57 protein-coding genes, 1 pseudogene and 1 riboswitch (1 of these 59 cut by a window edge) are annotated in these 57671 nt (G+C 44.5%); of the genes and pseudogenes, 20 read left to right on the top strand and 38 right to left on the bottom strand.

What is annotated here, in order from left to right; genetic code table 11:
* A protein-coding gene (locus QYF49_RS19425; RefSeq protein WP_290401248.1) for an ABC transporter ATP-binding protein crosses the window boundary here: on the bottom strand, window positions 1-272 show its beginning. 1567 nt of this gene lie to the left of the window's left edge; the window shows 272 of its 1839 coding nt (coding positions 1-272); the start codon lies at window positions 270-272; the stop codon falls past the left edge of the window.
* On the bottom strand, window positions 253-1992 hold the full coding sequence (locus QYF49_RS19420) for an ABC transporter ATP-binding protein (RefSeq protein WP_290401247.1): 1740 nt from the start codon (window positions 1990-1992) through the stop codon (window positions 253-255). Before QYF49_RS19420 ends, QYF49_RS19425 begins: the two co-directional genes overlap by 20 nt.
* A gap of 173 nt (window positions 1993-2165) precedes the next feature.
* Here QYF49_RS19420 and QYF49_RS19415 point away from each other — a divergent pair, with 173 nt between their 5' ends.
* Genes QYF49_RS19415 through QYF49_RS19405 form a run of 3 tightly spaced genes read left to right on the top strand, consistent with a single transcriptional unit; the run spans window position 2166 to window position 3198 of the window.
* Window positions 2166-2363 carry a YwbE family protein gene (locus tag QYF49_RS19415; RefSeq protein ID WP_290401246.1) on the top strand — a complete coding sequence of 66 codons (198 nt, stop codon included), beginning with the start codon at window positions 2166-2168 and terminating at the stop codon, window positions 2361-2363.
* A gap of 31 nt (window positions 2364-2394) precedes the next feature.
* Window positions 2395-2745, top strand: coding sequence for an ASCH domain-containing protein (locus QYF49_RS19410; RefSeq protein WP_290401245.1), 351 nt, complete (start codon window positions 2395-2397; stop codon window positions 2743-2745).
* A gap of 18 nt (window positions 2746-2763) precedes the next feature.
* Window positions 2764-3198 carry a hypothetical protein gene (locus QYF49_RS19405; RefSeq protein WP_290401378.1) on the top strand — a complete coding sequence of 145 codons (435 nt, stop codon included), beginning with the start codon at window positions 2764-2766 and terminating at the stop codon, window positions 3196-3198.
* A gap of 37 nt (window positions 3199-3235) precedes the next feature.
* Here the strand turns inward: QYF49_RS19405 and QYF49_RS19400 are convergent, their stop codons facing one another.
* The 5 genes from QYF49_RS19400 to QYF49_RS19380 all read right to left on the bottom strand — a co-directional run bounded on the left by QYF49_RS19400 (window position 3236) and on the right by QYF49_RS19380 (window position 9473).
* Window positions 3236-5035, bottom strand: a complete 1800-nt coding sequence (locus QYF49_RS19400; RefSeq protein ID WP_290401244.1) for a GmrSD restriction endonuclease domain-containing protein — start codon at window positions 5033-5035, stop codon at window positions 3236-3238.
* A 114-nt stretch (window positions 5036-5149) separates the two neighbouring features.
* Window positions 5150-6511 carry an aspartate kinase gene (locus tag QYF49_RS19395; RefSeq protein ID WP_290401243.1) on the bottom strand — a complete coding sequence of 454 codons (1362 nt, stop codon included), beginning with the start codon at window positions 6509-6511 and terminating at the stop codon, window positions 5150-5152.
* Window positions 6512-6815: 304 nt separating this feature from the next.
* Window positions 6816-7577, bottom strand: a complete 762-nt coding sequence (locus QYF49_RS19390) for an alpha/beta hydrolase (protein ID WP_290401242.1) — start codon at window positions 7575-7577, stop codon at window positions 6816-6818.
* Between the two features lie 85 nt (window positions 7578-7662).
* Window positions 7663-8475, bottom strand: coding sequence for an alpha/beta fold hydrolase (locus QYF49_RS19385; protein ID WP_290401241.1), 813 nt, complete (start codon window positions 8473-8475; stop codon window positions 7663-7665).
* 53 nt (window positions 8476-8528) lie between these two features.
* Window positions 8529-9473 (bottom strand): dipeptidase, encoded by a 945-nt coding sequence (locus tag QYF49_RS19380; protein ID WP_290401240.1) that lies wholly within the window; start codon window positions 9471-9473, stop codon window positions 8529-8531.
* A gap of 246 nt (window positions 9474-9719) precedes the next feature.
* On the opposite strand from QYF49_RS19380, the gene QYF49_RS19375 reads away from it, so the two are divergent.
* Window positions 9720-10157 (top strand): hypothetical protein, encoded by a 438-nt coding sequence (locus tag QYF49_RS19375; protein WP_290401239.1) that lies wholly within the window; start codon window positions 9720-9722, stop codon window positions 10155-10157.
* Here the strand turns inward: QYF49_RS19375 and QYF49_RS19370 are convergent.
* From QYF49_RS19370 to QYF49_RS19345, 6 genes are all read right to left on the bottom strand, one after another.
* A complete protein-coding gene (locus tag QYF49_RS19370; protein ID WP_290401238.1) occupies window positions 10151-12313 on the bottom strand; it encodes an FUSC family protein in 2163 nt (720 codons plus the stop codon). The two genes, QYF49_RS19375 and QYF49_RS19370, sit on opposite strands and share 7 nt — an antisense overlap.
* A 175-nt stretch (window positions 12314-12488) precedes the next feature.
* Window positions 12489-13196 carry an ABC transporter ATP-binding protein gene (locus QYF49_RS19365; protein WP_290401237.1) on the bottom strand — a complete coding sequence of 236 codons (708 nt, stop codon included), beginning with the start codon at window positions 13194-13196 and terminating at the stop codon, window positions 12489-12491.
* The gene (locus QYF49_RS19360) at window positions 13196-13975 is read right to left on the bottom strand and encodes an ABC transporter ATP-binding protein (protein WP_290401236.1); all 780 of its coding nucleotides are present in this window, start codon (window positions 13973-13975) and stop codon (window positions 13196-13198) included. The genes QYF49_RS19365 and QYF49_RS19360 overlap by 1 nt, the downstream gene beginning before the upstream one ends.
* Window positions 13950-14924 carry a branched-chain amino acid ABC transporter permease gene (locus QYF49_RS19355; protein WP_290401235.1) on the bottom strand — a complete coding sequence of 325 codons (975 nt, stop codon included), beginning with the start codon at window positions 14922-14924 and terminating at the stop codon, window positions 13950-13952. Before QYF49_RS19355 ends, QYF49_RS19360 begins: the two co-directional genes overlap by 26 nt.
* Before the next feature lie 11 nt (window positions 14925-14935).
* Entirely contained in the window at window positions 14936-15814 is an 879-nt protein-coding gene (locus tag QYF49_RS19350) for a branched-chain amino acid ABC transporter permease (RefSeq protein ID WP_290401234.1), read from the bottom strand.
* 82 nt (window positions 15815-15896) lie between these two features.
* Window positions 15897-17075 (bottom strand): ABC transporter substrate-binding protein, encoded by a 1179-nt coding sequence (locus QYF49_RS19345; RefSeq protein ID WP_290401233.1) that lies wholly within the window; start codon window positions 17073-17075, stop codon window positions 15897-15899.
* Between the two features lie 313 nt (window positions 17076-17388).
* Here QYF49_RS19345 and QYF49_RS19340 point away from each other — a divergent pair, with 313 nt between their 5' ends.
* The 6 genes from QYF49_RS19340 (at window position 17389) to QYF49_RS19315 (ending at window position 24561) form a co-directional block, all read left to right on the top strand.
* On the top strand, window positions 17389-19047 hold the full coding sequence (locus QYF49_RS19340; protein WP_290401232.1) for a glutamine--tRNA ligase/YqeY domain fusion protein: 1659 nt from the start codon (window positions 17389-17391) through the stop codon (window positions 19045-19047).
* A 273-nt stretch (window positions 19048-19320) separates the two neighbouring features.
* On the top strand, window positions 19321-19644 hold the full coding sequence (locus tag QYF49_RS19335) for a transposase (RefSeq protein WP_290398199.1): 324 nt from the start codon (window positions 19321-19323) through the stop codon (window positions 19642-19644).
* Entirely contained in the window at window positions 19629-20585 is a 957-nt protein-coding gene (locus tag QYF49_RS19330) for an IS3 family transposase (protein ID WP_354005857.1), read from the top strand. The genes QYF49_RS19335 and QYF49_RS19330 overlap by 16 nt, the downstream gene beginning before the upstream one ends.
* Before the next feature lie 279 nt (window positions 20586-20864).
* Window positions 20865-22478, top strand: a complete 1614-nt coding sequence (locus QYF49_RS19325; RefSeq protein WP_290401231.1) for an ATP-binding protein — start codon at window positions 20865-20867, stop codon at window positions 22476-22478.
* Window positions 22435-23112: a response regulator gene (locus tag QYF49_RS19320; RefSeq protein ID WP_290401230.1), complete on the top strand. Its 678-nt coding sequence runs from the start codon at window positions 22435-22437 to the stop codon at window positions 23110-23112. Before QYF49_RS19325 ends, QYF49_RS19320 begins: the two co-directional genes overlap by 44 nt.
* Window positions 23113-23232: 120 nt before the next feature.
* A complete protein-coding gene (locus QYF49_RS19315) occupies window positions 23233-24561 on the top strand; it encodes a CitMHS family transporter (RefSeq protein WP_290401376.1) in 1329 nt (442 codons plus the stop codon).
* Window positions 24562-24651: 90 nt separating this feature from the next.
* Here the strand turns inward: QYF49_RS19315 and QYF49_RS19310 are convergent, their stop codons facing one another.
* The 4 genes from QYF49_RS19310 to QYF49_RS19295 form a co-directional block, all read right to left on the bottom strand.
* Window positions 24652-25086, bottom strand: a complete 435-nt coding sequence (locus tag QYF49_RS19310; protein ID WP_290401229.1) for a DUF6526 family protein — start codon at window positions 25084-25086, stop codon at window positions 24652-24654.
* A 27-nt stretch (window positions 25087-25113) separates the two neighbouring features.
* On the bottom strand, window positions 25114-26214 hold the full coding sequence (locus QYF49_RS19305; RefSeq protein WP_290401228.1) for an ABC transporter permease: 1101 nt from the start codon (window positions 26212-26214) through the stop codon (window positions 25114-25116).
* The gene (locus QYF49_RS19300; protein ID WP_290401227.1) at window positions 26211-27140 is read right to left on the bottom strand and encodes an ABC transporter ATP-binding protein; all 930 of its coding nucleotides are present in this window, start codon (window positions 27138-27140) and stop codon (window positions 26211-26213) included. The genes QYF49_RS19305 and QYF49_RS19300 overlap by 4 nt, the downstream gene beginning before the upstream one ends.
* A 92-nt stretch (window positions 27141-27232) precedes the next feature.
* Window positions 27233-27895, bottom strand: coding sequence for an SIMPL domain-containing protein (locus QYF49_RS19295; RefSeq protein WP_290401226.1), 663 nt, complete (start codon window positions 27893-27895; stop codon window positions 27233-27235).
* Window positions 27896-28035: 140 nt separating this feature from the next.
* Between QYF49_RS19295 and QYF49_RS19290 the strand changes: the two genes are divergently transcribed.
* The 3 genes from QYF49_RS19290 to QYF49_RS19280 all read left to right on the top strand — a co-directional run bounded on the left by QYF49_RS19290 (window position 28036) and on the right by QYF49_RS19280 (window position 30268).
* Window positions 28036-28956, top strand: coding sequence for a hypothetical protein (locus QYF49_RS19290; protein WP_290401225.1), 921 nt, complete (start codon window positions 28036-28038; stop codon window positions 28954-28956).
* A gap of 35 nt (window positions 28957-28991) precedes the next feature.
* Entirely contained in the window at window positions 28992-29513 is a 522-nt protein-coding gene (locus tag QYF49_RS19285; protein WP_290401224.1) for a hypothetical protein, read from the top strand.
* 110 nt (window positions 29514-29623) lie between these two features.
* Entirely contained in the window at window positions 29624-30268 is a 645-nt protein-coding gene (locus QYF49_RS19280) for an SDR family oxidoreductase (RefSeq protein WP_290401223.1), read from the top strand.
* A 56-nt stretch (window positions 30269-30324) separates the two neighbouring features.
* On the opposite strand, the gene QYF49_RS19275 is transcribed toward QYF49_RS19280, so the two are convergent.
* The 3 genes from QYF49_RS19275 to QYF49_RS19265 are packed head-to-tail and all read right to left on the bottom strand — an operon-like array spanning window position 30325 to window position 32555.
* Window positions 30325-31581, bottom strand: coding sequence for a DUF445 domain-containing protein (locus tag QYF49_RS19275; RefSeq protein WP_290401222.1), 1257 nt, complete (start codon window positions 31579-31581; stop codon window positions 30325-30327).
* 30 nt (window positions 31582-31611) lie between these two features.
* Window positions 31612-32040 carry an SRPBCC domain-containing protein gene (locus QYF49_RS19270; protein ID WP_290401221.1) on the bottom strand — a complete coding sequence of 143 codons (429 nt, stop codon included), beginning with the start codon at window positions 32038-32040 and terminating at the stop codon, window positions 31612-31614.
* A 14-nt stretch (window positions 32041-32054) separates the two neighbouring features.
* Window positions 32055-32555 carry a M15 family metallopeptidase gene (locus QYF49_RS19265; RefSeq protein WP_425589611.1) on the bottom strand — a complete coding sequence of 167 codons (501 nt, stop codon included), beginning with the start codon at window positions 32553-32555 and terminating at the stop codon, window positions 32055-32057.
* A 239-nt stretch (window positions 32556-32794) separates the two neighbouring features.
* Here QYF49_RS19265 and QYF49_RS19260 point away from each other — a divergent pair, with 239 nt between their 5' ends.
* Window positions 32795-33814, top strand: a complete 1020-nt coding sequence (locus tag QYF49_RS19260) for an NAD-dependent epimerase/dehydratase family protein (RefSeq protein WP_290401220.1) — start codon at window positions 32795-32797, stop codon at window positions 33812-33814.
* 18 nt (window positions 33815-33832) lie between these two features.
* Here the strand turns inward: QYF49_RS19260 and QYF49_RS19255 are convergent, their stop codons facing one another.
* The 6 genes from QYF49_RS19255 to QYF49_RS19230 form a co-directional block, all read right to left on the bottom strand.
* On the bottom strand, window positions 33833-34360 hold the full coding sequence (locus QYF49_RS19255) for a DUF4442 domain-containing protein (RefSeq protein WP_290401219.1): 528 nt from the start codon (window positions 34358-34360) through the stop codon (window positions 33833-33835).
* Window positions 34361-34444: 84 nt separating this feature from the next.
* Window positions 34445-34927: a DinB family protein gene (locus QYF49_RS19250; RefSeq protein ID WP_290401218.1), complete on the bottom strand. Its 483-nt coding sequence runs from the start codon at window positions 34925-34927 to the stop codon at window positions 34445-34447.
* A 152-nt stretch (window positions 34928-35079) separates the two neighbouring features.
* Window positions 35080-36084 carry an ABC transporter permease gene (locus QYF49_RS19245; RefSeq protein WP_290401217.1) on the bottom strand — a complete coding sequence of 335 codons (1005 nt, stop codon included), beginning with the start codon at window positions 36082-36084 and terminating at the stop codon, window positions 35080-35082.
* Window positions 36085-37584, bottom strand: a complete 1500-nt coding sequence (locus tag QYF49_RS19240; protein WP_290401216.1) for a sugar ABC transporter ATP-binding protein — start codon at window positions 37582-37584, stop codon at window positions 36085-36087.
* Between the two features lie 87 nt (window positions 37585-37671).
* Window positions 37672-38784, bottom strand: a complete 1113-nt coding sequence (locus QYF49_RS19235) for a sugar ABC transporter substrate-binding protein (protein WP_290401215.1) — start codon at window positions 38782-38784, stop codon at window positions 37672-37674.
* Window positions 38785-38919: 135 nt separating this feature from the next.
* Window positions 38920-39028: riboswitch (SAM riboswitch) on the bottom strand.
* A gap of 156 nt (window positions 39029-39184) precedes the next feature.
* Window positions 39185-39892, bottom strand: a complete 708-nt coding sequence (locus QYF49_RS19230; RefSeq protein WP_290401214.1) for a hypothetical protein — start codon at window positions 39890-39892, stop codon at window positions 39185-39187.
* 125 nt (window positions 39893-40017) lie between these two features.
* Between QYF49_RS19230 and cidR the strand changes: the two genes are divergently transcribed.
* From cidR to QYF49_RS19215, 3 genes are all read left to right on the top strand, one after another.
* Window positions 40018-40902, top strand: a complete 885-nt coding sequence (cidR, locus tag QYF49_RS19225) for a cidABC operon transcriptional activator CidR (protein ID WP_290401213.1) — start codon at window positions 40018-40020, stop codon at window positions 40900-40902.
* 217 nt (window positions 40903-41119) lie between these two features.
* Complete coding sequence (locus QYF49_RS19220; protein ID WP_290401212.1) at window positions 41120-41653, top strand: acyl-CoA thioesterase; 534 nt, start codon at window positions 41120-41122, stop codon at window positions 41651-41653.
* Window positions 41650-42024 (top strand): hypothetical protein, encoded by a 375-nt coding sequence (locus QYF49_RS19215; protein WP_290401211.1) that lies wholly within the window; start codon window positions 41650-41652, stop codon window positions 42022-42024. The genes QYF49_RS19220 and QYF49_RS19215 overlap by 4 nt, the downstream gene beginning before the upstream one ends.
* On the opposite strand, the gene QYF49_RS19210 is transcribed toward QYF49_RS19215, so the two are convergent.
* The 3 genes from QYF49_RS19210 to QYF49_RS19200 form a co-directional block, all read right to left on the bottom strand.
* On the bottom strand, window positions 42021-42584 hold the full coding sequence (locus tag QYF49_RS19210; protein WP_290401374.1) for a methyl-accepting chemotaxis protein: 564 nt from the start codon (window positions 42582-42584) through the stop codon (window positions 42021-42023). The two genes, QYF49_RS19215 and QYF49_RS19210, sit on opposite strands and share 4 nt — an antisense overlap.
* Window positions 42585-42758: 174 nt before the next feature.
* Window positions 42759-42989, bottom strand: coding sequence for an excisionase family DNA-binding protein (locus QYF49_RS19205; RefSeq protein ID WP_290401210.1), 231 nt, complete (start codon window positions 42987-42989; stop codon window positions 42759-42761).
* A gap of 97 nt (window positions 42990-43086) precedes the next feature.
* Window positions 43087-44019: an aldo/keto reductase gene (locus tag QYF49_RS19200; protein WP_290401209.1), complete on the bottom strand. Its 933-nt coding sequence runs from the start codon at window positions 44017-44019 to the stop codon at window positions 43087-43089.
* 416 nt (window positions 44020-44435) lie between these two features.
* Between QYF49_RS19200 and QYF49_RS19195 the strand changes: the two genes are divergently transcribed.
* A complete protein-coding gene (locus QYF49_RS19195; protein WP_290401373.1) occupies window positions 44436-44705 on the top strand; it encodes a CD3324 family protein in 270 nt (89 codons plus the stop codon).
* A 141-nt stretch (window positions 44706-44846) separates the two neighbouring features.
* A complete protein-coding gene (locus QYF49_RS19190; RefSeq protein WP_290401208.1) occupies window positions 44847-45497 on the top strand; it encodes a FusB/FusC family EF-G-binding protein in 651 nt (216 codons plus the stop codon).
* A gap of 120 nt (window positions 45498-45617) precedes the next feature.
* On the opposite strand, the gene fdhD is transcribed toward QYF49_RS19190, so the two are convergent.
* The 5 genes and pseudogenes from fdhD to QYF49_RS19165 form a co-directional block, all read right to left on the bottom strand.
* Window positions 45618-46406 (bottom strand): formate dehydrogenase accessory sulfurtransferase FdhD, encoded by a 789-nt coding sequence (gene fdhD, locus QYF49_RS19185; protein ID WP_290401207.1) that lies wholly within the window; start codon window positions 46404-46406, stop codon window positions 45618-45620.
* 11 nt (window positions 46407-46417) lie between these two features.
* On the bottom strand, window positions 46418-48775 hold the full coding sequence (locus tag QYF49_RS19180; RefSeq protein ID WP_290401206.1) for an FdhF/YdeP family oxidoreductase: 2358 nt from the start codon (window positions 48773-48775) through the stop codon (window positions 46418-46420).
* Between the two features lie 214 nt (window positions 48776-48989).
* Window positions 48990-49352, bottom strand: coding sequence for a Na-translocating system protein MpsC family protein (locus tag QYF49_RS19175; RefSeq protein WP_290401205.1), 363 nt, complete (start codon window positions 49350-49352; stop codon window positions 48990-48992).
* A gap of 44 nt (window positions 49353-49396) precedes the next feature.
* Window positions 49397-50668 carry an L-lactate MFS transporter gene (locus QYF49_RS19170; protein WP_290401372.1) on the bottom strand — a complete coding sequence of 424 codons (1272 nt, stop codon included), beginning with the start codon at window positions 50666-50668 and terminating at the stop codon, window positions 49397-49399.
* Window positions 50669-50952: 284 nt separating this feature from the next.
* Window positions 50953-51042: pseudogene (locus tag QYF49_RS19165) on the bottom strand (hypothetical protein); the annotation flags it as partial.
* Between the two features lie 113 nt (window positions 51043-51155).
* Here QYF49_RS19165 and QYF49_RS19160 point away from each other — a divergent pair.
* Window positions 51156-52454 carry an esterase-like activity of phytase family protein gene (locus tag QYF49_RS19160; RefSeq protein ID WP_290401204.1) on the top strand — a complete coding sequence of 433 codons (1299 nt, stop codon included), beginning with the start codon at window positions 51156-51158 and terminating at the stop codon, window positions 52452-52454.
* A 355-nt stretch (window positions 52455-52809) separates the two neighbouring features.
* Here QYF49_RS19160 and QYF49_RS19155 read toward each other — a convergent pair whose 3' ends face one another.
* The 4 genes from QYF49_RS19155 to QYF49_RS19140 form a co-directional block, all read right to left on the bottom strand.
* Window positions 52810-54003: a class I SAM-dependent rRNA methyltransferase gene (locus tag QYF49_RS19155; protein ID WP_290401203.1), complete on the bottom strand. Its 1194-nt coding sequence runs from the start codon at window positions 54001-54003 to the stop codon at window positions 52810-52812.
* A gap of 129 nt (window positions 54004-54132) precedes the next feature.
* Entirely contained in the window at window positions 54133-55281 is a 1149-nt protein-coding gene (gene menC / locus QYF49_RS19150; protein ID WP_290401202.1) for an o-succinylbenzoate synthase, read from the bottom strand.
* A gap of 42 nt (window positions 55282-55323) precedes the next feature.
* Window positions 55324-56142, bottom strand: coding sequence for a GNAT family N-acetyltransferase (locus QYF49_RS19145; protein WP_290401201.1), 819 nt, complete (start codon window positions 56140-56142; stop codon window positions 55324-55326).
* A 13-nt stretch (window positions 56143-56155) separates the two neighbouring features.
* Window positions 56156-57643, bottom strand: a complete 1488-nt coding sequence (locus QYF49_RS19140) for an amino acid permease (protein WP_486599198.1) — start codon at window positions 57641-57643, stop codon at window positions 56156-56158.
* Between the last annotated feature and the right edge of the window lie 28 nt (window positions 57644-57671).

Below are 57671 nucleotides of genomic sequence, written 5' to 3'. Positions count from 1 at the left end.
AGGCCGCTGTTATCTTTCGTGACTATATAGTTATCAATAGCCTTCCCGATCAAAAAGGGGCCGAGCAGACCCAAAATCGAACTGAGGACAACCATGAGGAGAACGAGCCATAAGCGCCCCTTCTCACGTGCAAGATAGCTCCAGATCCGAGGCAGTGTTCTGCGCCAATCCTTTGCCTTCTCTTTTTTTCTTTTCGGTACCGCTGCCTGCGCCGCCACCTTTTGAACGATGGCTCTTTTATGCCGGAACGGTTCACTCAAAGCCTTTAGCATGCTTTAACGACTCCTCTCCAAACTGGGATTGGAAGATTTGCTGATACAGGCTGGAGCGAAGCAGCAGATCCTCATGCTTTCCTTCCATCAGCAGCATGCCGTTCTCAATCAGCAGAATTTTATCCGCTTCCATCGCTGTGGCAATCTTTTGCGTTATGATCAGGATCGTAGAGGGATAGTGCTTCAAAGCTCCGAGAAGTTTTCCTTCTGTTTTCAAATCAAGAGCGCTCGTACTGTCATCAAGCAGCAGAATCTTCGGCTTTCTCACCAAAGCACGGGCAATGGAAAGTCGCTGTTTTTGGCCTCCGGATAAATTGACCCCTTTCTGCCCGATTCTGGTCTCGTATTGTTTTGGCAGGGACGCTATCGTTTCAGCGATCTGGGAGTTCTCAGCAGAGATCTTTATCTCTTCTTCAGTGGCATTTTCCTTACCCCAGGTGATATTCTCCTTTACGGTTCCTGTGAAAAGAAGAGCTTCCTGAGGAACAAGGCCGATAGCATTCCTTAAATGCTCAAGCTTTAGACGTGATATATCCATTCCATCAAGCAAAATCTTGCCTTCATCAACATCATACAGCCGGGGGATCAGCTGAAACAGCGACGACTTTCCGGACCCTGTCGCTCCCATTACGGCAACCGTTTCACCTGGTTCTGCTTTGAACGAAATGTCCTTCAGGACTTGTTTTTTCGTCCCGGGATAATGAAAAGAGACACCCTGGAACTCAATTTCACCTTTGAAATCAGGACGGGTGATCACGGAATCCACAGGGGCAACGAGGTCGACCTCAGTATTCAGCACATCAGAGATTCGGCTACCTGAAGCCTTCGCTCTTGAAAACGCCATAATGATCCAAGAAAAGATGGAAAAAGTGGAGGTGATTCTCGTGCTGTAGTTGATAACGGCGACTAAATCACCAATCTTGCCACCACCTGTATTGACCTGAACACTGCCAAACCAAAGAACGCAAAGAATAGCGATATTCATGACGAGAAGAAGGATAGGGTTCGTGGACTCCATCAGCCTCAGCGCAAAGGCTGTATTACTCTTAAGCTTGCGGTTGGCTTCCGTGAACCGTTTCACTTCATGCCTGCTTCTTAAGAATGCTTTGATGATTCGTATGCCTGAAAGGTTTTCCCTCATCACGCCGTTCACTCTGTCCAGGTTCTCTTGGACCGATTTAAACAGTGCGCCCCCTTTTTTCATCACCCACATTAAAAACACAAATAAAACCGGGACAGCCACCGCAATGAAAATAGCCAGTCTCGCATCTATGATAAACGACATGACAAGACCGCCAATGATCAATAAGGGCGCCCTCAGCATGACCCTCAAGCTCATGAACACCGTATTCTGCATCTGGGTAACATCGTTGGTCATTCTTGTGATGAGAGATGTCGCAGGAAACTGGTTAAAATTCTCAAAAGAAAACGCCTGAATTTTTGTAAACAATTCCTTCCTGAGGTTATATCCATAGTTTTGGCTGACGTGAGATGCATAGAAGGAATTACTCACACCAGCGGCAAATGCGCAAAGCGATAGGCCGATCATCACTCCTCCCCACACCATGACAACCCCGAGATCTTTTTTCATGATGCCGTTATCAATAATCCGGGCGATCAACAAAGGCTGCAAAAGCTCGACAGCAAGCTCAACAAGCATTAAAAACAAAGCAACAGCGATCTGAACACGGTAAGGTTTTAGTATCGATATGACTTTCAAGACTGTATCATCCCTCCAGAGCCTTCTGTGAAAAATAATAATATGTATTATTTACCACCTTAATCATACCTTGTCCGAACAATTTATTAAATAATTTGAACCTTCAAATACACCTTCACTTACGGAAAGAATGGTATAATTCAAAGGAATATGGACTGCAGGAGGTGTTTACAGTGAATGGGCAGAACCGGAAAGACATCTCTCCAGGACTGGAAGTTAATATCGTTTTAAAGCAAGATCAGAGAAGCGGCAAGCTCACAAACGGCATCGTGAAGGATATTCTGACGAATGCTGCTTTCCATCCGCATGGAATTAAAGTACGGCTTCAAGATGGACAAGTGGGCAGAGTAAAGGATATTCTGAGCGAATAAAAATATCCGCTTCGAACTAGGAGGAACCGACATGAGCAATCAAATGAAAAATAGCGGGCTCCCGCCAAAAACATGTACAATCGAACAATTAGTCACCATTCCAGACGATGTGGAAAAAGTACTTGCCGGGAAAAAAACAGCGACTCGCCGCAATGGCAGATATGCAGACATCGGAGAAATCATGGAACTTAAAGGGTCAAAATTTGTTGTTGAAAATGTATACTCCCAGTCGCTTGGTGAGTTAACAGACGAACATGCAAAACAGGAAGGCTTTGATGATGTGGAAGGCTATAAAAATTCCATACTCTCCATCCATCCGGGGATGCCCTGGCTGCCGCACATGAGAGTATGGGTTCATGAATTCCGCGCCCTCGAAGATTAGTTACAGCTCCCTATGAACATAACTTATCGTGTACTGCTTTATATTCATATTTTCAGTGTGATCCTGTCAGTCGGCCCCTTCTTTATCCTGCTTCCCTTATTAAAGAAGCTGAGGTCAGCAGGACCCGGCAGCGAAGAGGCGTACTTAGACTCCTTCAAGGCAGCGGTCCGGCTTGCCAAGCATGCTGGACATATCCTTGTGGTGAGCGGTGTGCTCCTCGTACTTATTACGAACCGTTCCTGGACAACCCCCTGGCTGCTGACGACAATGATTATATTAATCTGCTCGCTCTATTTTCTCGCGAGAGCCTTTTCACCGACCATCAGAAGATTTAAGGACCTTGAAGAACAAAGGAATCCTCTGATTACCAAACTGAAAAAAGCCATATGGATCTACCTTGTCCTCATGATGGCTATGCTTTGGTTCATGGTGGCCAAGCCCGTTTTATGGTAGAGAAAAAAGCTGTTTCCAACTAGAAACAGCTTTTTTGTTACAGTGCAAAATAATATTCTTTTATTTTATTAGCCATAAGCTTTCTTCGTAAAAAAAGGAATTCATCATAATTTTTTATATCCATGTCAATTATTTGAGCAGGAATACTATTAACTTTTAAATTATCTAAAAGTTGTACTTTACCACTAATTTCTCCATACTTTAATTCAGCCCCTTCTTGACTTTGCTGCAACACTTTAGCTATATAATCTTTTGGAGGTTGATCTTTTATAGTAATATTAATCTCTTGTTGAGTATAAACGTAATTGGCTATTTGATTATACTGATTTCGAGCGGTATAACCATTTCTTTGCAGGTACTTTTTAGGGAAAATGTGATGTATGTCTCCACGTTCTTCTATTAAATGCCGCACCTCTATATTTTTTGAAAGAAACCCTTTATCTCCATATTTTATTTGGGAAATCAAAAATAAATTAAAATACGGACTGCTTGCCACTGATGTATTTAAACGAGTAATTAAAATATTGTTCCAGAATGCTTCTGATAATTCTCCTTCTTCCACATTCTTAACATAGTCCTCAACATTATTAGAACTATTAAATCGTCGAACATCGTATTCAAACATTGACTCTGGTGAACCTGAATATCTGCCAGTCAACATAGATAAAGCAATCCATTTTCTAACCGTTTTATTAATTACAGCAGAGTCAATTTTCCTATCTCTTAGCAATAAATACAAGATATAACCAAAATTCAAAGTATTTTGAGATCGAATAAGGCTTTTATTTATTATTCCAGCTGATTTTACTATCATCAAATACCTTTTAAAATTAGTTTCATTAATAAAACCTAGCACTCCCTCCTCCAGTTTTTGGAAAGAAGCTTCAGCAATATCTTCTTTATATACTCTTGTTTCAAAATCTCTTCCTGATAATAAACTAACGAGATTTGATAACTTTCCTCGAAAAAATTTATATGTATATGCTACTCGAATTAAATCGGAATAATCTGGGACATAGAGAGATTCATGATGGTCCTTGATCCACTTAATTTTTTCAAAATAGGGTGAAGCAGTGAATTCTGTATCATTTGATTGTATTGTAGAATAATCCGCAGGATTTTTTGCTAAGTGGCAAAAATAATCTATTACTTTTCTAATTAATACCCCATTATATTTTTCACTCACTGCAATCTTAGACATAGCAAAATCAGCTTGGCTTAATACCACACCTTGAGAGTTTATTCGTATAAATATTTCAGTTACTGTTTCAATATCGAGTTCATGAGATAATTCAATTATTCCTAGGTTACTATGCCTTATTTCTATTAACCTGTTAATAATTTGACCAATCTTATTATAATCATTAATATTGTTTGTACTACAGTAATTTTGTATAAAATCAAAATAATTAAAACCGCTTATAAAAAAAGAGGATATATCATCAATCCATTCAGAATCCTTTTTTATAGCTGGATTTAATACCTCAAATCTTTCTTCAATTGGATTAAAAGCAATTTTTACTTTTTTCTTTTTATAATCGGAACCCACAACTTCCATACTTAATAAAGCAGCTGTAATAGCTGTTATTCTTTGCTGACCATCAATTAATATTTTTTTCCCTGTAGAGGTTGTACCATCTTTTAATTTCGTATCCGGATTTCTCCATGTAATAATATATCCAACAGGATACCCTTTATAGAGTGAATCCATTAAGTCTCTAACCTTGCTTGCCGGCCATACAAAAGGTCTTTGAATTTCTGGTATGGCAATTTCTCCTCCTTTTATCCAACCCATAATTACATCTATTGAACTGTTGTTTACAACATACTTTGTCATATATAATCCCTCCTTTTTTTATTTACTACATCACTTTTTCTGTACCCCTACTTATTTGTTAAAAATCTCAATGAAAGAAAAACAGAACCAATAGCCTGGTTCTGTTTACATAATTCATATCGCTACACCGGCAAAAAACTCCTCATACAGCGCCTGAACGGCTTTTCTTTCATCACTCACTCTTACACCGAACATCATGCTTACCTCTGAAGATCCCTGGTTGATCATCTCAATGTTAACCCCGGCTCTGGCTAAGGCTGTAGAGGCACGGGCCGCCGTACCTACACTTTCTCTCATTCCTTCGCCTACCATCATAATAAGTGCCAAATTACGTTCTACCTTAACGTCGTCTGCCTGAAGCTCTTCTTTAATCCGCTGCACAACCTGTTCCTCCACCGTTTGATTGAGAGGTTCCTGCCTTAAAATGATGGAAATGTCATCAATACCTGATGGCATGTGCTCAAACGACAGATGAAAGTCCTCGAGGATGCTAAGAAGCTTGCGGCCAAACCCAATTTCCCGGTTCAAAAGATATTTGCTGACATAAATGCTGGAAAAGCCTTCATCACTGGCAATACCGATCACAGGGCCATTGGCCAGCTCTCTTTCTTTTACGATCATAGTCCCCGGCTTCCCCGGCTGGTTCGTGTTCTTCACATTCACCGGTATGCCTGCTTTAAAGGCCGGCATGAGCGCTTCATCATGAAACACGGAAAAACCGGCATAGGACAGTTCCCGCATTTCACGGTAGGTAATTTCAGTGATTTCCTTCGGACGGTTAATAATCGAAGGGTTTACAGAATAAACGGCATCCACATCCGTGAAATTTTCATAGACTGCAGCCTTTATGCCGCTCGCCAGAATGGAACCCGTAATATCTGAACCACTGCGTGAAAAGGTAACAATTTCTCCTTCTCTGTTAAAGCCAAAAAACCCGGGGAAAATGACAATGCCTTCCCGCTCTCTCAGCCGATAAAGAGATTCATAGGTTTCCGGCAGCGGCTGGGCGTTCCCGGGCTCATCGGTAACAAGAAGGCCTGCTTCCTTAGGGTTAACATAATGGGCCTCTACTCCTTTATGCTGAAAGTAGGCAGCAATCAGCCTGGCATGGCTGTCCTCTCCGGTCGCCTTAACAGCATCCATATATTTCTGCGGATCACTGCGGTCTCCGTTCAACAATTCCAAAAGGTTTGACTTAATTTCAACCACCGTTCCCCCCGGCAGCTTAAGCCCTTCAGCAATGCTTTCATATCGGTCGATAATAGCCTGAAACGCATGATGATCTTCTCTTCCTTGAAGATAAGCTGCAGCACATTCTATTAAAAGATCCGTTACTTTCGTATCTTCAGCAAACCGCTTTCCCGGAGCTGACACCACGACTACTTTGCGTTCGGGATCTGAAACGACAATATTAAACACTTTTTCGACCTGCTCTGAACACGATAAAGATGATCCTCCGAATTTCACTACCTTCATTTTTAACATCCCCTACTGTTAGAATTTAACCGGTAAATTTTAGTTACTATTATTGCGCGTTTCAGTATAAGATGCAAGGGTATTTTCCACACAGAAGAAACAAATGTCCTCTCTAAAAATACTATACCTTCGAGTATTACCTTGTAATCCCGAGCAATATTTGTGGTTTTTCGATTATTTCCGAGGGAATATTCATAGAACAGGGGAAATAAAGTAAGGTTCTGTCAGTATTCCACGACAGAACCCCACTTTATTTTATCCTTTGTACGATAAAAAAGAAGCCGGCTTAAAAGCTGGCTTCTGCTTATGATTTACCAAGCTGCCTTTGAATAAAGGCAAGGGTATTTTCAATAATAGCCTCTTGATCATGATCAAGCGTTGCCACATGATAGCTGTCACTCATATAAAACAGTTCTTTATCCTCAGAAGAAATTCGTTCAAAGATTAACTGAGAATTGAGAGGCGGAACAACATGATCTTCCTCCGAAACGAAAATGAAGGCAGGACACGTTATCCGGTCAAGCTGATCCTTGACTTCCTCCATCAGCTTTAAAATTTCCTTAACCGATTGAACCGGTGTTTTTTCATAGGCAAGTTCTAGAACACCCTCTTTTTTGATATCTGAACCAATCGCGTCCAGAAACCGGGGCTCAGCTGCATCTTTTAACGGCTCCATCTCTGGAATCTCTACCGCCGCATTAATGGGAATAATCCCTTTAATCTCTGGATATTTTTCAGCTAGATAGAGGGTTAAAGTGCCACCCATGGAAAGCCCGGTTACATAGATCGTATCACAGCGTTCTTTCAGCCATTGATAGCCTTCCTCCACAGAAGCCACCCAGTCCTGGTAATTGCTCTGTTCCATGTCCTCATAATGAGTGCCATGCCCTTTCAGTCTGGGGCCGCATACGGTATAGCCAGCTTCAGCGTAAGCCCTGCCGAGCGGCAGCATGCTCTGTGTAGAACCTGTAAAGCCATGCGAAACCAATATACCCACATGGCTCCCTTCAAAATAAAACGGCTGTGCATCTTTCAAGACCGGATACTGCAATGCTCTGTCTTCCACAGAAATCACCTTCCATCTAAGGGATTTATACACCTTACACTTCGTTTAAACGGGCGTGAGTCCTGCTTTCTTTTTGTTTTCAAAGTCAGAAATCGTCCAATGATCCAACAAATTGTTCGAGCACACTATTGAATTTCTCACTTTCTTCAAGAAATGGACAATGGCAGCTTTGCTCAAAGATCTCCAGCCGGGAATTAGGTATGTTCTCGTGCAGATGTTCACCCGCAGCTACAGGTATAAGCTTTTCTTCTCTTCCAAAACAAAGCAATGTTGGTTTTTTAATTTCACTTAAAAAATCTCGGTAATCGACAATCGATTGATCGAACAATGTGGCACTTGCAATCGACTCCGGCATTTTTGTAACTTCCTCCATCATCCAGGAAAAATCGTCCTTGGACAGTTCCTCTTTGAACATGAGAGGTACAAACCCTTCAAGCACTGCCCTACGGTTATTCTGAACGTCTCTCATAAACTGTGTCAGTGCAGGCAGATCAAACGCTCCGATCGAGAAATCAGGCCATTTAAAATCAGAAGCGAGTTCGTCAATAATAACTGTGCCTTTTACGCTGTTTTCACCAAATTGCTGTAGGTAATCCCAAATCACAAATGCCCCCATCGACCAGCCTGCCAATACGACATTCTTCAAATCCAGCTTTTGAATAAAAGCGTTTAGATCACGTGCGTATTGAGCGATCGTGTGTCCATGATGAACCATCGAGGAGCTGCCATGGCCTCTTAAGTCCAGCACGATGGTTCGGTAATGCTTAGAAGCAGCAGAAAGCTGTTTATGAAAAAATTTGCTGCTCATCCATACACCATGGATAAATATTACAGGCCTTCCCGTTCCCCGTTCTTCATAAAAGAGTTCTACCTGATCTTCAATCTTCGTAAAAGGCATGCCTCTCGCTCCCTTCCCTAAATGGGCTTTATCCTATCATCAGCTTGAAGTTATCACTTTACTTTTCTCACATTCGGCCGGTGATTCATAAAGTTATCAAATGCAAATCCCCTCACCTGATCCTCGGTATAGTGCTTAAGCAATTCATTGATCAAGTTCTGGCTTTTGGACGCGTTCTCCAAACCAGTGACAAAATTGGCGATCCCATCAAAGTCAGAGCCCAAGCCAATCTGCCGCACTCCGCCAAGTGCGCAAAAGCGATCGATGTGTTTGATAAGGTCAGAAATAGAAGCTGTTGTCTGTTCCTGATTAATAAAAGGGGGATTATATACGACATGGATCGTTCCGCCTTTTTCAAACATGGCACTTGCCTGTTCATCGGTTAGATTTCTTGGATGGTCACACAGTTCTTTGGAATTGGAATGGCTGGCAAACGGATAATCCGCGATGTCCAGAACATCCCAGAAAGCCATCTCACTTAAATGGGAAACGTCGGTGAGGATCTGATGCTGGTTATGGAAGTGAACCACCTCTTTTCCAAACAGGGTAAGGCCACCGCCACGGGGCTCTCCGGCTCCGTCAGCCGCCAGGTTCGCCGTATTCCATGTTAATCCGACAGAAAGTACACCTAGCTGATGGAGGATATGCAGCTTGGAAAGATCATTTCCAATAGCGTCTACCCCTTCCAGAGTCAGCATCGCACCAATTTCTCCGTCCTGAACTCCGTTAAATTCCTCCCAGCTGCGTATGTGCTTTATCTCCGGATTTTTTCCCAGCACCTCTTTATAAAAGTAATCTACCTGGCCTAGCGCTGCCTGGAACTTCTGGTCGGATGGAATCTCTGGCTCAATAAAAATGGCAAAGCATTGCACTTTTACCTGCCCCTTTTTCAGCCGCTCCTTATTCGTTTCCAGCTCGGGTGAATTTGCAAACTTAAGCTTCCCTTTTCCTTCATACAGTTTTAATAATGCATCACAATGAAAGTCGATGATCTCCATGTTTAACTCCTTTTGTTTAATTCCGTATGTATTTACTTCTTTTAAACGCCGGTCTCCTCCTGCCTTCCCTCTATTTTTATTGCTTGGAATAGGTCAATATTCCCTGTTTCTTCACACAAAAATGAGGAATATTGTTATTTTTTTGGAGATAAAGGAGTTTTGGCTTAATATGCCGAAATTATCTAATAACTATCTAGTTCTTTTGTTCCATATGCTTTATAATCTGAGAAAGAAAGGAAATGGTGTATGAAATCTACTAAGGCGCAGGCGGTTCGCTGGCTGTCCCGCCTCATCCATCAGGAAAAAATTGATATAAAAAAGGATCATGCCCTAAAAACCTACTTGTTTACCGTTGAAGGATTTTGCGAAGAAAACCCGGTCTTTTTTATCTGCCGAGATGAGGACGGCTTGCAATTCGGCTATCATTCTATGAAAAAGACAGATCCTTCTCGGCACGCGCCCTCGATGGTAAAACGGCAGCTGATCAAATGGGAGGCCCTGGAAACAAGCAGCAGGGAGGAACGGCATGAGAGAATATTAAACACATTGATTACAACGATTCGTTTACGAAAAAAGCAGTATCGGACTTGCCAATACTGCAGCGTTAAATTCCCCCCAGAACAGCGCTTCGATCAGAAAACCTGCCAAAGCTGTGCATCGTCCCGTTATCTCGCCTGTCACTGATCTTTGCTCTTCGGCTCCGCACCAAGCTGTCGGGCCAGATATACGATCGACTCATTGATCCGCCAGATATAATGGACATTATGCAGCAGGCGGAGATGGTTGAGCAATTCATGATCATTGGATTTGGATTTTTCCGGCAGGCGCTCCACCTGTCTCCGTTCTTCATCCAGATTGACAATTCGCGCCTGCCCCTCTCCCCTTACCGCCGCGGACAGTGCATCAATATTTTCCGTCAGTGAGCGCTGAACATGGTTTAACAGATCCTCAAACCTCTCGTCCGTATTCAGCTGGCTTTTTCTTGTAGAAGAAGCCGTGAGATGCTTGGCGTAAAAATTAATGGCCGTTAATACCGTTAGCTGCTGCTGTATGCCCGAACGGCCAAACCACCCTCTGTATAAAGGGCTTGCGTCCTCGATTAACGTCTCCAGCAGCTGATCGAGCTCCAATGCAAGGTCAGCAAGGTTAAAAGCTGTATGTTTCTCACTGAACCGGTCAATATAGTTGTTCACATATTCCTTTAGCGAATTCAAATATTCAACCGTCGAAGTAGTCACCTTATCCCGTGTCCGGTGCGGATAGATGAGGGCAGATACTGCAAATCCCAATCCTACCCCGGCAACAGTGTCAATAACACGTGCGATCATTAACTGCTGGTTGATGCCGCCAAGGAGGATATCATACATTAATGCCAGCAGCATCGTGATCCAGAACATCATCAGCGTATAAGAGATCGGCAGCAGGTAAAAAGCGAGGAAAACACAAATGAACAACATGACAATATCCTGGATGCCGGTTAGGTACATAGCGATAATGAACCCCGCAATCGCCCCCAGAAACGTTCCTATGCTCCTCTGTACTGCTTTCACGAGTGTACGGCCGACAGTCTCCGTACCAAGAAGAACAACAAAACAGGACAATAAAATCCAATATTGATGAGCTGGAGAATAGATATGCCCGAGAACGATGGATAAACCTCCCGCAATCAGAGCCTGAATGGCCTTCTTGGTCGTCGGGCGGATTCCATACTCCTCATCCTGCTCTTCTTGTTCGTCATTCTCTTGCTCCTCCGTCCGCTGGCCGATATGATGCTCATTCGCCTGCTGGAGAGACTGCTGAAGGCCGAAGGCGCCATCAATAATATGGTTGGCGATGGACTCAATCCGGCGGATCAAGTAAAGCCATTCCCCATTATCCTCATCCGGGTTCAAGGTCCAAAGCAGCTCACGAAGAGTCTGCAAACTGGCTGCTGCGTTTTCCAGATAATGAACCTGTTCCCTGTTGAGCACTTCAGCTTCGCGAATGGATTGTATAACTTGCAGCAGCGAGGAACGTATCGCATGGTTTTCAAGCGCACGATGCTCTTTTAAACGCCGTATGGACGGCGACAGCGTTTCCATCAGCATTGCGGTATCAAAAATGTAGAGGCGAAGCTGACTCGTGCTTAGCCCCGGCCAAATTTCCCCTGGTTCTGTCGTGCCAAGCTCATTGGAGACGACGCGAGCATAATCTCCAAGTTTTTTCACATTCCGGTCGAGGTTTAACAATCTCTGCTTGTCCATTTTAATATCCCTGACAATCTCAATAACAAGGTTCAAGGTTAAATTTGCCTGAATATGAAATGAAGCCATGGACCGTTTTAAAACTTCTTCCGGCTTGTCATGAATGAGGATAAAGTTGTAGAAATAGGCAAATAAGATTCCCGTCAGAATCGAAGCGAAGAGCCATGGAACCTGTGTGAAATCAACTTTAAGAAGCGTTGCAAAATAAAAGGACATGAAAGCGATCATGCAGATTGAAAAGTAGCGGCTGCCAAAGCGCTGAAGGTAAAGAGCCAAAAACACAACAAGCAGCAAAAATAAATCAGCGGCCATTCCCCATTTGGCCAGCCAAGAACCGATCGTGAGGGAACACGCACTCGAGAGTGCAAGCAGAACCGTCGTCAGTTTCTTTTCTTTTTCCGTGTCATCGTTAACCACAAGAATGCCCATCATGCCAACGACACCTGCAAAAATAGCAGCCGTGACCTGTCCACCGGCATATAGGATGATAATCAGCATGACCATTACCGAACTGATCACACTCAGCGTCACTTTGCTCGCCGTCCTTAACCGCTTCCGGCCAGGATCCGAAGCGAGCAAACGGTGCCAATACCTCATATGGACCCCCTTCCCGCAGAATATCTTTTTTGTGAATTATAGCGTTAAATGCGAAATTCACACAATGATCAGCTTATACGATAAATCTTCATTTCTATATCCATTGCCTGCTTAACCCTGGAACATACATAAACCGGTCCTTCAACAGGACCGGTTTTTCATTCCTTGTATTCTATTAGTGTCCGCCCAAGTAAGCCATTTTTACCTGTTCACTTGATGTAAGCTCCGCCGCGTCACCAGAAAGCACAATACGGCCCGTTTCCACAACATACGCACGGTTCGCGATGGAAAGTGCCAGATTGGCATTTTGTTCTACGAGTAAAATGGTTGTTCCAGCCTGGTTGATCTCTTCAATGATCCGGAAGATGGTTTTGACCAATAGCGGGGCCAGCCCCATGGAAGGCTCGTCCAGCAGGAGCAGCCGCGGGCGCGCCATCAGCGCCCGTCCCATGGCCAGCATCTGCTGTTCCCCTCCTGAAAGAGTTCCGGCCTGCTGCTTCAGCCGTTCAAGCAATCTTGGAAAAAGATCATATACCTTTTCCATATCCTGCTTGATCCCGTCTTTGTCCTTTCTTAAAAACGCGCCAAGCTGCAGATTTTCCTCTACCGTCATATTTGCAAATACACGGCGTCCCTCAGGCACATGTGAGATTCCTTGTTTTACGATCGTCTGAGCGGCTTTTCCATTAATAACTTTCCCCTTATAGAGGATTTTTCCCTGCTTTGGCCTTAACAGACCTGAAACGGTTTTAAGCAGCGTGCTTTTACCGGCCCCGTTCGCACCGATCAAGGTAACGATCTCGCCTTGATGGATTTCCAGCGATATCCCTTCAAGCGCCTGAATGTTGCCATAGTAAACATTTATATCCTCTACCTTCAGCATTATGAAACCTCCTCGCCCAGATACGCCTCGATGACTTTCGGGTTATTTTTAATTTCTGATGGTGTTCCTTCAGCGATGAGCTGGCCGTGGTCAAGAACATAGATCCGCTCACAAACCCCCATGACAAGCGGCATATCATGTTCAATGAGAAGAACGGTCAGATTGAATTGCTCCCGGATGAAGGCGATCAAATTCATGAGTTCTTTTGTTTCATGAGGATTCATCCCGGCCGCCGGCTCATCGAGCAGCAGCAGCTTCGGGTTTGCGGCAAGCGCACGGGCGATCTCCAGGCGGCGCTGCTGGCCATATGGCAGGTTCTTCGCTTTTTCATCCTTAAATCGATCTAAGTTAAAGATCTTTAAGAATTCTGTCGCCTTCTCTTCCATCTCTTTTTCTCCGGAAAAATGTCCTGGAAGCCTGAGGATCGAGCTGAACAGCGTATGCTTGGCCTGAGAATGGTAAGCCACTTTTACGTTATCAATAACAGATAATTCCCCAAACAGCCGTATGTTCTGAAACGTCCGGCTGATTCCGTTTCTCGTAATCTTGTACGGAGGAAGGTTATTCAGTTTTTTTCCGTTCAGCAGGATCTGACCTTCTGTAGGCACATAAACCCCGGTCAGCATATTAAAAAAGGTGGTTTTTCCCGCGCCGTTCGGTCCGATCAGCCCGGCCATCTCTCCCGGGAACAATTCAATGTTGACGTCAGAAACCGCTCTTAGCCCGCCAAAACGGATTCCAATGTTGTCTACTTTAAGCAACGGTTTGTTTGTTTCCATCCTTTGCTCCTCCCTTCGACCTTTTTCCTTTACTGAAGATCGATGTGATCTCTTTCGTCCCCATCAAGCCTTGTGGACGGTACAGCATAACAACAATGAGGACAATGCTGTAGATGATCATCCGTGTTTCAGGATAGTCCTGCAGGAACGTGGAAACAACGGTAAGAAGGACTGCTGCAATAACAGAACCCGATAAGGAGCCCAGACCGCCTAGCACAACGAAAATTAAAATATCGAATGATTTCAGAAACCCAAAGTTGGATGGCTGGATAATATAGAAGTTGTGGGCATACAGACCACCAGCTATGCCGGCAAAAAAGGCGCCGATCACAAAAGCAGCAACTTTATAATAGGTTGTATTGATTCCCATCGCATCAGCCGCGGTTTCATCTTCCCGGATGGAAATACAAGCCCGGCCGTGTGTAGAATTTGTAAAGTTTACGATCACAAGTATGGCAATAAGAATACAGCCGAAGACCCATGGCCACGTCGTCAAATGGTTGACTTGCATGCCGCTCGCTCCGCCGACATAATCCAGATTTAAAAATACAATACGGACAATCTCACCAAATCCGAGTGTCGCGATGGCCAGATAATCTCCTCTCAGCCGAAGGCTCGGAAACCCAATAATAAAACCGGCCAATGCTGCTACCAGTCCTCCAATCAGGAGTGCAGCTGCAAACGGAAGCTCCAGTTTCATAGTAATAATTCCTGAGGCATAGGCTCCTACTGCAAGAAACCCGGCATGTCCGATAGAAAACTGTCCGGTGATTCCGATGATCAAGTGAAGCGAAACCGCCAAAATGATGTTAATTGCGATAAAGATAAGGGTGTTGACATAAAAGAGGTTCAGCATTTGGCCTGTAATCATGAACTGAATAACGCCAAAGATAACGAGAGAAAGAACGATATATGTCCAAAAGTGCTTAGCTTGTTTAAAAATCGCCATTTTTGTTCCCCCTATACCTTTTCTCTTCTATATTTTCCGAACAATCCCGAAGGAAGGAAGATAAGGATCAAGATAAGAACAACAAATGCAGCCCCGTCACGCCATAAAGAGTAACCGAACGCACTGACAAGTGATTCAATGACGCCGAGCAGCAACCCGCCAACCATTGCACCAGGAAGAATACCAATCCCCCCAAGAACGGCAGCAACGAACGCTTTCAGTCCAGGGATAACCCCCATCAAAGGCTCGATTTTTATATAGTAAACTCCAAAGATAACACCGGCTGCCCCAGCAAGGGCCGACCCGATCGCAAAGGTAGAAGATATCGTGCGGTCAACGTTGATTCCCATCAGCTGTGCAGCTTCGGCATCAAAGGAAACAGCACGCATCGCTTTACCGATTTTTGTTTTATGTACGATGAACTGCAGGATGATCATGAGGACAACAGAAACACCGAGGATGAGCAACGACTGACTGTTGATTTTTGCACCAAAAAGGTGGATGACATGCTCTGGAAGCACATCTCCCGGATAGGCTTCCGGCTGTGCGCCCCTCACATAAATAAAGCCGTACTCAATGAGCAGTGAAACACCAATTGCTGTGATCAACGCCGCGATCCGGGTAGCGTTTCTGAGCGGTTTATACGCGATGCGTTCGATCAGCACCCCGAATAGTGCACAGACGGCCATGGCAAGGATCAATGACAAGACAAATGGGATATGCAAAACGGTAATGGAGTAGAAACCGACAAAGGCGCCCACCATGAAAACGTCGCCATGTGCGAAGTTGATCAGTTTTACAATTCCATATACCATCGTGTAGCCAAGAGCAATTAGGGCATAAATACTGCCGAGTGATATACCGTTGACCAGCTGTTGTATAAGTTCCATCTCCAACTCTCCTTCATAAAAAATATCCAGTCCCTAAAAACACAGAAAAGGGGGACGGAGCCCCCTATTCGTTAAATTGCTCTTATGGATTAATTTTTGTATTAAACTCTTGTTTGCCGTCTTTGTACTCAAGAATTGATGCTGATTTGATCGGGTCATGGTTCTTATCCAATGTCAATTGGCCGGAAACAAGGGAAAGATCTTTTGTTTTCGCAAGTGCTTTTGCAATTTTTTCAGGGCTGGCATCACCTGAACGCTTGATGGCATCAGCCAGATAATACGCTGTATCATAACCAAGGGCACTGAATGCGTCCGGAGATTTTCCTTTGTATTTCTTCTTAAATGCACTGACAAAGTCTTGAATCTTCTTATCCGGATCTCCAGAAGAATAGTGGTTTGTAATGTAAGTATTGTTCAGCGCTTTTGGTCCGGCAATTTCTACAAGTTTCGGAGAATCCCAGCCGTCTCCACCCATGAATGGCGCAGTGATGCCGATCTCCCGCGCCTGCTTGATGATCAGACCGACTTCTTCATAGTAGCCAGGAAGGAAAATGAAGTCCGGTTTCGCTGCTTTTAAACGGGTAAGTGTGGCACGGAAGTCCGTATCCTTCGCAACATACGCTTCTTCAGCTACGATGCTGCCGCCGTTTTTCTCATAAGCCGTTTTAAACGCCGAAGCCAGCCCTTTTGAGTAATCACTGGCACTGTCGATGAACACAGCCGCTTTACTTGTTTTCAATTTATCTGACGCAAAGTTTGCAGCTACAGTTCCCTGGAACGGATCAATAAAGCATGTCCGGAACACGTAATCATTTACTTTGCCGTCTTTATTTGTGATCTCAGGGTTTGTTCCTGTCGGAGTGACAAGCGGAACCTTGTTGCTTTGAGCAATCTGAACCTGAGCCAGTGTGTTGGTGGAAGTCGCAGCACCGACGACAGCCGCTACTTTATCCTGGCTGACTAGCTTTACTGCTCCGTTTGTCGCCTCTGCCGCTTCTGATTTATTGTCGACTTTTACAAGCTTGATCTTCTTGCCTTCAATTCCTTTTTTATTGATTTCGTCCAGTGCCAGCTGAAGCCCTTCCGCGATGGATTGGCCATAGGATGCTACCCCTCCTGAAAGCTCAAGGTTGGCTCCTACTTTAATCGTTTCCTTGCCACTTGAGCCGCCGGACGATGTCGAAGCTGCACCGCAGCCCGCCATTACTCCTGCTGAAAGTGATAAGGATAGAAAGATCCCCGCCAGTTTTCTCTTCTTCATTTTCTCATCCCCCTATTTTTTTGTGAAAATGAAACATCTACAATATTTAAATATTGTAAATAAAATCAATATTCTGAAAATATTTTACCTGAGATTCTCCGGCTCGTCTAGCGTATTTTTCCCAGTTTGAAATTCCTGCCTGCTTTTATAAATTTTTTATAAAAAAGTCGAATTATGAAAAAAGACTGGGCAGGTATGCGCGTTTTGAGAGATTTTTTGTTTATAATAGCTAAGGTAGCTATAGGCAATTTTGTTTCCTTGCTGTGAATGTTATAATGGTGAGATAGAATGCTAACAGAAAGGCTGATACGGGATGGAAGAAAACTCGAATTTTATTAGAAGCATCATAAAAGAGGATTTGGAATCAGGCAAAAGGGATACCGTTATCACACGTTTCCCCCCAGAACCGAACGGTTATCTGCACATCGGACACGCCAAATCCATTGTCATAAATTTTGGGATCGCCGATGAGTTTAACGGACAGACCAACCTTCGTTTCGATGACACCAATCCACTGAAGGAAGACCGGGAGTATGTCGACTCCATTAAGAATGATGTGGCATGGCTGGGCTATGAATGGGAAAACCTTCGCTTTGCCTCCGATTATTTTGAGGAAATGTACGACCGTGCCGTCCTTCTGATTAAAAAAGGAAAAGCGTACGTTGATGACCTGTCACCAGATGAAATCCGCGAATACCGGGGCACATTGACTGAGCCTGGAAAAGACAGTCCATACCGCAGCCGCACGGTGGAAGAAAACCTTGACCTTTTTGACCGCATGCGCAAGGGTGAGTTCGAAAACGGTAAAAAAGTGCTCCGTGCCAAAATTGATATGGCATCAGGAAACATTAACATGCGTGACCCGGTCATCTACCGTGTATCCCACGCGACACATCACAATACAGGTGATACCTGGTGCATATATCCGATGTATGCGTTCGCTCACCCTCTTGAGGATGCCATTGAAGGCGTTACCCACTCTCTTTGTACGACCGAGTTTGAAGAACAGCGCCCCCTCTATAACTGGGTGGTTGAAGAGTGCGAGATGGAAAGCAAGCCTCAGCAGATCGAGTTCGGCCGCTTGAACATCGAAAACACGGTCATGAGTAAGCGCAAACTGAAACAGCTCGTGGACGAAGGGTATGTGGATGGCTGGGATGATCCGCGCATGCCGACGATTTCCGGCCTTCGCCGAAAAGGATATACTCCAGAATCGATTCGTGAATTCGTACAGGCAACAGGTGTTTCCAAAGGTTCAGGCGCCGTAGACGAAGCGATGCTCGAGCACTTTGTACGTGAAGATTTAAAATTGAAGGCTCCGCGTACGATGGGTATCCTGAACCCGCTTAAAGTTGTCATCACGAACTACCCTGAAGGCCAAGTTGAGATGCTGGATGCGGAAATCAATCCTGAAAATCCTGAAATGGGGACACGCCAGATTCCTTTCTCCCGCGAGATCTATGTGGAGCAGGATGACTTCATGGAGAACCCTCCAAAAAAATACTTCCGCCTCTTCCCTGGCAATGAAGTCCGTTTAAAACATGCTTACTTCATAAAATGCGAGGATGTCATCAAAGACGAGAACGGAAATGTAATTGAACTCCATTGTACGTATGATGTGGAAACGAAAAGCGGCAGCGGTTTTACCGGCCGTAAAGTAAAAGGAACCTTGCACTGGGTGGAAGCCTCACAAGCCATTCCAGCCGAGTTTCGTTTATATGAGCCGTTGATCCGTGATGAGGACTTGAAGGCAGCTGATGAGAGTGAAGACAAAACGTTTATCGATTTTGTCAACGAAGATTCCTTGACCATCCAGGAGGGATTCATCGAACCAACCATGAAAGACGCGAAGCCGCAGGACAAGTTCCAGTTCTTCCGACACGGCTACTTTAACGTCGATCCGAAGCATACGACGGAAGATAAGATCGTTTTCAACCGTATCGTATCCTTAAAAAGTTCATTTAAGCTTTAAACGAAGTATAAAAACCGGTCCCCTGGAGGACCGGTTTTTTGGTGTTTCGGATGGCCGCTGGTTGACCCCTGATGATCTGGCTGTTATTCGCAAACCGGATTAGTCTGGCGGCGATATCGAGGAAGCCACACCTATGAAATGATGTGATTGGTGAGTAAAACGTGTCGAACCGCGAGTAATTGAGGAAAAACCTTTTTAGCCCCCTTAATCATTTGGACACGAAATATAAAAAGAAATACACTAAAACTAGTCAAAGATTAAGGGGACAATCGAATGCCGAAGAAGAAAATCGAAATTATAGAAGATGTGAAAAAGAAACATGTTCGAATGGCGTTGGAATCCGGAAGAATGACCTCTATTGCCCGGAAAGCAGGAATATCCCGGAATACATTATCTCAGTGGATGAAGGAGTACGAAGATGAGGTCCGAGAACAGATGGAGGAGGAAGGCACCACTGTTTTATCCGATGACCCTTCAAAGGATGAGCTGCTGGAGAAGTATGAACAGGCCATGAAGTTACTTGGAGAGAAAGAACTGGAAGTGGCGATGTTAAAAAACCTCTTAAAAAAAGGGAATTCTCCATCGAGGAAAAAATAGCAGAAGCCAGGTTATGGATAGAAGAAGGATTCTCTGTAAAGAAAACAACAGAATCTTTGGAGGTGCATCGTTCCTTGTTTTATTACCATGAAAAGACGGATCAGGAGGAGCTTTCCCCTATAAAAAGGGGCCGCCCGACCCCCGGGTATTCCTTAACGATAGCTGGAGACAAAGTCTCAGATCTCGAGATTGAAGAGTTTCTCATGGAAGCCATTGAAGGAGAAAAAAGTGCGTATGGGTATCGGAAACTTACCCACTATCTCCGCACGGAGAAGCAGCTGGATATTAATCCGAAAAAGGTTTACCGGCTGTGTGCTGGCCTGGATATTCTAATGCAGAAGCGAAAGAGCGGCCCCTTATATCCCAGAAGACTTGCCAAACAGCATATCATTACGGGGCCTAACCAATTATGGCAGCTGGACATCAAATACGGATCTATCCAGAAGAGTGGCCGTTTTTTCTTCCTGGCCAGTGCCATCGATGTGTTTGATCGCTGTATCGTAGGATATTATCGAGGGTCGACCTGTCAGGCAAGAGATGTTACTAAAATGCTTCATGAGGCGTTTTTAAGGCGTCAGATTCATTTCTCAGATGAGGATGATTCAATGAATTTAATTATACGGACAGATAACGGCCCTCAGTTTTTAAGCCGGTCCTTCGGAGAATTCTGCCATCATCATTACGTTCTACATGAAAGAATCCCACCGAAGTCTCCGGATCTTAATGCCTTTATTGAATCCTTCCACAGCGTGATTGAACGAGAATGTTATCAAGAATATAACTTTGATTGTTTTGATGAGGCATATTATCGAATAGATGAATACATCGATTTCTATAACAAACGTCGATACCACGGAAGTCTCAACTATATGTCACCTGTTCAATATCATGAGTGGTTCAAGGAACATGGCTGTAAAGAAGATATGGTCGTCAATTTATAAAAAAGAACTCCATCTTCTTTCAACGACTGAAGATGCAGAACAAAAAAGTAAAAAACTAAGATAAACGAAGAATAAGAAACTTGTGTCTAAAAATACGGGGGCCAAACCGAAACCGTGAGTAAAACATGTCGAACCGCGAGTAAATGAACGAAACCCGTGAGTAAATTCACCAAACCTGTAAGCAATGATCGATTTGAAGAGAGCAGACGGTTTGGCGTATAGTAGAATCAAAGAAATGAGGAGGAATGCCGCCTGAAGTCTATAAGAGTTTCGCTGCAGATGAAAATACTCGGGCTGGTTCTGCTATTGGGTTTGTTGCTTATTGTATTGCTGACAGGTTATTTCAGCTATAAAGAAAGCAAACAAATTGAAGATAACAAAGGAAAAATGGCCCTTGAGTTATCAAAGTCCATTTCCTTCATGCCTACTGTTATTCATGCCTTTGAAACGAGTGATCCCTCCCAAACGATACAGCCTCTCGTTGAAAAAATCAGGAAACACACCGGGGCAGAATTTATTGTGGTCGGAAATACATCCGGTATACGCTATTCACACCCGATCTCGTCAGAAATCGGCAAGAAAATGACCGGCGGCGATAATGAGAGAGCACTTAAAGGAGAATATTATGTTTCAAAAGCAAAAGGGTCTCTCGGTTTATCTCTTCGGGGAAAATCCCCCATCTATGACAAACAAGGAAGGATCATCGGACTTGTTTCAGTGGGTTTCCTTTTCGAAGATATCAATCAGCAAATCATGAACAACTTTTTAAAGGTTCTTTTTGTTTCTCTTTTTGCCCTGCTGGTATCGGTGATTGGGAGTTTCCTGCTCTCAAGAAATATACGGAGAGATACGATGGGGCTTGAACCGTTTGAGATTGCGGCTCTCTATAAAGAAAAGAACGCAGTGTATCATTCCGTCAAAGAGGGAATCCTGGCCATTGATAAAGAAGGACGGATTACGAATATGAATCAATCCGCAAAAAAACTGCTCCATATTGAAGGATCAGTCAGACATATGAAAGTGGACGGCCTCTTTCCTTCAGACTATCTTTATGAAGTGTTAAAGCACGGAAATCCACTGACGGATAAAGAAATGTTTTGGAAAGATAAAACGGTCATCGTAAACTGTACACCCCTCTTTCATCAAAACAAGATCAGCGGAGTGGTTGCTTCCTTTCGGGATAAAACAGAGGTCGAGCAGATGATCAACACCCTCTCTGAAGTAAAACGGTATTCCGAAGATCTTCGCTCGCAGACCCATGAGTTTACCAATAAACTGTACGTGCTTTACGGTCTCTTGCAGCTTGGGGAATATCAACAGGCCATTGAGATGGTCAAAAGCGAAACGCAGATTCTCCATGTTCAGAATTCCGTTGTCTTTAACCAAATAAAAGATACGAAAGTACAGGCGATTCTATTAGGCAAGCTGGGAAAAGCTTCCGAGAAAAAAATACAGTTCGAGATCGCTTCTGATAGTTTCCTCGAAGAACTGCCGATGCACTTCCAGCTGTCCAGCTTGATTGTCATTCTGGGAAATATTATTGATAACGCTTTCGAAGCGGTTTATCATGTGAAGGATCCGAAAGTAACTCTTTTTGCGACAGATATCGGGAGTGATATCATTTTTGAGGTGGAGGATAATGGCAAAGGACTGAACGAGCATGAAATCCTCCTTCTCTTCGATCGGGGCTACTCGTCGAAACAGGGAGATGAGCCAAGAGGGTATGGACTATCGAACGCAGATGAGGCCGTACGGGATATGAACGGAATAATTGAAGTACAAAGTAATCCAGGCAAGGGTACTGTATTTACGGTGTATCTTCCTAAGAAGGATAAGGGAGCTGATTTAAATGATCAAAGCAGTGATAGCGGAAGACGATTTCAGGATCGCTGATATACACGAAAAGTTTTTGCGGAAGTTCGATGAGATTGAGGTAGTCGGAAAGGCATTGACCGGACAGCAGACATTGCAATTGCTGAAATCATCGGAACCCGACCTGCTTCTTCTTGATGTCTATCTGCCTGATATGCTGGGCTCTGAGCTCCTCCCTCTCATCCGTGATCAATTTGCAAAACTGAGTATTATCATGATCACAGCTGCAACGGACAAGGATTTCCTTGAGAAAGCCCTGGGGTATGGTGTGGAAAATTATTTAATCAAACCTGTGAGCCAGGAACGATTCGAAGAGATCATCCAGTCCTTTATCAAAAAGCATGCACTTCTTTCGTCCAATGAACAAGTGGATCAAAACCTGATTGACCTGATTTTTGATAAGAAAAAAAATGAGCTGAACAAAAAGGGAACCGGCTTTCCAAAAGGAATTGATGAGATCACGCTGGGCAAAGTGAAGGCCGTCCTGCAGGAAAAAAGGGACGGGCTTTCCGCAGAGGAAGTCGGAAGCGAAATCGGAGCCTCAAGAATTACGGCCCGCCGCTATCTTGAGTTTCTGTCCTCCATAAACCAATCCAAAGCCGAAGTCGTCTATGGCATTGTCGGCCGGCCCGAAAAAAAATATTACCCCCTGTAAGTGGATGGCGAGCGCGCTGTCCCCTTTTTTTATTCCATGAACTTTATGTACGAAATCCATTTAAAGTACTTTAATAACTTTATTTTGTAAACGTTTTCATTTCAGAATATTTTGTTTACACTGAGTTTACAAATAAAAGAGGTGAAGACGATGCTCGCATTATTAGGTTTTTTGATGATACTCACATTCATGATTTTAATTATGACCAAACGCCTGACCGCCATGATCGCCTTGATGGTCGTCCCTGTAGCATTCGCCTTGATCGGCGGATTCGGCAAAGGAATCGGACCGATGGCGCTTGAGGGCATAAAAAGTGTAGCGCCTACAGGAATCATGATTCTGTTTGCCATTCTTTTCTTCGGCATTATGATTGATGCCGGTGTATTTGATCCCATTATCTCAAGCATTTTAAAAGTTGCAAAAGGAGATCCTGTAAAGATCGCCATCGGTACTGCAGTGCTCGCTCTATTGATTTCTTTAGACGGCGACGGTACAACAACATACATGATTACCATCTCAGCCATGCTCCCTTTGTACAAAAGAATCGGGATGAGGCCGCTCATCCTGGCAGGAATCGCTGTTTCCGCTTCAGGGGTCATGAACCTCCTGCCTTGGGGCGGACCTACAGCCAGAGCCATGACCGCCTTAAAACTGGAAATGTCTGATATCTTTACTCCCGTCATCCCATCCATGATCGGAGGTGTCATATTTGTCCTGTTCATGTCCTATGTTCTGGGAAAAAAAGAGCGCAGACGCATCGGTATAGCGGAAATTGATTACAGCACGATGGCCATGCAGGCAGCTGCTATTGATGCTGACGCGGTCAGCTTAAAGCGTCCAAAACTGATCGTGGTGAACTATCTGTTAACCATCCTGCTTCTTGTCGCCTTGATCAAAGAGCTTTTGCCGACAACCGTATTATTTATGATAGGCTTTGCTATCGCGATTACAATGAACTATCCTAAACTCCGTGACCAAAAAGAACGAATTGCGAACTATGCTGATAATGCTTTATCTGTCGTCACGATGGTATTTGCTGCAGGTATTTTCACAGGTATTCTTTCCGGTACAAAAATGGTGGATGCGATGGCCAACTCCATGATTACTCACATACCTGATGGACTAGGCTCCCATTTTGCGCTTATTACAGCCATTATCTCTGCACCTTTTACCTTTTTCATGTCCAATGATGCCTTTTATTACGGGGTGCTTCCACTGCTCGCTAAAGCCGCTGCCGGATACGGCATTGATCCAGCCATGATCGGACGTGCTTCCCTTTTAGGATTGCCGGTCCATCTATTAAGCCCTTTGGTACCATCTACTTATCTATTAGTCGGAATGGTAGGCGAAGACTTCGGGGACCTTCAGAGAGGATTTCTGAAATGGGCTTGTGGTGCAACGGGTGTAATGATACTCGTAGCTCTCGGTTTATCCGTTATCCCGTTTTAAGTACAAAAGATAGGAACAGGCCTTATGCCTCTCCTATCTTTTTTTGTGTGGTGATCCATGAAAAAGGCAGCCAAAACGGCTGCCTCCCTCTTATATTCGGTAATAGTCCCCGCGCCAATCATTGATCGATTGCTTAATTTCTTTTGAATTCATGCCTTCTTCCGCAGCTCGCTGGCTTAACGCAGGCATCTCCTTATTACCGGCAAACCGCAAAGCAACAATCTGTCCTGTGGACAGCCTGGAATCCATGAGTTTTCCGGTCAGGACAAAATGCCTCAGATTCTCTTCGGCTCGTATGGCCCGGTCTTGGGCTTTCAGCGCATACATTCTCACAAGAACATAGAGAATGAGAATTGACCCTGCCGCCAAAAACAGCACACAGGCGAGGAGTACGCTGCCTCCATCACTCCATTCACGGAAAAAGTAAACCAGTGACGTTACGAGAGTCCCCAGCACGAAGAGCGTTAATACGTAATGAAACAGCGGATCCACCCGTGTATGGTTTTTAAAGTTTTGATTTTCCATGCTGCTTACCCCCTATACTCAAATTTCCTATTCCCACTTAAACGTCAGACTCGCTGCGATAAAAGCGCCAACGAGCCAGCAGCTGAGGATCAAGGCTTCAGATCCCAGGTTCATAAACGAAGCGCCCACGTTCATCGTTTCTCTCATCGCTGTCGTTAAGTGCGCTATCGGAAGGATATGCACGATCGGCTGAAGAAATTCCGGCATATTTTTAATCGGGAAGAATACGCCGCCCAAAAACAGCATCGGAAAAGATAAGAAGCCGGCAATCGGGCCTGCGCTTTCAGGTGTTTTGGCAATCCCGGCAATAATAAATCCGATTGCCATAAACGCAAGAGTGCCCAAGATGACAAAACTGACGAGCGTCAGCCACGATCCTTTGATTTCCACATCAAAGACAAGACGAGCCACACCAAGAACGATGAGCGCCTGCAAGCCGTTCAGCATCAGCCTGGCAGTAATCTGTGCCGCGATAAAGGTATGAGCTTTTAATGTTGTCCCCTGCATTCGCCGCAAAATACCGCGTTCGCGCCATGACGCAATCTGGCCCGCTACCCCGTTCATGTTATTGCTCATGATCATCATCGCTACGATTCCCGGAACAAGAAAATCGATATAACGGAGATTCAGTGCCTCTACCCCTTTTGGATCGATGACCACCGATGGCTTATAATCTGCCTGCTGTTTGCTGACGGCATCGACCGCATTATATACAAGCTGCTGTCCAACCTGCGAAACAGCCATGTTTGTTTCATTATAAAATACAGGAAGCGTAAACGGCTTTTCACCTTTAGCCGCAGTCTTCATCTCCTCATCATAGCCCTTCGGAACCTGCAGAACGAGTTGGACGTCCCCTTTTTTCAGTTTAGAGAGCGCCTCTTGTTCACTCGATGATTTCTCGAGCGATATCGCTTCGTTCTTCTTCAACATCGCCGCCAATTGTTTGGATTGAGGAGAGTGATCCTGATCCACAAGGCCAATCGTAACCGATACACCGTTCCCATTCCCAAGAAAAGAGCCGAGCATGATCATGAGGAAGATCGGAAACGCGAGTGTCCAAAACAAGACTTGGCGGTTGCGCATGAAAATACGCAATTGAGCTAACGTCAGCTGCCAATATGCTTTCATCCTTCTCTCAAGCTCCTTCCTGTCATATGAATGAACACATCTTCCAATGTTGCTGTACGTGTCTGCAGATCGGTCAGTTTCAAATCTTTTTCAGAAGCCGTCTGAATCAGACTGGTCAGTGTCTGCTGTAAATTATCGGTATAGAGAACTTGAGTATCCTTATGGCTGCCTGTCTGCTTAACCCCTTCAATTTCTTTCAGATCAAGTACAGGGGCACCTTCTGGCAAACGGAACTCGACGGCGCTGTCGGACTGAAGGTTCTTCACCAGATTTCCCGGAGTATCCAGCGCGATCAGCAGCCCCTGATCCATAATGGCGATCCGGTCACAGAGCACATGAGCTTCATCCATATAGTGGGTTGTCAGCATGACCGTCTTTCCTCTTTCTTTTAAATTCAGGATAATATCCCACAATGTACGCCGAGCCTGCGGATCCAATCCAGTTGTCGGTTCATCCAGGAAAATAATCCATGGATCATGTACAAGTGCCAGCGCGATCGCCAGCCTCTGCTTCTGGCCGCCCGATAAGCTCTTGATCCTGCTTTTACGCTTATCGGATAAAATCATGTCTTCGATGAGATCGGGGATGGATATATGCTTGGGATAGAAGCTGGCATACATCTTCAAAATCTCTTCAACGGTGAGCAGTTCAAACAGCGTCGTAGACTGAAGCTGTACTCCAATGACTTCCTTTACACGTTCCAGGTGCTTCTTAATATCAAATTCACCGATCCAGGCCGTTCCTTTGTCCGGTTTTCTCAATCCGACAAGCATTTCAAGCGTGGTCGTTTTTCCGGCGCCATTCGGACCGAGCAGCCCGAACACCTCACCTTTATGTACTTCAAAGTCAACTCCCTTTACAGCGGTAAACTCACCATAGCGTTTCACGAGATGCTCTACTCTGATAATGGGCTCCTGTGAACTCATTTCCATCCTCCATCCTATAAAAGCTGCATTTAAAAAAGAGCTAGATCCCTTCAATAAGATTCTAACTCATTTCTTTTGAAATTTATGTTTTTTTATGGAGTATAAAAAAATTCCGCCTCGATGCGTGCCGTAATCTCATTCTCGCCAGTCTGGACCGGCACGGGACTTCCCTGCGAAAGCACCGCTCCCTGATAAGGGACTGGCCCAGGCTGGAAGCCCTTTGACAGCTCTGTTACTTTTACAGGAAAGCGATTGAGCGTGACACCAAGGTCACGAGATATAGCCATTGCCTTCTGCTGGGCACTGTTAACGGCGAGCGAAAGGGCTCTGTTATAAAAAGCATCAGGAGAAGAAACCGTAAACTGGATGGAGGAAACGGAATTCGCTCCCTGGCTGACAGCCCTATCGATGACAGCTCCCGTTCCTCCTACGTCTTCAACCGTGATTTGAAGCTGATGGTTTACCTGATAGCCTTTAAGGTTCTGCTGACCGTTCTCATAAACATATTGCGGCTCAATGCGATAGAGCGAGGTCTGGATATCTTTGTTTTGAATCCCCATCGTTAACAGACCTTGAATGACGTTCCTCATAATTTCATTGTTTTGCCTTTGCGCGGTGTTCACATCTTTATTTTCTGTAATTACACCTAAAGAAAGCTTGGCTTGATCAGGTACGGCGAATACGGAACCTTCACCGGTAACTCTGATCAAGCTGCTCATATGGTCGGTTGTATATTCCGGCCTGTTGTAATACATCTAAGCCCCTCCCCACTGTTCGTCACATCACAGTGTATGCGGTACAGAGCATGTTCATAACAGAGTCGGGAATTTAGAAATATAAACCATAAGTCCCATTAATATGGTAAAATGAACGAGTGATTTTAGGGGGGATGAATGTGAAAGAAAGGTGGCTTTGGGCAGGAATCATTATCTCTTCAGCAAGCTGGATTGGGAACTCCTTTTATTATCAGTCAAAGCAGATCGAGCATCCGATCTTTTTAGAACACTTCTACGAAGCGTCTGATGATGGAAAACAATATTTAAAGTTCTATTACTTGGCGAACCGTAATGACAAGGAGGACGTGCAAAGTGTTCGTATTAAGGACGCTGTATTGTTTCCCTACTCCCGGGATGATTTTATGTCGGGCGAAAATACTCCTCCCGTTGAACAGGTATACACTCATCAGGATTTAAAAGTGTTTACTGTTTCACTAGAGGATCTGCTTTCACAGATGAACAACAAAGAAGCTTTTTCTTTTAATAAAATAAAGGTTGCCATGAATAACGGCCAGACCTTTACAGCAGACATCGGAGAAGTAACGATCAATAAAACGTATAAAGAAGGTAAAATTCTGGAGCAACAGATTGCAAGCTCAGACAATTTAAGTGACATCGCGATTTATCAGGCATTGAAGCCCATTACGTTGACAAGTATCAGTCTGCCCTTTGATAAAGAAACGGAAAGACTAGTTTCTGTGAAAGCAAACACAAATCAGAAAGCATTGGTGCAAATAAAAAATAATTTGAGCGGTGATGGCCCTTCCTCCTGGCTGAAACATAACGAAAAGAATGATGATGGTTTCCAGTTGATCGCACCACATAAGAAGTTCAGCATACGCCTGAAAAAGAAGGATTGGTTTGAGATTGTGGCCAAATCAAAACCAAACACAGCAGCGTTTGGTGAATTTTCGATTAAACTTCATGGAACAAGTCAAGGAAAGCCTGCTGTTTCTAATGTTTGGGTAACCCTCAAGCCGGTTCTCAGCCAGAATGATATTGACCGCATCATTTCCAAAAACGGAGTCAGGGAGAAATGAGAGAGAGTTTTCACAAAATGTTCTGGGGGTTTCTATTGATCTTGATAGAGATTCATATTGTAGCGCTTGATATTTTGCCTGACCCTGCCGGCTACTACCTTGTCTTTTCTGGCATCGTGATGTTGAAAAAAGACAGCCCGGCGGTAGCAAAAGCTAAATATCTGGCCTTGGGTCTGGTCTTTCTATCAATCCCTGCCGTCTTTATCCAGCAAAATTCAATGGGCAGCACTGCAGAAAAAGTGTTTGATTTAAGTTTCTGGCCAATCTATACGCAAGTCATCGCCATTCTAAAGCTGATTCTTGTATTCTATGTTTTTAATATTCTCTTGGATATCGCTAGGAGAAAGGGTGACCAACAGCTCTGCGCATCAGCCAGACACCGGTTGATTGCCTATATGGCTGTCATGCTTATTTTAAACATCACTCTGCCTTTCACCATGAATTTCATTGGGACTTTGGTCACAGCCTACACGGTTTTGTTCTTGCTGCTCTCCCTTTTGGCGGAGATTATGTTTTTGCTGTTGTTAAGGAAGTATAGGAAGATTTTTAGCAGTTGATTGTGAACCCTACATATATCCTTTTTTGAGCAGGAAATTTGAACGGTGCATCCTTGTTTGAAATACTTTGAGGTGAGTTGTCAATCCTATAGAAAAAGGAGAGTGTCGTTATGAAAGTCTTTTTAGTAGGAGCAAATGGGCAAATTGGGCGTAAATTGGTTGAGCTCTTAGGCAGGAGTTCAGAGCATAGTGTCCGGGCGATGATTCGAAACCCTGAACAGGCGGGCGAACTGGAGAAGCTGGGAGCAGAAACTGTAGTCGCTGACTTGGAGGGCAGTGTATCTGAGCTTGCAGAAGCCGTTAAAGGAAGCGAAGCCATTATTTTCTCTGCCGGATCCGGAGGCAGCACAGGCTCTGACAAAACGCTCCTCGTTGACTTGGACGGTGCGGCTAAAATGGTGGAAGCTGCTGAACAGGCGGGGGTCGGCCGTTTTGTGATGGTCAGTGCCTTACAGGCGCACAACCGTGAAAACTGGAACGAAAAGATACGGCCGTATTATGTGGCCAAGCACTATGCGGATAAAATTCTCGAAAGCAGCAGCTTGAACTATACAATTGTAAGGCCGGGCGGACTATTAAACGAGCCGGGCACAGGCAAAGTGGAAGCCAGTGAGAACCTTCGCCGGGCCTCCATCCCGCGTGAGGATGTCGCTCAAACCGTTTTGGCTGCACTTACGGAAGAAAACACATTTAAACGCTCGTTTGATCTGATTTCCGGCGAACAATCGATTCGAGAAGCATTGAAAAACCTATAAAAACAGGCTGGCCTAAAAGACACAGGTTGTGATCTTTTAAGCCAGCCTTATTTATCTTAGATAAGAGCCTTAAATGTGGTTAAGACAAGTCCTATCAAGAACCCGCAAATGGCTCCGTTGACCCTTATCCACTGTAGTTCTTTGCCCACGTTATTTTCCATCATATCGATCAGTGTTTCATTATCCAGTTTATCAAGGTTTTCTTTCACAAGATTGCCTATTCGGGAATGGTTGCTTTCAATCAGAGTGGAAATTTGAAGCTGCAGCCACCGTTCAATGCTGCTCATTTTTTCAGGGTCATTTTTTGTTCGCTCGATGAGATCTCTAATGAATGAAATCACATACTCATCGACAAATTCTTCATCCTGGCTCAGCAGCAGCAACTTCTTCTGAACCTGCCCCAAAATATTGGTAATTTGATCTGCAGGACTCCACGAATCGACCATATTATCTTTCCATTCATTGAGTTCAACCGCCAGATTTTCCCGATCTTGTACATTTTCCAACTCAGTGCGAATTCGATTAAGGATTAAATGCCGGTAAGGATTATCTGCTTCTTGCAATAAAATGATCCTTTTAAGAAAAAAGGGTTGAAGGATATTCCCCAGCTTCTCTTCATTGATAAAATTGCTGAACGATTGAAGGGCCATCTTTATAAAACCATCGGCCTCCGTATTATCCAGCAGCTGTTTCGCCATTTTGCCGATTTTTCGTTTAGTGTCTTCTTTTGCCATCCACTTTTCAGTCTCAGCCAGAATATAATCGAATGCTCGATCCTGCAGGTTTCTGTCGAGGGCGTTATTAATCAAGGACTGAAGAAAGCCTGCTGCATCAAGAGAACGAAGATAAGCCTTTAGCTCCTTTTCAATATACGGAGCCAGTTTTTCCGGTTGAATATGGCGTATCGCCTGGTTAAGAAAATTTCCAACCGCCTTATGAAAGGTATCCGAATCCAATTCTTTCTCTGCCATTTGAATGAGTTTATCTGTAATTTGGATTTGCTGGATTTTCCCCTGAATACTTTCTTTTGTCAGCCAATCATTTTCAAGCATGGATACAATAGCTTTCATCATCCTGTCACGGTTCTTTGGAAGTAATGCCGTGTGAGGGATCGGTATGCCCAAAGGATGGCGAAAGAGAGCCGTTACAGCAAACCAATCGGCCAGTCCCCCTACGAGTCCTGCCTCAAATCCCCCCTGCAGCAATTCTCCAACAAAAGAATCCTGAAAGGGAATGCTTCCGAGAAACCCTGCCCCCATCACTCCTAATGAAATTTCCGCAAAGTATTTCGATTTTTTTTCCTTTTTTTCCATCGTAACTTCCCTCTGTTAATCATTTTAGTTCTAGCGTTTCAAAAAGCTTTCTAACCCACTATTGGCTGATTCATAGGCCGGTCGCATCGCTTCCATTCTCTTTGTTGACAAAAAAGCGGTAAATAAACCATTAAACCGCTCTCCTTGGACCACTTTGGTCATATCACCGAGGTCTGTCAGCTCCCAGTAATGATAACCGGTCAAGAAACCGGATATTCCGCCCGTCCACGCCAGTTTTCTGTTCGGTTCAAAATCCAGTACTTTCGCTTTAAAACGAAAAGGGATCCCGTGGCCGATCGGTGATTTTACACGAACCGACAGGCAGCTTCCTATTCTGCATTCCCCGTTTACAGAAACGATCTGCGGGTTCCATAAGGAATGTGTTTTTGTATCAGCAATCACGCTCCATACTGCTTCAATTGGGTATGGCAGCAAGCATTCTGTAATTAATTCTTTCATGCTGTTCCCTTTCTCTATCGTCGTTCCGGCGGCCGTTCACCGTTTTTCAAATCTCTCATACTTAGACCGAAATCCATTTGCAGGTGCGGATAGTCCTTGAACTCCCAATCACCGCCCCATGTAAAGCCTAACATTTTGGCGATGGAAACCACCTCCATCCAATCGGATCTGTGATTGCCGTTGCTGTCCCGCATTGTATCCCACACGGCATTCCCCTCACTGTTCAACAGCGCAAAATCGATCGCCAGACCGTAATTATGGTAAGAATCTCCACCCTTAACGGTAGTGACGATATCTCCTTCTGTCGTTCGGCCTTTTTCATACAATTTATTTTGTTCTTCTATGGAACGAAAACCATCCGTAATGACAATCGGAATTCCCTTCTCCTTCGCTCTTTGAATCAATTTCTGTTTATTTTCTTCTACGACCGGATGAAGTTCGGAGGGCATCGGAACCTCTCTTTTGGCTCTTTCCCGATCCATGTACAGGTAGAATATAAGCCCAAGAATGGCCATAAAAATCAGCCAGCCACCGACCCCGGCAGATAATTTTGCAACACTCACTCGTTGATTTTCTCCTCCCTTGTCTGGTACACAATACTCTCTTTCCATCCTACCACAAGCTTACTCTGTCACATAAAGATTGACTATTTCTGAATATTCGTAATAAAATAATTTTACGTACAATTTTTTTTTTACGTATTTCATCCTTGGCTATACATTCTTCATAAACGGAATAGAAGGGAGAAATGAATATGCATGTATTTGTGATTGGGGGCACCAGTTTTATGGGGCCAAAGGTAATTGAACAGCTGCTTCATTCTGGACACGAGGTCACAGTTTTTCACAGAGGGCAAACCAAGGGCGACCCTCCTTCTGGACGGCATGAGATTCTTGGCGACAGAAACGACCTGCCTTCTTATCGGACGGCTATTCAACAGCTAAAGCCGGATGCGGTACTGGATATGATCTGTATGACTGAACAGCAGGCTAGATTACTGGTCCAAACGCTGGATGGCATAGTTAACCGTGTCATCGTAGCCAGCTCACAAGATGTTTACCGTGCCTTTGGCCTGGTAAACGGAACGGAAAGCGGCGTGATTGAACCAGTACCGATTGACGAGGATGGTGCGCTGCGCCGCAACCTGTATCCGCAGAGAGCGTTTGCCAAAACCGAGGAAAGGCGCAACTATGATAAAATTTTGGTGGAGCGTACGATCATGAACCATCCAACGATTCAAGGAACAATCATTAGACTGCCTGCCGTATATGGCCCGAACGATAAAGCACATCGATGGTATTCCTATATCAAACCGATGAGTGATCAACGGCCGTACATCCTCCTTCCGGAAAGCCTTGCTGACTGGAGATGGACACGGGGCTATGTAGAAAATATGGCGTTGGGTATCGTGCAGGCTATAGTAAATGATCAGGCAAAAGGAAAGATCTACAACCTTGGGGAGAACGACACATTCACCATGAAAGAGTGGGTTAACAAGCTGGCTTCCTCACTCCATTGGAAAGGGAAAATTGTTGTAGTGCCTGACAGCCTGCTTCCAGAAAGCTATTCCTGGGGAATTGACGCCACTCAGAATGCAGTATTTATTTCTGATAAAATACGTAATGAATTAGGCTTTAAAGAAAGGGTTTCATTTGAAGAGGGATTGAAACGTACGATAGATTGGGAACTAAAAAATCCTCCCGAAACACACGGATTAAACTACGAAGCTGAAGATCAGGTCATGAAGCTTCATGATGCAAAAACTCAGCCGTAAAAAGGCTGAGTTTGTTTTTCATTCACTTTTTTGAAATTTTGATTCTGATTTTGCCAGTGAGACAACGTTCCCGGATGATGGGGATCCTTCCCGGTCTTTTTTGCGCATGTAAATGGTTTTTTCGACTGCCGCGTGAACCGTACCGTTCTCATCAACAAGCTCGACGTTATACACCCGGTCAATACTCCGTTTTTCCTCAAGAGTGCGCTTCACTTCATCGAGCTCTTCACCCGTTATTTTAAACGATGCATATAATGTGTTCTTGCCCGGTTTTTTAAACCTGATGGAAGCAGCTTTATCCCAGACAATATAATCATTGCCGAGCATTTTTAGAAACATGAACATATAAACGGGATCCACAGCCCCATACATGCTGCCGCCAAAGATTGTGCCGACATAGTTGCGGGTCCGCCAGTTGAGCGGCAGCTTGATTCGGATCTCCGAATAATCTTCAGCAATATGAAGGACTCTTGCTCCTGTACCTCTAAAGGCAGGGAACAAGTTAAAGCCATAGCGGACGACTCTCGTTTTCCATGATTCTTTCATCCTGTGCACACCTCTTTCTGAGTGGGTATCTGTATATTTCGTACGAGTACGTATTCGTATTTTATGTATAACTTGCAGCCCCTGTCAATCGGCTGCAGCATCATTTACAGCTCTTGAAGGCAGCTGCTTGAAAAAAGGAACCTTCTCTGCACCTGTCATACGAGCATACACAAACAACTGCCCTTTATGATGGATCTCATGATCGATCAAACTCTCGATCCAATACTTCCCTGGTGCCATGTATCCAAAAATATCGATCTCATTGTTTAGATCCGCTTCTTTCAAAACAGAAAAATCTCGTTTTGATTTGTGAGTGAATTCCTGAACGATCTCTCGCACCTCATCCATCGTCTGAAAATCGCGCGGTGTGCCGGGCGATGCAAATTGTCCGTTCTTGACCGTTGCAAGGAACATATCCGTAGAGCTTACAATGTGAACCGCAAGTTCGCCCAATGAAAATCCTTCGCTCCAAGGTTTAAAGAACACATGCTCCGGTCCGACCTGGTCGAGCAGCTCATGCAGCACCGTTCGATGTTTGAGCCAATTATTATAGTATTCTTCTATCACTTTTCATCAACTCTCCCCGCCTCTAATTTTCAATATAAACTAATTCGCTGTAAGACTACTTTATCCTTTATTAAGGAATACAAAAAATCCAGCAGCTTTCTGCTGGACATCACCAGGATGGATTTTGCATACCTTAAGCCAAACTCTGCTGTTTATTTTTTTTGTTTATAATACGTTAACGCAAGCGCAAAAGCGAGGACCGCTCCCTTTACAATGTCCATGGAATAGTAAGGCACGGACATCATAACAAGGCCATTTTGCAGAATGCCGATCAGGATGGCCCCGACCAGTGTCCCAAAAGCATTCGGCTTGCCTGATCCAAATACTGAAAAACCGATGAAGGCCGCCGCTACAGCATCCATTAAATAGGGCGTTCCGGCATTAATTTCCGCAGTCATCACCCTGGAGGCGAGAACGATACCTCCGATGGAAGCAAAGAAGGCAGAGAGAAGATAGGCCGCCACCTTATATTTATCGACCGGAATGCCCGAAAGCCTTGCCGCTTCTTCATTCCCGCCTATGACATACATATACCTTCCGTGCTTCGTGTAATTGAGAAGGACATGGACGAGAACGACTGCTGCTGCCATAATGACGATGATCCAGGGAACTTGGCCGATTTTCTCGAAGGCTGCACTGATCTTTCCTGTCGCAAATGTTCCGTCAGGCATGACCATGTTTTGCGAAATGGTCGCCCCTTTCGTGTATGTGAGTGCAATACCCTGAATGATGAACATTGTCGCAAGCGTCAGCAGCATATCCGGAATTTTCACTTTAACAATCATCACGGAGTTAATGATGCCGACCATCAAAGCGGCTGCCAGGGCTGAAAAGATCGCTGTTGCCGTGTTCTGTGAGAACCAGACAAACATGGAGATCGCAATGGCATTGGAAAGAGACGCCACCGACCCGACAGAAAGGTCAAACCCTTTGACGGAAAGGGATATCGTAATCCCGATCGCAATAATCGTAACAATAGAGATGGAACGGAGAATGTTCATAAGGTTATGTCCCTGTACAAAAGAAGGATTAGCCGCAGTGAACACACCAATGAGAACAAGGATGGTTAAGATCGTTCCGTATTTATAAAAAAAGTCGAACAGCTCAAACTTCTTTTTTGGTAAAGACTGTGCTGTTACTGGTTTAGAAACCTCCATCTACCTTCCTCCTGTTGAATAGAATAAAAGCTCTTCTTCCGTGGCTGCTGAGGTTTCGAGCTCCTTAACAGCGCGTCCGTCATACAGCACGTAGAGGCGGTTCGTGATGCCCAGGATCTCCGGAAACTCGGAGGACGCGTAAACAATGGCTTTCCCCCGTTTAGCCAGCGCCGAAATGAGTTCAAAAATGTCCTTCTTAGCGCCAACATCCACGCCCTTCGTCGGTTCATCGAATATATACACATCGGCGTCCGCAATAAGCCATTTGCCGATCGCAATCTTTTGCTGATTCCCTCCGGACAAATTTTGAACCTTCGTTTTTTCTGACGGTGTCTTGATACCCAAGGTTTGAATGATTTCAACAGCCTTTTGCTTTTCCGCCCGGCGGTCCAGAAAGCTGAACACTTTGGTGAATTGGCCAAGATTAGCAGCTGTTAAATTGGCAGCTACTGATTCCTCAACCAGGATCCCCTCTTTTCTCCGTTCTTCAGGAACAAGAGCCATCCCCTGCCTTACCGCCTGATGCGGATTTTTCAGCTTCAGTTTCCGCCCATTGAGAAAAACATCGCCAGCGGTAATCTTCGTACAGCCGAACAGCGTTTTGCACAGCTCGGTTTTCCCTGCACCTACAAGTCCCGCAATCCCGATAATTTCACCGGCGCGGACAGTTAAGTTCAAATCCTTGATCTTCTCGGCGTCGGAAAGCCCTTTTACCTCCAGAACGATTTCACCCACTTTGCCGTTTAAGAAAGGAAACTGCTCATCCAGCGACTTTCCGAGCATTTGCTCGATAACCCGATGGATCGACGTCTCACTGATGTTTTCTTTTATGACCAATTCACCGTTCCTCATCACCGTGATATCGTCGCAGATCTCAAATATTTCAGGGAGACGGTGAGAAATGAAAATTATTCCTACATGTTGTGCCTTCAGGTTTCGCACGATACGGAACAGCTCGTTCGTTTCTGAGTGGCTCAACGGTGCAGTCGGTTCATCCAGAATAAGAAAACGGCATTGTGCTGATACGGCACGGGCAATGAGCACCATCTGTTTTTGTGCAAGAGTCAGTTCACTGACCAGCATTTTAGATGAAACGCTGATGTTCATCTCTTCTAAAATTCGCGTGGCTTTCTTATGCAGCGGTTTCCAACCTACCAGCTGCTTTCTGCCCATTTCGTTGACCAGATCATGGAGCAAAATGTTTTCTCCAACCGTTAAATAGGGGATCAGAGCGGTATCTACCTCTTGATGCACGATTTGAATTCCCTCTTCCAAAGCATCCCTCGGTGAAGTGATGACCGCTTTCCTTCCGTCCAAATGAATCTCACCCGTATAATGGCTGTAAGCCCCTGACAGAACCTTCATGAGGGTCGACTTTCCAGCCCCATTTGCCCCGATCAGCGCATGAACCCGTCCAGTCTCACTGGCAAAGCTCACATGATTCAAAGCCTTTACCCCCGGAAACTCGATACTTATATCCTTCATCTCCAACAGAGCCATCCGCTTCTCCCCTTTCCTCAAAGCAAACACTCTCTTCAGCTTAGAAAGAGAGCGCGCGTTATCATTTAATACTTGATTTACTTAAAGTTACTTTTGGTAGTGATCCTTCAGCGTCTTCATCCAATCTTCTTCAAACGCTTCGGATTTTCCCCAGCCTTTAATTTCCTTGGACAGGTTTACCATGTTCACGCCTTCGTTTGACTTTTGAAGATCCTTTTGTGAAACCAAAGAAGCCTTCAGATCATACGTTGGTGGGGTTTTTTCTCCAGCAAGCTTTTTGGCAAGAATTCTCATATCCACTGCTCCAATAAGCTTAGGATCAACAGCTGCTGTGTATTTCCAAGGGCTGTCCTTCTTCTGGATCTCTTGAAGGTCTGCGTTGGAGACATCGATTCCATAGATTTTAATCTCGTTGCGTCCAGCTTCTTTAATCGCACGTGCGGCCCCGATCGCAAAGGCGTCCCAGGTGGCAAATACCGCGTCGATTTCGCCTTTTTTATGTTTGTTCAGCATCGCTGTTACCGCATTTTGCGTCTGGACTGATGTATCCGCTGAAGCGACTCCAAAGCGTTCGATTTCTTTGATTCCCGGGTTGTTCTTTAATGTCTCTTTATAAACGGCATTGCGTCGCACCATCGGCGGGAACCCGTCGACCCAGAGGTACACGATGTTGGCTTTCCCTTTATTTTCTTTCACGAGCTGATCAAGGGCGAGCTTGGCAAGAGCCTCATCATCTTGAGAAGTCAGAGTGACACCATCTACTTTTGCGAGGTCTGGATTGGAATCGAATGTCACGACGCTCTTTCCTTTTTCCCGCAGCTTCTTAATGTCGTTAATGGTAGCTGCATCGTCACCGTGAGAGATGATGAAACCATCGTAATTCTCCTCGGCCGCCTGGGCGATCGCATCGTGAAACTTGGCGGTATCACCGTTTGCTGTATAGGTATCAACCGTAAAACCAAGTGCCTCTCCTTCCGCTTTAGCGCCGGCTAAAAACTGTGCCGTATGATCATCACCACCGATTTTGCGGATGACCTTGATCCGTGCTCCCTGTCCTTTAGCAAACCGCTTCGGCACGTTATCAAACGACACCTTCTCATGTTTTCGGGCGTTAATCGTATCGCTGCCGGATGAACACCCTGTTAATAAAAGTGATAAAGCGACCACTGAGACAGCCGCGCATTTAATGAATTTTTTCATTTCCCCAACTCCCCATTTTTTGTATCCTACTCTCTTCAAGGTGATTTTGTACAGGCAACAAGCCCATGTCTACGAAAAAAAACCTCTCCGGAAAAGAGAGGTTTCATCGTTTTTTATGTATACCGATTCCGTCCTCTCTTATCTCTCAAAACAGCCTGCTGTTTTGCTGGAATTAGCACCAATTCCATTATGGAACGGTTGCTGGGCGTCATAGGGCCAGTCCCTCTGCCACTCTTGATAAGAGAATGAATATTTAATTTTTTGAAAATATAGTTATTACTTTAATCGGCAGAAGGGGGAAAGTCAATAATTTTTTATATAATTCCGAGGAAGCAGCAGGATTGTTCTTTGTGTATCTTCTTAACTGTAAAAAACCTCTCCGGCAAGAGAGGTTTGCCACTTAGCCCATTTGATCCCCGCCAAAAATCGCCACATTCTGCACCTCCGTACCAAACTCCCGGCCGTTCCACTTCAGGGTCGTCTGCACATAGCCGAGGCGGTCGGCGTTATATCGGCCGGCGATGTTTTGGTAAGCGAGCAGCTCATAGACTCCATTTCGGTCAAAATCAACAGGGTAAAGGCCGGCTATTGGAGAAACAAAGCCCTGGATCGGTGCTTTTAACGTTCCATCCGCATTATAGATCTCCGATAGATATTCCTTGTTTTTTGTACTTAGATCGATGATGAATGTTTGGCGCACATTAATGCTGTTGACCTGGGCTTTATATTGGTTCAGGTAAAAGACACTGTACTTGTATCTGTTATTGAAAACCTCGGAGTCAAATAGCGGTCGGAATTGTCCGTTTCTGAAGGCGAAGATATAGGCGTTGATCATCCCGCCGCTGCCTCCCGTATCCATGACCACCATGATGTCTTCTACCTTATCCCCTGTAAAATCGCCAAGAAAGAGGGTAGGATTGTATCCTGAATTTTCTTTGAGCGGAATCCTTGTGTACCTGTTCGTTCTTCCGTCCTGAACGACGGCTTCAATGTTCACCCAGTACGGACTGTGCGGTGTTTTTTCAGCCATGAGATAAACCGTATCAATCGCACCGTCGCCGATTACATTTCCCCTTTTTATATCAACTTCCTGCCGCTGTCTGTACATTCGTAGTCCCCGCCTTTCGATTTCAATAAAACAGTATATGCACAATTGTCTTGTTTTGGTTTTTATCCAGCAATCGTGATAAACTACATAAAAATAACGCCGTTCAAGCGGCAAGCAGGTGCAATGTGGATATTAAACAATTACAGTATTTTATTGAAGTAGCCAAATATAACAGCTTCACCCGGGCAGCTGATGCACTTTTCATAACCCAGCCGACCATCAGCAAAATGATCAAAAATCTGGAGGACGAGCTTGGCGTCGTTCTCTTTGACAGATCGCGAAAAGGACTGACCTTGACGGATGCCGGACGGACCATTTTTGAGCAGGCGAAGCTCGTCGATAAAGCGTTCAACAATCTGGAAATGGAGCTGGATAACCTTGTCGGCTTAAAAAAGGGGCATATCAGGATCGGTCTTCCTCCCATCTTTGATCCTCGTCTCTTTCCAAAATTGATCGGCAGTTTTCACGGTAAATACCCTCACATCACGTTTGAACTCGTGGAGGATGGATCGAAGAAAATTGAGGAAGAAGTCGCCAGCCTTCAGCTGGATATAGGGGTGATCGTATTGCCCACAAACAATGACATGTTTGAGTATTTTGCATTTATGGAAGAGGATTTGCGGCTGATTATCCACCCGGATCACCCGCTGGCGGACCAGGAGGAAATCAATCTTGTGGAGCTCAGCAACGAATCATTTATCTTGTTCAACAAGGATTTTGTGCTTCATGACCGCATCATCTCTTCCTGCAATCAGGCGGGGTTCAGTCCTCATATAACATCCGAAAGCTCGCAGTGGTCGTTTATCGAGGAAATGGTCATCTGTAAATTGGGTGTATCTCTTCTTCCTGAGAGCATCTGCCGGCATCTGTCTGAGGAAGTGCGTGCGATTAAAGTCATCAACCCTTCCATCAGCTGGCACCTTGCCTTGATCTGGAATAAAGATCAATACTTATCCTTTGCTGCAAAAGAGTGGCTCAACTATGCAAAGGAACAATTAGCAGAGGGTTAAAAAAGAAAGGCGGTTCCCCTTAGGGAGCCGCCTTTTTCCTATTCAATGTTCATACTTTTTAGGTGAAAGCATTTACATAGATTGTGTCTATGTAAAGGATAAAAAATTACAATTGTACTTCCTTTTCCTGGAGGAGTACACTTGGTACCTGTAAGAGGGAAACTCATAAAAGTATCCCCGGTGACAGCAAGATGTACATGAAGAAAGGAAGATTGTTTTGGAAGCTAAAAAAACAAGCGAAAGCCGTATTATAAATACAGATCAGGTTTTATCCTGCGACTTGAATAACTACAATACTTTATTTGGCGGAGTACTGATGAAAAAACTCGACGCTGCTGCGTCCTTATCGGCACGCCGGCATGCCCGTGTGAAAACATGTGTGACAGCATCAACCGATTCCATCGATTTCTTGCACCCCATTCACCAGACCGACTCCGTTTGTATTGAGTCCTTCGTCTCTTATACCGGAAAAAGCTCGATGGAGATTTTCTGTAAAGTCATTGCCGAAGATATCATTACAGGTGAAAGAAGAATTGCAGCTACAGCCTTTTTAACATTTGTTGCATTAGGTGATGACAAACGTCCGGTTGAAGTACCGGCTGTGATTCCTGAAACCGAAGAGGAAAAATTCCTTTTCAATACAGCAAGCGACCGCGCAGAAATGCGTAAGATCCGCAGAGCGCGAAGCAAAGAACTCGCTGAGGTCATTTCACTCCGTAAACCTTGGGAGAAGGAAGGCGCATTAGTATGATCACCCTAAGCAGCCACAGCGAATTGAAAGAAGCGAAGGCAGCATTAGAAAACCTTGAGCGTACGTTTCCTTCCCTCTACGAAAAATGGGTACACATCATCAATCTCACTCGAGCCCTTCAGTTCAAATATCAATACATGGGGTCTCTTATCATGAATGAAGATTGCAGACGCTACTCTCCAGAGTTCGTCCATGAATCTGTCATCCAGCTCTATAAAAATGAAGTTGAAAAACTTTTGGCAGATACAAACATTGGGGCTCTGCGTGAAACCATCGCACGATGCCACAATGCAGGCTATGCTAAACTTAGCCTGCTGTCCATTGGAAGAACACCTGAATCATTAGTAGGAACTTCCGCGATCATTAACTAAACATAAAAAAAAGCAGAAACTCTCTGCTTTTTTTTACATTTTAAACGTATGTGCCAGCTTTGCCAGTGAAGCGGTTTGGGCTGACATTTCTTCGATGGAAGCCAACTGTTCCTGTGTTGAAGCCAGAACTTACTGTGAAGACCTGGCTGTTTCGGCGGTAATCCCCGAGATGGAATCCATGGACGAAACCTCTGTTCGATTCCTGCAGAGACGCCATGCATGGCGTCAGAAACCCGTCTGATATGCTCTGTCACTGATTGAATGGAATGCTGGATCTGTTTAAAGGATGCACCTGCCTCATTCATTACACCGATCCCTTCTCTTACCTCTGCGTTCACAAGTTCCATCTTCTGGACCACTTGCACCGTCTCATTTTGTATGTGAAAAATAATGTCACTGATCTGCCGAGTGGCTTCTCCGGATTGTTGGGCAAGCTTCCGTACTTCGCTTGCCACGACTGCGAAACCTTTTCCGTGCTCCCCTCCTCTTGCCGCTTCAATGACCGCATTGAGCGCCAAAGGGTTCGTCTGTTCCGAAATTCCTTCAATCACTTCAACAATGTGACCGATCTCACCCAGAGCGGGCTCCGAGCCCTTTTACGGTGTTGTACAAATCTCTTACGTTCGTGGAGATCGCGTTCATTTATAGTGCATCAAACTCATCGTTTACGTTCCTGCACTGATTCCTCATGAAAAAACCCTGAGCGCATCCTCAGATTGCATTCAGGGTTTTCATCAGTCCTCATCTTTTGCATCCCAATCTTCAGGAATGGGCTCGTTCATATACTCTTCCACCAGCTTCTTGTACTTCTCCATCTGCTCAAGGTGGGTATTGAACTGCTCTTTATTGATGAGATACTCGTTCCCATCATGAAAAGCACGAATCTTTTTTTGCTGAATTAAACTTTCAATATACGTTTCCGGCAGATCAAGAAACTCTGCCGTTTCTTTCAAGGAGAGATACATGGGGGTTCACCTTTTCCGTGCTGCCATATTCAAAAACCTTACAGCATCATATCAAACCTATTATCCACCCATTCCTTTTTTTCTTCAAGCGTTGTTCTTAAGAGAAAATTCTCCCGATCTCCCTGATCTCCTCATCCGTCAATTGAACATCCAATGTTTTCAGGTTATTGCTTACTTGATCCGCACGCTTTGCTCCCGGAATGATCGTATCAATGGAAGGCTGGGTCAAGTACCATGCCAAAACAACATGTGCGACTTCTGCATTTTTAGCATCCGCAATCTTACGGATCTGGTCGACCTTCTCCAGGTTGCGGACAAAGTCCTCGCCCTGGAAGTGAGGCATCTTGGCACGAAGGTCTTCAAACTTCGTATCCTTGTCATACTGTCCGGCCAACAATCCGGACGCCAGAGGGAAATAAGGAACAAAAGAAATCCCTTTATCTTCAGTATAAGGAAGCAGTTCTTTTTCAGCGTCACGCTGCAATAGATTGTACTCTCCCTGGAATACGTCGACATAGCCATCAGCATTAGCTTGCTTTAATTGTTCGATGGAAAAATTAGAGACTCCGATCGCCTTGATTTTCCCCTGATCCTTCAGTTCCTTGAGGGCGCCGACCGCTTCGTCCTTTGGTGTGTCCTCGTCAGGAAAGTGAATATAAAACAGATCAATATAGTCAGTCTGCAGACGCTTTAAGCTTCCATCCACCGCTTCTTTCAAGAAAGCAGGCGAGTTATCGAACACGATCTCTTTGCCAACGAATTTGTGAGCTCCTTTTGTAGCAACGACTGCTTTATTACGGCTGCCTGTTTCTTTTAATACCTGGCCGATCAATTCTTCTGAGCGCTCAGGGCCATAAATAAAAGCGGTATCCAAAAAGTTAATCCCGATGTCTAATGCCCGGCGCACCAATTCTTTACCTGCTTCCTCATCCAGATTGGGGTACAGATTATGTCCTCCTACCGCGTTAGTGCCAAGTCCAATCGGGTTAACTAACAGATCTGTCCTTCCTAGTCTCGTTTGATTTGCCATGTCGTGCTCAACTCCTTGTTTATTGATGACTCTATGTTAGCAAAACGCTTGTCCAAATGAAAAAATTCGGCTCGGAGCATCGGCATTCGACAATTTCATCATAAATCTGGTTTTTTGAAGGAAGGAACTGAAAACAATACGGAAAGATCTGTTCTTTTATGGACAGGTGTGCATATAAAAAAAGCTAATTCGTTTCGACCAAATCGAAAATTTCGTTATAATAAGGTAAAGGAGGTGCTTACTGATGGAAAATCGCATAAGATTTTCTGGAACTTCTACCACTCATGCAAAGCCTATTATTGGAAAGGCGATACTTTGCATGGGGCGAAACATTTAGTTCTATCGCTGAACAGGCTTTTCTAATATTTTGGCTTTGCACCTTATTTTCTCAAAATCAAAATAAGGGGCTGGCAAAATTGAAATATATTAATGCAAACAAAGTTTTACCTGAAAATCTGATTGTGGAAATCCAAAAGTATGTTCAAGGGGAGACCCTTTACATTCCTAAGCAGGAAACGGAGTATCGGAAATGGGGAACTTTAAGTGGCGGGAGACGGCTGCTTGATCATCGGAATGCCGCCATTAAACATTCTTTTATTAGTGGCAGCAGTATCCAGCAACTCGCTAAGAAATATTACCTCTCGACCGAAACCATTAAGAAAATCGTTTATTCACAAAAAAAGTAGAGAACCGCACTGGTGAAAATCCTCCATCAGTGCTTTTTTATGTAAAAAACATTTCCAAGTCATTTTCTCCATTTTAAAAGCCTGCTGAATTTTTTAGAATAAATGGAAAGAGACGTCAGCAAATGATTGGAGAGATATGTGATGACCGAAAGATTCATTAAAAATGAACAGTTAAATTTTATAAAACAACAGATTTCCTTGATCAAGGACAGCACCAAAAAGAATTTACCTCCAACTGTTTTGGCGGCTGTGGTCGACTCAGCCACTGCCAAAATTTTGGGCCACATTCCAAATGCATCATTGGACCAGCAAGAAATCCTCGATCTTTCGAGATTGAAAACAGATGCCGAGTATGAGCAATATATCCAGCGTCTTTCAGCCTTTTTGCTGCCCTTTCCAAAAATCACCGAACAGCAGCTTAAAATAATGTTTCCGAAGAATAAAAAATTAAAGCTGCCTGATTTATCAAAAATAGACCACAGCCAGCTGACCTATTTAAGCTGGAACGATCTAAGATCCAATAAAAAATTTATTGTATATGAGCTGGATGGAAGAATGGCAGGCATTGAATGTAAATTTACACCAACTAATAAAAGTAATATTTGTTCCTTCTGTAATGGTTATGGCCAGGTCGACTATTTTTCCACTGTAACAAAAGCGAAACAGTCTAAAAACCCGGATTACTACAAGGCCATCGGCAATCTTATTTGCGCTGATAGCAGCGAATGCAATAAAAAAATAACCAGTGTCGAATACTTGACAACTTTTTTAAAAGACTCACTGGGTATATGAATACCTCACACGGTGTCTGTCATCATTTATCCATTTAATTAGGGATGGGATTAGTCCGGTTTTTTTATTCAATCCACACATAGCAGAAAGCCGATTCCATTGAAGAATCGGCTTTCTTCATTACAAAATAATCCTCTCAGGATGCGTATACACATTCAACCGGCTGCCGCGGATGAATCCGACAGCTGTAATTCCAAGATCATGTGCGAGTTCCAGAGCCAGTGTGGTTGGGGCTGACTTCGAAAGGATGATGCCCGCTCCAATCTTGGATACCTTCAGCAGCACTTCCGATGAGATCCTTCCGCTGAACGCAATCACTTTATCGCCAAGCGCAATTTTGTTTCTGAGGCAATGTCCGTAAATTTTATCCAGCGCATTGTGGCGGCCAATATCCGAACGGGAGAGAAGCAGCTCGTCACTCGTACAAAGAGCAGCATTATGCAGGCCCCCGGTAGAATGAAAATCATCCGAGCAGTCCTGCATCGCTTCCATCAGCTTGATGCACTCCTCCGCCCCAATGGTTGATTTCGATAGGATGGTTTTGGCATTCTTCACATCACTTTGAAAGTAGAACTGCCGGCTCTTTCCGCAGCAGGATCCGATGAACCGCTTGGATTGAAGCTGATTTGCCACCGGCTTCTTATCCACCAGCTGTACATACGCAAACCCTCTGTCTTCATCGATGGACAGCGACTCGATTTCTCGCGGCAGACGGATGACACCCTCTGACGCCAAAAAACCGGTGACGAGATCCTCCATATAGGTCGGCGTGCAGACCATGGTGGCGAACTCATTATCATTCACATAGATGGTCAGGGCGTATTCATTCGCTACTTGATCCTGTACGTGACGGAATGAATCCCCATCATATTTTACAATGTTGATGCTTTTCATGACGTTATCTTTCATGGCTGCTCCTTTTAGCTGATCTCCGTTTCCAGATCAGGAATCGGCTTCTCCAGGTAATTCATATCCTTTCGGGCGTTAAATCTCTCTGCTTTTTCCACTTTGACCGCAACATTATAGCTTGGGATCTTGGCGAATTTTTCATACACACCTTTAGGCAGCAGGAAGTTGCCTTCAGGAAAATGAAGCTCAATGTTTCCTTTGGCGATGTCGATGAACTTGGCACGCCCCTGGAAAACGCCGTGCTGATTATAAACGACGATGTTCTCTCGATCTTCGATGGACAGTTCCTTCGCATCCTTTTCATTCATCAGCACATCGTATCTCTCTGCACCATTGAACGGATCGGATTCGTTATAGACCATGGAGTTAAACTGCTTTCCTCTCCGCGTAGTTACATAATACGTTCCTTTGCCCTTTTTCAAATCAGGAATATCGACTGGAATTAAGTTGCCTTTGCCGTCCGGAGTCGGGCAGATCCCATCTTCACAGAGCCATGCGCCTCCCCATTGGAATACATCGCCTCGGTCTTTTAAATGCTGGATCCCCTCGTAGTTCGGATTGGCTTTTGCAATCTCCCGGCGAATCTCATGGCCGCTCTTAAATCCAACCAGATGGGCGTTCTTTGGTTTTACACGCTTAGCAAGATCGATGTAAATTTTCCATTCGGTTCTCGCTTCCTCTACCTTCTGGCTGTTCCCTTTAATTTCAGGGGAAAAATACACCATGCGTTCGGTGGAAGTCGAGGTCCCTCCGTCCTCCTGCTCGTAGCGTGTTTTTGCAGGAAGAACGATGACTGTCTCTTTTGCATCCACCAATGTAGATGTGTTAAAGATGATATCCTGATGGACACGCAGCTCAAGGGAAGAGAGTGCCTTCTCCACAAAGACCGGATCCGGCATCGTTTCAAGAAAATTGCCGCCGGACAGATAATACATTTTGATTTTCCGTTCATGTCCCTCTGGCAGCATGATATTTTCAAGTGAAACGCCCAGTACATCTCCCTGCCACTTTGGAATCTCAAATCCCCACAGCTTTTCAATTCGCTCTATATTTTTCGGTTCAAAATCACCTCCCGGCAGTACAAAAGGATCGGCACCCATCTCCCCGGAGCCCTGAACACTGGAATGCCCCCGTATCGGCATAAGCCCGCAATGCTTCCGTCCCAAAAAGCCCCTCAGCAGCGCCAGATTGGCAACCTGTGAGATGTTATCAGAAGCAAAGGTATGCATCGTTAATCCAAGGGACCAGACGAAAACACCGGACTTGCTTCTGGCAAGAAGCTCTGCAAGTTCATAGATGCGCTCCTTGCTGACGCCTGATGACTGTTCAATCGCTTCCCAGCTCTGTTTCTGAACCTTCCTCTTTAATTCCTCATAGCCGTTCACATGCTGATTCACAAAATTGTGGTCGATCGCTGAGCCGCGCTCTCTCTTCTCCATCTCAAACCAATGCTTCATGATGCCGTGCATGAACGCGATATCTCCGCCAATATTGACTTGATAAAAATCATCCGCGAGCTTCGTTCCGAAAAGGGCAGATTCTCCAATGGACGGAATCCAGTACTTCTCCATCGATGGTTCACGGTACGGATTAATGCAGATGATCTTCGTGCCGTTACGCTTAGCTGCATACATATATTTTGTGGAGACCGGCTGGTTGTTCGCGGCGACTGAACCCCAAAAGACAATAACGTCCGATCCGATCCAGTCCTGGTAGTTACAGGTAGAAGCACCCACTCCAACCGATCGTTTCAAAGCGGTTTTTGACGGCGAGTGGCAGATGCGGGAAGCGTTATCAATATTGTTCACTCCCAGATACCGCGCCACTTTGGCCGCCACATAATACGATTCGTTCGTAATCCCCCTTGATGTAAGGAAGAACGAGATCTGTTTTGGATCAAGCTTCTTCATCTTACCCGCGATGGTGTTCATGGCGTCATCCCATGAAATTCGTGAAAACTTTCGCTCTCCTTTGCGGCGGATGAGAGGATAAGGAACACGTCCAAGCTTTCTCAGCTCGGCGCTTGAGTATTTACGAAGTTCGTCAATGTCAGCATGAACGATCTCTTCTTTCATCGCCGGCATGGTGTTCAATCGAAGGACATTTAATCGTGTCGTACAAACGTGCGGCCCAGCGAGGGTTTGGTCGTAAAGTCCGGACACCCCAAGCGCACACCCGTCACAGACGCCCTGCGTCAGGATCTTGCCCGCGTAAGAAAGATTATCTCGGTTTTCCCATGCGGCTTTCATCGTATCACGAATATGGCCGGGCTTTATCTTTCCAAGGCCAAACGGAACCGGGCTGACCCAATGCTTGGGAGCAGGTGTTTTTGGAAGTTTTATCGGTCCTTGATGTTTCGTTTTTCCCATACGGCACACTCCTTTTTAACTTTTTTACAGGCTGTCGAATGATTTCGATTGTCGATTATCTAATTCCTCTTCAAAGTATATGGGGTGCTGGAACATAGAATTTCAGAACCAGCCCTTAAAAAACAAAAACCACCGGGGACCCGATTACGCGAAACCGGGAACCGCGGTGGTAGTCTTTAACAGGAACGCTGCCAAGTGCCAACACAGATGGTCCTTACTTTTTAATAAATTTGTCTTGAATATTTTCGTTAAAAACGAAGATTGACATCCCGAAGTCTTTTTCGATATCAATATCTACAAAAAGCTCCAGAAACGAAGCGCCCAGCAATTCTTCCATTTCAACTGGATGGTTCTTTTTGTACATGTCCTTTACCATCTCGGTTCGAGCCGAACGAAGCATCTGCCTGCCTTCATTAGAGCCTGAAATAAACTTCTCGACCGGTGAAAGATTGCCTTCCATTTCACAAATGGCCCAATTTTTGCAAAAGGTCGTTTTGATCTGCCGGGGGCCTTTCCCCATATGGCGCTTACGAAAAGCTCTTACCAGATTACTGAATTCCGCTTCATAATTGTTCATAAACGACAACCTTTTTTTGTGCTTTTTGCTTATAAAATTATAAATCACAAATGGAGAACGTGCAACTGTTCGTCCGATTCTTTCTCCCTTTTAATCCTGCGGATATCCAACCGTGCAAGGAATGAAACGATCAGCGCCACGATAAACAGGGCAGCGAAGAAGGTAAGACTTTCTGCGTAGCTTCCTGTAGTATCCTTCACCCAGGCGGCAAACAGCGGACCTGCCAATCCTGCGGCTGCCCATGCCGTTAAAATGTAACCATGGATGGCACCGAGCTGTCTGGTTCCAAATAAATCACCGATATATGCCGGAATGGACGCAAATCCTCCTCCATAACAGGTATATACGATAGCGAGCATGATTTCAAAAATGATCGTGGTCGTAACGTTCGGAAGTAAAAAGAACAGGACGATCTGCACGGCGAAAAACGTTGTGTACGTATTGGTCCTGCCGATATAGTCGGATACGGACGCCCAGCCGATCCTTCCAAATCCATTAAATAAGCCTAAAACACCCACCAGCGCTGCCGCTTCGGTGGTAGTCATTCCTATGCTTTCCTCAGCGAGCGGTTTAGCTGCTGATAGAATAGCGATCCCACAGGTCACGTTAATGAACAGCATGAGCCATAAATAATAGAATCGTTTTGTCTTAACCGCCTCATTGGCTGTCAGCTGCGACAAATCCTCAGTGACAGCTGCCTTTCCGCTGTCCACCTTCTTGCGATAGCCTGCAGGCACCCAGCCCTCTTTTGGTTTTTCCAGGTATAAAGAGGAAAGAACCATGACCACAAAATATGAGATTCCAAGGATATAAAACGTGTTGGCAATCCCGACTGATTTAATGAGACTGTCCATGATCGGCGAGCTGATGGCCGCAGCGAATCCAAACCCCATGATGGCAAGTCCGGTCGCAAGCCCTCTTCGATCAGGAAACCACTTTACTAGTGTCGATACCGGAGCGATGTAACCTACGCCAAGACCGATTCCTCCAAGTACCCCATAAAAAACATACAATAATGGCAATGACTCTAACTGAACGGCCAGTCCCGAACCAGCCACACCGGTCCCAAAAAAGGCGGCAGCCAGCAATCCGGATTTACGAGGGCCGTACTTCTCTACGAAATGCCCCAAAAATGCTGCAGACAGCCCCAGAAAAAGAATGGCCAGACTGAACGTCAGCTGCACCTCACTGGCTGTCCACTTAAACTTTTCTGATAAAGGCGTGGTAAAATTGCTCCACGCATAAACGGAGCCGATGGAAATATGAATTCCCACGCCCGACAGCGCAATCAGCCATCGATTTTTGACCTTGCTCATCATAACCCTCTCCTCTTTTATGTAATAAAAAGCCGCCACAAACTTGTCTTATAGTTTTATAGAACTATAAGTAAAAGATTGCGACGGCAGCAAATCACAGGTTCGCTGTGGTATACCAATCCGGTTTTTTGAAGCGCTTACAGAAGAATCCTTTTAACAGGCGACAGGTTCACTGCTCCTTGCCAAATGATTCCCTAACCACATGTTCACGAAATATTCAAATTTTTCAATCTTAATAGTAATGGAATTAAATGGGGCAGTCAAGTGTCCTTTTAAAAATTAAGTCAGTTTTTCATCACGCCATGAGGTTCAATAACAAACTTTTTTGCTGCCCCTTTGTCAAAGTCCTTATATCCGGAAGGGGCTTCATCAAACTTTAAAACGCTAGAGAAATAAGAAGGAGACGACAAATTAAAATGCGATTATAATACCGTAGTAATTGCCCATTATAAGAAAGTAAACGATACAAAAGAAAAAGGAGTTCAGGATGAAAAAATTTATGTTTCTTAAAGTAGTTTTAATCTCGTTCATATGCATAGCCATATTCGCATGCTCCAGACCATCCACCAATAAGAAGCAAGAAGAGAATAAAGAAAAGAAGAGTACTTCGACCCCTTCTGTTAAGCTTATTGGAAAATATCCATTAGAAAATCCACCAAAGTTATCTAAAAATATCCATGGAGCGCTAGGATCTTCTCTTCTCCATTTGCCAGGTGACCCTGATAACATTTTTTATTCTTCGTCCGATCGGGGCCCCAACGGGAAAATGACCGTAAATAGTGAAGAACGGAGAACCTTTCCAATACCAAAGTATACGCCTGCAGTGTATAAAATGGAAATTTCTAAAGGAAAACTAAAAATAGTAGAAATCATTCAATTAAAGTTACCAAATGGATCAGATCCTGTAACGGGAAGCTCCACTATTACAGGTTTGCCTAATTTTAAAAAATTTGATGAAGCACCATATGATGCGAAAGGGAAAAATGTTTTGTCATATGATCCCTATGGTTTAGATACTGAAGGGCTTGCTTACAATCCAACAGATCAAACGTTTTGGTTAAGTGATGAATACCGGCCAAGTCTAGTCCAGATAAAAAAAGATGGTACCCTTGTAAAACGGTTAATACCGTCTGGGATGGAATCTAAATTTAAAAACGCTCCTCTGATTCCTGTAAAGGGGAGTTTGCCTGCAGTTCTAACAAAACGAATGGAAAATAAAGGATTCGAAAGCGTGACGATTACTCCAGATGGACGTTATCTTTTCACCATGACACAAAGTGCACTGTCAAACCCTGGTGAAAATTCGAGAGTAGTTCGGATTCTAAAAATAAATGTAAAAAATTCAAAGGTAATAGCCGAATATGCATACCTTGCTGATAATGGACGAAAGTTGGGATTTGATCAAAAAGATATTGGAGTTTCTGATCTTTATGCTATTAATGAACATCATTTGCTTGTCGACGAACGAGATTCAGAAATAGGAAAAAAAGCGAAATTGAAGAAAATATATAAAATAAATTTTCAAGGTGCAACAAATATCTTAGGAAGGGACAAACATAAAGGAAAAACGCTCGAACAAATGAACGCAAAAGATTTAAAAGCTGCAGGAATTAAAATGGTTGCTAAGAAGGAAGTATTGAATCTTTTAAATTACGATTATCCTTATGAAAAAGCAGAGGGAATGTCGTTAGTTCAGGGCAAAAAATTGGCTGTCATTAATGACGATGACTTTGGAATGGAAGATCCGAATAGTAAAACAGAACTTTGGTTGTTCCGTTTACCCTGAAAAAACACCGTAATCTAAAAAAGGGGCTGTCCTAGAAGTCTGGAAGCCGTTGATTTCCGTTTCAGGCCGCTCGCTTTTACCGGCGCGAGCGCCTACTTTCGCGGGGCGTGCGGTGAGCCTTACCGGCGTGAACGCCTACTTTTTGGCGCAAGCGCCTGCGGGAGTCTCACCTGTCACGCTAGTCCCCCAGGACAAGGAACGCTGCGGCAGCGGTGCATCGCACGAAGAAAATGTGATTTTCATTTTCGAGGATCTCGCACCTTCCACTATAATCAACTTTTCATTGAAGATTTTTTGCGCGAAAAAGGAGCTGCCTGAAGGTCAATTTTTGACTTTCAGGACAGCCCCTTTTATATTATGGCAGTTTTTTTAGAATAACGACTTTAAGATAATCTCCTTCTCTAAACTCTTTGATCGTCTTAAAGTCTTCAGGAAGTCTGTGCTCTTCAAGAATTTTATACTTGCCGCCGGTCTGGCGGAACGCTTTTTCAATAAAGCCTTTGAACTTGCTCATGCCAAACGTGCTGCAGTTGGATGAGGCGACGATTACTCCATTCTTTTCCGTGATGGCAATCGCCTGTTCAAGCAGTGCCGGATAGTCTTTTCCAGCGCTGAACGTATGTTTCTTGGAACGCGCAAAGCTCGGCGGATCCAGGATGACCAGGTCAAACAGCAGCTTTTTTCTTACCGCATATTTGAAATAGTTAAATACGTCCTCGACGATAATATCTTGTGACTCATAATCAATACCATTGATGCTGAACTGTTCCTGTGTCTTGCTTCGGCTTCGATTGGCCAGATCGACACTCGTCGTTTTTACTGCTCCGCCCAATACGGCTGCCACTGAAAAAGCACCGGTATACGAAAAGGTATTCAATACCCTCTTGCCTTCCGAGTACTTGTCCCGGATGGCTTTCCTCACTTCCCGCTGATCAAGGAACACACCGACCATCGCGCTTTCATTTAAGTACGTCGCAAAATGAATGCCATTTTCCTGGACGATAAGGGGAAACTGCGCTCGCTCTCCTTCAACAAAGTCATCATCTTCAATGTACGTTCCTTTTTCAGCAAACCGCTTCTTCTCATAGATCCCTTTAAAGTCTGTCAGGTTTCTAAGCGCTTGTAAAATAAATTCCTTGAATTGATAGATCCCTTCACTGTACCAATTGATGACGTAATATCCATCAAAATAATCCATGGTGACACCGCCGATTCCGTCACCTTCTCCGTTAAAAACACGGAAGGCGGTAGTGAGCGGATCTTCAAAAAACGGCTCCCGGTCTTTGAAGGCTGCCTTTAATTTCTTTTCAAAAAAGGACTGGTCGATCCGTTCCTTGGGGTTCCGGCTCAAAATCCAGCCGATCCCTTTATTCTGCTTGCCATAATAACCTTTGCCTATAAACTTGCCGCTTTCATCAACGGCTTCAATGATTGTTCCTTCTGCCAGACCTTTGTCCACGTAAGAAACGGCATCGCTTACGATCAGCGGTGATCCACCTTTGATGCTTTTATCGGAAGATTTTATTTTCACACGAGCTGTACTCATCATTCCACCCAATTCATCGATCAATTTTCTGGTTCACGTTCTGTCATTATAATACTTCTGGCGAAAGAAATCATTAATGCCATAAAATAAAGCACAACTCTCCATACGGGTTGTTGTGCTTCTGGTTTGTACTTAAATGAGGCAAGACTCGGTTTGGGCTGCAGTCCTCTCCGTTCTATATGTTCGGCTATATGTCGTATATTTATTTATTTTTTCAAGGCTTGGCTGATAGCCGATACCTGGGGAGTCTGGAACTGAGATCCATCCATTTTCCACTGTTACCTCAGGCTCAATAATGTCATCTGCCCAGTAAAGTGAGGAGGCCGCAGTATCACCTGGCAAAACAAAGTTCGGAAGAGTAGTAATCGCAATATTGTGGGCTCTTCCCACTCCCGATTCGAGCATCCCCCCGCACCATACAGGAATACCCTGATCCTGACACAGGTCATGAATTTTTTTGGCTTGAGTAAGGCCTCCCACACGGCCAATTTTGATATTAATAATTTTACAGCTTCCCAGCTTTAAAGCCTTTCGGGCATCATCCAAAGAGTGGATGCTTTCATCGAGGCAAATCGGTGTTTTCAGTTCGGCCTGCAAGTCTGCATGGTCAATAATGTCGTTATAGGCGAGCGGCTGTTCAATCATCATTAATTGATAATCGTCAAGCGCTCTTAACCGATCCACATCATTTAAGGTGTACGCAGAATTTGCATCAGCCATAAGAGGGATATCTGGAAAAGCCGAACGTACCTTTTCGATTAATTCAATGTCCCATCCTGGTTTAATTTTAAGTTTAAAGCGTTTATAGCCCTCTGAAAGACGGGATTCAATCGTTTTTAGCGTTTCCGCAACAGAGTCTTTTATTCCGATACTGACGCCGACCTCAATTTGTTTTTTTGTTCCTCCAAGTGCACTTGAAAGGGGCTGGTTTTGCTTTTTCGCATACAAATCCCAAACGGCACCCTCTATAGCAGCTTTTGCCATATAATTGCCTTTGATGAAAGCAAAATATTGTTCAGTGAGTTCATCTGGATGCTGAATATCGTTATGAAGCAAGATGGGGATTAAGTAATCCTCGAGCATGTGCCAGTTGGTTTTCACTGTTTCTTCATTATAGACAGGATCAGGCATCGCTACTGATTCTGCCCATCCAGAAGTTCCATCCTCACTTCTTACTTCGACGAGAATAAATTCCCTGTCATATTCTGTGGCAAAGCTGGTTGTAAAGGGGTGGAGTAAATCTAGTTTCATATGCCGTAATATGACTTGGCTTATTTTCATTTGCAGTTCTCCTCTTTTCCTTCGCCATAAAGCAAAGTCCAATTATCTTTTGGTCAGCACATAAAATTGTACTGGAAGCTCCTTAACGTCATTCTTTATGAAATCGGTCACCTGCCAGCCGTTCTGAAACAAGCCAGTAAAAATTTCCCGTGTTTTCAAACGCCAGTTTATGGCTTCCTTCAGGCTGGCTTCTCTGATCATTCTAAAATTCTTTGGGATAGCCACAATCGCCTTATCGCTTTCTGTCCCAGCCAGAGGAGCGCTCAAAGGAACGGGCAGCCCGTCCCCATTTTTCTTCCATTGAATGAGTGACATTTCCACCGCCTGTTCAAGGTGATGAACCGAAGATCTGCGGGGGATGTGCTCCTGATCGATATGCCATTCGACAAGAAAGCGGTCTGTAGGAATTTTACTGTTCAATGGATCTTCCAGTTCACCATAACAGTTTTCAATATAGGAAGAACAAACGCCGCCAAGCTTTGAGATATTCAAATAACCATTAATACTTTCCAATGGATCATACGTCCAGGTAATAAGAGGGTAGCCTATCTTTTTTGCCTCCTCACACTGGGCGATCTTTAATTTCTCTCCAATTTTTTTATTTCGAAACTCTTCATCAATCCCAAGCATATGGGAACAAAGATAACTCGTTTTTCCGTTATATCCTGGAAAGCTGTATTGAAATCCCACCAGGCGTTCCCCGTCATAGGCTCCTAATACCAATCCGCCGTTTTTCACTGCAGTAATGGTCTGGTGTGATGGTGTCGAGTCGGCTTCTCCCCAGATCTTTGCCTCCAGCCTTCTTACATCCTCCAGCTCTTCAATAAGACGAAGGGATCGGATTACAATACTCTGTGTCATGCAGCACCTCCGTTTAATCCTGGTTGAAATCCGCTTTCTGCAATGGAACCATTTTTGTTTTCTTTATCATTTTGTATCCGAGAAAAGCAAGTAAAAACAAAGGAAGTCCAATATAGGACACTAATATGCCATACCAGTCGATCTGCGTTTCAAAGAAAGCAGCGTAATTTTGTCCGAATATGGCAGTCAGGCACAGGACGGTAGCCAAGATCGGACCTAGCGGAAACCATTTAGATACGTATGGCAAATCATGTAACGCTCTACCCTGAGCCAGGTAGGCTTTTCGGAAGCGATAATGTGTAATGGAAATTCCCAGCCATGAAAGGAAGCCCGACAGGCCTGCTGCATTCAGCAGCCAAGTATAGACCGTTCCCTCTCCAAAAAGCGAAGTTAGAAAAGCGGCCATCCCAATAATGGCGGAAAAGTACACGGCGTTTGCCGGCACCCCGCCTGCATTTACTTTTTTCAGGAACGAAGGGGCTTTGCCCTCTTTAGCAAGTACCCATAAGACCCGCGATGCTCCATACATCGCTGAATTTCCGGCGGATAGCACAGAAGTAAGAATGACTGCATTCATAACAGAAGCTGCCATCGCAAACCCTGCATTTTTAAAGACGAGCGTAAAAGGGCTGACCGCAATATCTTGTATATCCGTGCTTAACAATCGCGGGTCATCATAACTGATCAAAAATCCAATGACAATAATGGCCAGTACATAGAATAAAAGCAGTCTCCAGAAAATCTGTTTAATTGCTTTTGGGATGTTCTTTTTCGGGTTTTCACTTTCTCCTGCCGCAATCCCTACGAGCTCCGTACCCTGAAAGGCAAAGCCGACCACCATAAACACTCCTAAAATAGAAAAAATACCTCCATTAAACGGCGCCGGTCCCTTAGTGAAATTTTCAAATCCTGCTGAATTCCCGTGCATAATCCCAAAAATCATCAACACTCCTACAGCTAAGAAAATAATAATAGTCGCTACCTTTATGATCGCAAACCAAAACTCAGATTCACCATAACCCTTTACCGATAAAATATTTAAGCCGAAGATAAGAGCCAAAAATAAAGCACTCCAGACAATACCAGGCACACCAGGAAGCCAGTATTTCATGATCAGAGATGAAGCTGCCAATTCCAGAGCGACGACAATTGCATTGTTATACCAATAGTTCCAGCCTATTGCAAATCCCAGAGCAGGATCGACAAACCTGGACGTATACGTACTAAAGGAACCGGTAATAGGAATGAACGCCGCCATTTCAGCTAAGCTCGTCATGAGAAAGTAAACCATAACACCTGCAACCAAATAAGCAGCAACTGCACCGCCGGGTCCTGCTGTGTGAATGATTGAACCACTGGCTAAAAACAGTCCCGTTCCAATGGTGCCTCCAATGGCAATCATGGAAAGATGTCTTGTTTTAAGCTTTCGCTCCAAGTGTGTTTGGCCGGAAACTGGCCGTGCTGCATCTTCAATACGAACGGCTGATGGAGAATTTTGCACGATGATATCACACCTCTTTCTCTAATTT

It is taken from the genome of Fictibacillus terranigra (assembly GCF_030412265.1).
In the GTDB taxonomy this organism is placed as follows: domain Bacteria; phylum Bacillota; class Bacilli; order Bacillales; family Fictibacillaceae; genus Fictibacillus_C; species Fictibacillus_C terrinigri.
The sequence above is the reverse complement of the archived record's forward strand: the minus strand, read 5'-3'. Positions and strand labels throughout refer to the sequence as shown.

Bases quoted from the DNA above. Each gene is read 5' to 3' on its own strand.
- QYF49_RS19340 (WP_290401232.1), top strand. From the start codon at position 17,389: ATGGAAGAAAACTCGAATTTTATTAGAAGCATCATAAAAGAGGATTTG.
- menC (WP_290401202.1), bottom strand. From the start codon at position 55,281: ATGAAAATAAGCCAAGTCATATTACGGCATATGAAACTAGATTTACTC.
- QYF49_RS19410 (WP_290401245.1), top strand. From the start codon at position 2,395: ATGAGCAATCAAATGAAAAATAGCGGGCTCCCGCCAAAAACATGTACA.
- QYF49_RS19375 (WP_290401239.1), top strand. From the start codon at position 9,720: ATGAAATCTACTAAGGCGCAGGCGGTTCGCTGGCTGTCCCGCCTCATC.
- QYF49_RS19365 (WP_290401237.1), bottom strand. From the start codon at position 13,196: ATGCTGAAGGTAGAGGATATAAATGTTTACTATGGCAACATTCAGGCG.
- QYF49_RS19215 (WP_290401211.1), top strand. From the start codon at position 41,650: ATGATCACCCTAAGCAGCCACAGCGAATTGAAAGAAGCGAAGGCAGCA.
- QYF49_RS19275 (WP_290401222.1), bottom strand. From the start codon at position 31,581: ATGGAAAAAAAGGAAAAAAAATCGAAATACTTTGCGGAAATTTCATTA.
- fdhD (WP_290401207.1), bottom strand. From the start codon at position 46,406: ATGAAAGATAACGTCATGAAAAGCATCAACATTGTAAAATATGATGGG.
- QYF49_RS19370 (WP_290401238.1), bottom strand. From the start codon at position 12,313: ATGAGGTATTGGCACCGTTTGCTCGCTTCGGATCCTGGCCGGAAGCGG.
- QYF49_RS19255 (WP_290401219.1), bottom strand. From the start codon at position 34,360: ATGAAAGAATCATGGAAAACGAGAGTCGTCCGCTATGGCTTTAACTTG.
- QYF49_RS19205 (WP_290401210.1), bottom strand. From the start codon at position 42,989: ATGTATCTCTCCTTGAAAGAAACGGCAGAGTTTCTTGATCTGCCGGAA.
- QYF49_RS19350 (WP_290401234.1), bottom strand. From the start codon at position 15,814: ATGGAACTTATACAACAGCTGGTCAACGGTATATCACTCGGCAGTATT.
- QYF49_RS19170 (WP_290401372.1), bottom strand. From the start codon at position 50,668: ATGAGCAAGGTCAAAAATCGATGGCTGATTGCGCTGTCGGGCGTGGGA.
- QYF49_RS19305 (WP_290401228.1), bottom strand. From the start codon at position 26,214: ATGAAAGCATATTGGCAGCTGACGTTAGCTCAATTGCGTATTTTCATG.
- QYF49_RS19230 (WP_290401214.1), bottom strand. From the start codon at position 39,892: ATGTACAGACAGCGGCAGGAAGTTGATATAAAAAGGGGAAATGTAATC.
- QYF49_RS19175 (WP_290401205.1), bottom strand. From the start codon at position 49,352: ATGAACAATTATGAAGCGGAATTCAGTAATCTGGTAAGAGCTTTTCGT.
- QYF49_RS19280 (WP_290401223.1), top strand. From the start codon at position 29,624: ATGAAAGTCTTTTTAGTAGGAGCAAATGGGCAAATTGGGCGTAAATTG.
- QYF49_RS19145 (WP_290401201.1), bottom strand. From the start codon at position 56,142: ATGACACAGAGTATTGTAATCCGATCCCTTCGTCTTATTGAAGAGCTG.
- QYF49_RS19270 (WP_290401221.1), bottom strand. From the start codon at position 32,040: ATGAAAGAATTAATTACAGAATGCTTGCTGCCATACCCAATTGAAGCA.
- QYF49_RS19265 (WP_425589611.1), bottom strand. From the start codon at position 32,555: ATGGCCATTCTTGGGCTTATATTCTACCTGTACATGGATCGGGAAAGA.
- QYF49_RS19300 (WP_290401227.1), bottom strand. From the start codon at position 27,140: ATGAGTTCACAGGAGCCCATTATCAGAGTAGAGCATCTCGTGAAACGC.
- QYF49_RS19325 (WP_290401231.1), top strand. From the start codon at position 20,865: ATGAAAATACTCGGGCTGGTTCTGCTATTGGGTTTGTTGCTTATTGTA.
- QYF49_RS19295 (WP_290401226.1), bottom strand. From the start codon at position 27,895: ATGTATTACAACAGGCCGGAATATACAACCGACCATATGAGCAGCTTG.
- QYF49_RS19395 (WP_290401243.1), bottom strand. From the start codon at position 6,511: ATGAAGGTAGTGAAATTCGGAGGATCATCTTTATCGTGTTCAGAGCAG.
- QYF49_RS19180 (WP_290401206.1), bottom strand. From the start codon at position 48,775: ATGGGAAAAACGAAACATCAAGGACCGATAAAACTTCCAAAAACACCT.
- QYF49_RS19320 (WP_290401230.1), top strand. From the start codon at position 22,435: ATGATCAAAGCAGTGATAGCGGAAGACGATTTCAGGATCGCTGATATA.
- QYF49_RS19335 (WP_290398199.1), top strand. From the start codon at position 19,321: ATGCCGAAGAAGAAAATCGAAATTATAGAAGATGTGAAAAAGAAACAT.
- QYF49_RS19200 (WP_290401209.1), bottom strand. From the start codon at position 44,019: ATGGCAAATCAAACGAGACTAGGAAGGACAGATCTGTTAGTTAACCCG.
- QYF49_RS19385 (WP_290401241.1), bottom strand. From the start codon at position 8,475: ATGCCTTTTACGAAGATTGAAGATCAGGTAGAACTCTTTTATGAAGAA.
- QYF49_RS19310 (WP_290401229.1), bottom strand. From the start codon at position 25,086: ATGGAAAATCAAAACTTTAAAAACCATACACGGGTGGATCCGCTGTTT.
- QYF49_RS19245 (WP_290401217.1), bottom strand. From the start codon at position 36,084: ATGGAGGTTTCTAAACCAGTAACAGCACAGTCTTTACCAAAAAAGAAG.
- QYF49_RS19260 (WP_290401220.1), top strand. From the start codon at position 32,795: ATGCATGTATTTGTGATTGGGGGCACCAGTTTTATGGGGCCAAAGGTA.
- QYF49_RS19155 (WP_290401203.1), bottom strand. From the start codon at position 54,003: ATGATGAGTACAGCTCGTGTGAAAATAAAATCTTCCGATAAAAGCATC.
- QYF49_RS19355 (WP_290401235.1), bottom strand. From the start codon at position 14,924: ATGGCGATTTTTAAACAAGCTAAGCACTTTTGGACATATATCGTTCTT.
- QYF49_RS19240 (WP_290401216.1), bottom strand. From the start codon at position 37,584: ATGGCTCTGTTGGAGATGAAGGATATAAGTATCGAGTTTCCGGGGGTA.
- QYF49_RS19190 (WP_290401208.1), top strand. From the start codon at position 44,847: ATGACCGAAAGATTCATTAAAAATGAACAGTTAAATTTTATAAAACAA.
- QYF49_RS19160 (WP_290401204.1), top strand. From the start codon at position 51,156: ATGAAAAAATTTATGTTTCTTAAAGTAGTTTTAATCTCGTTCATATGC.
- QYF49_RS19400 (WP_290401244.1), bottom strand. From the start codon at position 5,035: ATGACAAAGTATGTTGTAAACAACAGTTCAATAGATGTAATTATGGGT.
- QYF49_RS19360 (WP_290401236.1), bottom strand. From the start codon at position 13,975: ATGGAAACAAACAAACCGTTGCTTAAAGTAGACAACATTGGAATCCGT.
- QYF49_RS19345 (WP_290401233.1), bottom strand. From the start codon at position 17,075: ATGAAGAAGAGAAAACTGGCGGGGATCTTTCTATCCTTATCACTTTCA.
- QYF49_RS19380 (WP_290401240.1), bottom strand. From the start codon at position 9,473: ATGGAGATCATCGACTTTCATTGTGATGCATTATTAAAACTGTATGAA.
- QYF49_RS19235 (WP_290401215.1), bottom strand. From the start codon at position 38,784: ATGAAAAAATTCATTAAATGCGCGGCTGTCTCAGTGGTCGCTTTATCA.